Here is a 56657-nt window from a genome sequence, read left to right on the forward strand (position 1 = left end):
AGATGCAGAAGTCGATCCCGACGCTGCCTTCGGGCGCCCACGGACACGACAACAACATCCGCTGAGGCCCTGAGTGTTCGAGTCCGTCCAGACTCTGATCGACGAACACCGCCGGGTACAGGAGGAGCTCTCCGACCCGGCGGTGCACGCCGACGCGGCACGCGCGAAGCGCGTCAACCGTCGGTACGCCGAGCTGTCGCGCATCGTCGCAGCGCACGAGGCCTGGACGGGTGCCGTCGACGATCTGGAGGCGGCACGGGAGCTCGCGCGCGAGGATGAGGTATTCGCCGCGGAGATCCCCTCCTTGGAGGAGGGCGTGCAGGCGGCGCAGGAGCGCCTCCGACGACTCCTCATCCCGCGCGATCCCGACGATGCGCGCGACGTGATCATGGAGATCAAGGCGGGGGAGGGCGGTGCGGAGTCGGCGCTCTTCGCTGCGGACCTGCTGCGGATGTACGTGCAGTACGCCGCGTCGAAGGGGTGGAAGACCGAGCTGCTGGAGCGCAACGAGTCCGACCTCGGCGGCTACAAGGACGTCCAGGTCGCTATCAAGGGCTCCTCGTCCGATCCGGCGCAGGGGGTCTGGGCGCACCTGAAGTACGAGGGGGGAGTCCACCGCGTGCAGCGCGTCCCCGCGACGGAGTCACAGGGGCGCATCCACACCTCGACCACCGGCGTGCTCGTCTTCCCGGAGGTGGACGAGCCCGAGGAGATCCACATCGACCAGAACGACCTGAAGATCGACGTGTTCCGCTCGTCGGGCCCGGGCGGTCAGTCGGTCAACACGACCGACTCCGCGGTGCGTATCACGCACGTGCCGACGGGCATCGTCGTTTCGATGCAGAACGAGAAGTCGCAGTTGCAGAACCGCGAGGCCGCGATGCGTGTGCTGCGGGCTCGACTCCTCGCCAAGCAGCAGGAAGAACTCGACGCGGCCGCCTCCGACGCGCGCAAGTCGCAGATCCGCGGCATGGACCGTTCGGAGCGCATCCGCACCTACAACTTCCCCGAGAACCGGATCGCGGATCACCGGACCGGGTTCAAGGCGTACAACCTCGACCAGGTCATGGATGGCGCTCTCGATCCGATCATCGAGAGCGCGATCGCCGCCGATGAAGAGGCACGCCTGGCCGCTGTCGGCTCCGACGGCTGACCCGCCCCGCGCCGACCGTCAGATGGAGTAGTCCGGGGCGGTCAGTAGCGCCCTGGTGTCTTCACCGGCGGTCCGCTGCCGCGGTTTCGCCGGCACGCCGACGAGCACGCTGTCGGCGGGGGCGTCCTTCGTGACCACGGCGTTGGCGCCCACGACCGAACGTGCGCCGACCGTCACGGGGCCGAGGATCTTCGCCCCTGCGCCGACGGCGACGCCGTCCTCCAGGGTCGGGTGCCTCTTCCCGACATCCCGTGTCCGCCCGCCGAGGGTCACGCCGTGATACATGAGCACGTCGTCGCCGATCTCGGCCGTCTCGCCGATCACGACGCCCATGCCGTGGTCGATGAAGAACCGGCGACCGATCCGGGCTCCGGGGTGGATCTCGATGCCCGTCAACCAACGGGACACCTGGGATCCGGCGCGCGCGAGGAGCCGGAGGCGTCGACGCCAGAGGGCGTGCGAGACACGGTGTGCCCAGATGGCGTGCAGCCCGGGGTAGAGCAGCGCCACCTCGAGCGCGGTGCGCGCGGCGGGATCACGAAGGCGCGCGGCCGCGACGTCCTCCCGCATTCGCCCGATCAAGCCCATCGACGACCTCAGTCTTCGCGGAGGTCCTCGAACAGCGCGGTGGAGAGGTACCGCTCACCGGTGTCCGGGATGATCACGACGATGGTCTTGCCGGCGTTCTCCGGACGAGCCGCGACGGTGAGCGCCGCCGATACCGCGGCGCCGGAGGACATGCCGACGAGCAGGCCCTCCTTCGCTGCGAGCTCGCGGGCCACGCGCAGCGAGTCCGCGAACTCCGCCGTGATGATCTCGTCGAGCACGTCGCGGTCGAGCACGTCGGGCACGAAGTTCGGACCGATGCCCTGGATCTTGTGCGGTCCGGGGTGCCCCTCGGTGAGGACGGGGGAGTCCTTCGGCTCGACGGCGATGACCTGGACATCCGGCTTGGCCGCCTTCAGGGCTTGTCCCGTTCCGGTGACGGTACCGCCCGTGCCGACACCGGCGATGAAGATGTCGACGGCGCCGTCGGTGTCCCGGAGGATCTCCTGCGCGGTGGTCTCGCGGTGGATCTGCGGGTTGGCGGCGTTCTCGAACTGCCGGATCCAGACCGCGCCGGGAGTCTCGTCGACGATGCGCTTGACCTCTTCGATCGCGCCCTTCATGCCCTTCGTCGGGTCGGTGAGGACGATCTCCGCGCCGAAGGCCTTGAGCAGCACCCGGCGCTCCTTCGACATGGACGCCGGCATGGTGAGGATGACGCGGTAACCGCGGGCCGCGCCGACCATCGCGAGCGCGATGCCGGTGTTGCCGCTCGTCGACTCCACGATGGTGCCCCCGGGGGAGAGCTCGCCCGCGGCCTCGGCCGCGTTGATCATGGCGATGCCGATGCGGTCTTTCACGCTGGACGCCGGGTTGTAGTACTCGAGCTTCGCGAGCACGGTGGCACCGAGGCCCTCGGTCACGCGGTTGAGGCGGACGAGCGGGGTGTTGCCGAAAGCAGTGGTGATGTCGGGGTGGATGCCGGACATGGGGGAGCCTTCCTGTGCGGGTGCGCTGCCGCTCCAGCCTAGGCGAGCGCGATGGGGGCCGGGGCATTGTGACGGCTGCGCACTCTACGCTGGAGCCATGCCCGACCTCTCCCTCGCTGCGGCCGTGCGCGCCGCCGCGCAGCGTCTCGCCGACGCCGGTGTCCCTGACCCCCTCGTCGATGCCGAGCTGCTCGTCGGACACGTGCGAGGACAGCGCCGCGGCGAGGTGCAGGCCGCCGTCGTCCGCGGCGATCGCCTCCCCGACGAGGACGCGGTCGCGCTGGATGCCCTCGTCGCCCGGCGCGCACGCCGCGAGCCCTTGCAGCACCTCACCGGTACGGCGCCGTTCCGACACCTGGAGCTGGCGGTCGGCCCCGGGGTGTTCGTGCCGCGCCCCGAGACCGAGACGGTGGTGCAGTACGCCATCGACGCCCTCCTCGGCTCGGGGGAGCCGTCGCCGATCGGGGTCGACCTCGGCACGGGGAGCGGTGCCATCGCGCTCGCGATGGCCACCGAGGTCCCGCACTCCCGCATCTACGCCGCCGAGATCTCTCCGGAGGCCCACGACTGGGCGCGCCGGAACGTCGAGGGCGTGGACAACCTCACGCTCGTCCTCTCCGACCTGGCCGCGGCGTTCCCTGAGCTCGACGGCACGGCCACGGTCGTCATCTCGAACCCGCCGTACGTTCCGGATCAGGCGATCCCGCGGGATCCGGAGGTCCGGCTCTTCGATCCCGCCCTCGCGCTCTACGGCGGGGAGGACGGCCTCGACGTCGTCCGGGTGCTCAGCACCAGGGCGCTGCGCCTGCTCCGGCCGGGCGGCACGCTCGTGATCGAGCACGGCGAACGGCAGGGCGTGGCGATCAGGGAACTGCTCGCCGCCGACGGCTGGCGTGCCGCGGCGACGCACCGCGACCTGACGCTGCGCGACCGTGCCACCACGGCCGTCCGACCCTGATCAGCGAGCGTCGAGCTCGTCCCGAACCACCCCCGCGTAGAATCGAACCGTCATGTCCACCATCTTCGACTGCAGCGACGAGGCGCAGCTGCTCGCCGGGATGCGCAATGCGCGCCAGGCGATCGGCCGCGGCGACCTCATCGTCATTCCCACCGACACCGTCTACGGGGTCGCCGCCGACGCCTTCTCCCCGCCGGCGGTGCAGCGCCTGCTGGACGCCAAAGGGCGGGGTCGCAACCAACCGCCGCCCGTGCTCGTCGGCACGAAAGAGACCCTCGCGGCGCTCGCGGAGTCGGTGCCGGAGCCGGTCCAGAGCCTCGTCGACGCCTTCTGGCCCGGCGGGTTGACGATCGTCCTTCCCGCGCAACCGTCGCTGGTGTGGGACCTGGGGGAGACCCAGGGCACCGTCGCCGTGCGCATGCCGGAGGGTCGGGTGGTGCTCGAGCTGCTGGCGGAGACGGGCCCGCTCGCCGTGTCCAGCGCCAATCTCACGGGCAAGGCGGCGGCGATCTCAGCCTTGGACGCGGAGAAGATGCTCGGCGACAGCGTGGCGGTGTACCTGGACGACGGCATGAGCAAGAACGGCGTCGCCTCCACCATCATCGACGCGACGTCCCTGGTCCGTCGCGGGTCCGAGGGTGAGGCAGGAGTCGTCCGGATCCTGCGCCAGGGCGTCGTGACGCGGGAGCAGCTGCAGGAGGTGCTGGGCGACCTGCTCGAGCCGGAGCAGCAGGACGGGGATTCGTGAAGCAGTACCTCTTCACGATCATCGTCACCGCCGCGATCACCTTCGTCCTGACGTGGGCGGTGTGGCGGTTGAGCCTCCGCTTCAAGCTCTACCCGGGAATCCGCGAGCGCGACGTCCACACGACGCCCACCCCGCGGCTGGGCGGGGTCGCGATCTTCCTCGGCATCGTCGCCGCCTTCGCGGTCTCGGCCGCCAACCCGTTCTTCCAGAGCATCTGGACGCCGCCGCAGACCATGTGGTCCATCCTCGCGGCCGCCCTCCTCATCGCGGTCATCGGGGTCATGGACGACCTCTGGGACATCGACTGGATGATCAAGCTCGGCGCGCAGTTCCTCGCCGCGGGCATCATCACGGTCGGCGGCGGCCTCCAGATTCTGTCCTTGCCGTTCGGCGACCTGATCGTGGTCTCGAGTTGGCTGAGCATCACGATCACGATGTTCGCGATCGTCATCGTCATGAACGCCGTGAACTTCATCGACGGCCTGGACGGTCTGGTCGCCGGCGTCTGCCTGATCTCCAACGGCGTCTTCTTCGCCTATTCGTACATCTTCACGCGCGACTCCGGGGCCTCCAGCTACTTCAACCTTTCGACGTTCCTCGCCGCCGTCCTCATCGGCGCCTGCCTCGGCTTCCTCCCGCTGAACTGGAGCCCGGCGAAGCTGTTCATGGGCGACTCGGGTGCGCTGGTGATCGGACTGCTCATGGCGACCTCCGCCATCGCGATCACCGGGCAGATGGACCCGTCCGCGCTCGACCCCGAGCGACTCGGCCGCTCGCAGCTCGTCGGCGCCTTCCTGCCCATCCTGCTTCCGCTGCTCGTCGTTCTCCTGCCGCTGCTGGACTTCGGCCTGGCCGTGCTGCGTCGGATGAGCGCGGGCCGGTCTCCGTTCTCGCCCGACCGCAAGCACCTGCACCACCGCATGCTGGACCTCGGGCACCGCGACCGCGACGCGGTCCTCATCTTCTACGCGTGGACGGCCGTCATCTCGCTCGCCGTCCTCCTGATGTACGTCGGCGCCCGGGAGGATTGGCCCGGCCAGTACCTTCCCGGTGTCGCCTTCGGTGTCGTCGGCATCGCCGCGTGCCTCGTCATCACCCTGAGCCCCACCCGCCGACGAAAGACCGCCGCGGGCGCTGCGCCCGACCCGATCCCCCTGGAGCCCCGATGAGTCCGAGCCCCGTTTCCAGCACCCCGATCCTGCGACGTACCCTCGTCTGGTCGGCCGTCGCCACCGTCGTGCTCGCGCTCGTCGCCGGCGGGATCGGTTTCGCCGTGGCCCAGGGCGAGGGGCTGGTCAGCGGCCTCCTCGGGGTGCTCCTTTCCGCGCTGTTCCTCGGAATCACCGGCCTCAGCATCCTGATCGCCAATCGCTGGTACGGCGACCCCCTCTACGTGCAGCTGTTCTTCGCCATCGTGCTCGGCGGCTGGCTGCTCAAGCTCGGCGTGTTCGTCCTGGTGATGATCGTGCTCGCGGGCCAGCCGTGGCTCGAGCCGATGGTGTTCTTCCTCTCGATCGTGGCGGGTGTCGTCATGTCGCTGGTGATCGATGTCGTGGTGCTCACGCAGATGCGCCTGCCGAACGTGAGCGACACCACGTTGCCCACCGAGGTGCCGGAGGACCGTGCTCCGGGTGCTGTCGACGGCCCCGCGGACGCCGGCCCGCGGTCTTAGGCAACCCTTGGATTCTGATAGTGTTGAGGAGTGCCCGCCGCTCGCCCGCGAGCGCTTGCGCTGTGTAGCACACCGACCATCGTCGCCCCGGTTCTGACCGGTGCCCCGAAGCTGGAGCCCGCGCTGTTTAATCTTGCTGCGACCCTGACCCCCCGACTCGCGTCCTCGGATGGCGAGTTCCACGGACCTTCGATCGATGAGTTCTTCCCGGAGATCCTCTTCCACGTCGGACCCATCCCGGTCAACCGGATCCACCTGATCCAGTTCCTCTCGGTGATCGCCGTGGTCCTGATCCTCTGGCTCGGCACCCGCCGCATGAAGGTCGTCCCCGGCCGGTTCCAGAGCCTCGTCGAGATGGGCCTCGGCTTCGTCCGCGGCGGTATCGCGCACGATCTGCTCGGTCGCAAGGACGGGGACCGGTTCCTCCCGATCCTCACCACGATCTTCTTCATGGTGCTGTTCATGAACATCACGGGCATCATCCCGTTCCTGAACATGCCGGGCACGGCGATCATCGCCGTCCCGCTCACTCTGGCCGTGGTCAGCTACGTCACGTTCATCTACGCGGGGATCAAGAAGAGCCCGAAGAACTTCTTCAAGAACGCGCTCTTCCCGTCCGGTGTTCCGTGGCCGGTCTACTTCATCGTGACGCCGATCGAGCTCATCTCGACGTTCATCATCCGCCCGGTGACCCTCACCCTGCGACTGCTGATGAACCTCGTCGTCGGTCACATGATCCTGGTCCTCTGCTTCGCAGCGACCCAGTTCTTCTTCTTCACCGCGGGCGGCGGCTGGGCCGCTCTCGGTATCGGAACCCTCGCCTTCGGTGGCGCGTTCACCCTCTTCGAGGTGCTGGTCGCCGTGCTGCAGGCCTACGTCTTCACCGTCCTCACCGCGGTCTACATCCAGCTCGCGGTCGCAGAAGAGCACTGAGCGGGCGGGCAACAGCCCTCCCACCCAACGAAAGGAAAAACCCGTGGACGCAACTACGGTTCTCGCTGAAATCAACGGCCACCTCGCGGCGGTCGGCTACGGCCTCGCGGCCATCGGCCCGGCCATCGGTGTGGGCATCGTGGTCGGCAAGACCATCGAGGGCGTCGCCCGTCAGCCCGAGCTGGCCGGTCGCCTGCAGGTCCTCATGTGGATCGGTATCGCCTTCACCGAGGCGCTTGCGTTCGTCGGCATCGCCGTCGGATTCATCCCCTTCCCCGCGTAATCATCACCGACTTCTGAAGGAGACAGGATGCTGAACGCTCTTGTCACGAACCTCGCGGCTGAGGGTGAGGCGGCCAACAACCCGCTGATCCCCGCGTGGTACGACATCATCTGGTCGGGCTTCTGGTTCCTCATCATCCTCATCGTCGTGTGGAAGGTCGCCCTTCCCCGACTGACGAAGATGCTCGACGAGCGGTCCGCCGCCATCGAGGGCAACATCGCCAAGGCCGATGAGGCGCAGAAGCAGGCGGAGGCGGCTCTCGAGGAGTACACCCGCCAGCTCGCCGAGGCGCGCACCGAGGCCGGGGAGATCCGAGAGGCCGCCCGTGAGGACGGCAAGAAGATCATCGCCGAGGCGAAGGAGACCGCGGCCAGCGAGGCTGCACGCCTGACCGCCACCGCGCACACGCAGATCGAGGCGGAGCGCCAGACGGCCCTCGTCTCCCTGCGCAGCGAGGTCGGTTCGCTCGCTCTCGACCTCGCCGGCGGCGTGGTTGGCGAGACGCTCTCCGACGACGCTCGCGCGACCGCCGTGGTGGACCGCTTCCTCGCCGATCTCGAAGCATCCGAGAAGGCGGCTCAGTAATGGGCAGCGCGACCGCTCAGGCACTCGCGGCATCCACTCAGACGCTTGCCGCAGCGAAGGACGTCACTCTCGAGACCGCGCGGGAGCTCTTCGCCGCCGCGCGTGCCGTGGGCGATTCGTCTCAGCTGAGCGGCGCGCTGGCTGACCCCTCGGCTCCGGTCTCGGCGCGGCAGAACGTCGTGTCGGCGGTGTTCGGGCAGTACGGCTCCGCGACGCAGGATGTCCTGCGCACCGCGGTGGCCGAACGCTGGTCGAACGCATCCGAGCTGATCGACGGTCTCGAAGAGCTCGCGATCCGGGCGGCGACCATCGCCGAGTCCGGTGCGGACATCGAGGGGGAGCTGTTCGGTTTCTCCCGGGTGATCGCGGCGAACCCGGAGCTCGAACTCGCACTCGGCAGCCGGCTCGGGGGAGAGGACGCGAAGGCCGCCCTGGTCGAGCGTCTCCTCGCAGACGGCTCCGCCAGCGCTCCGACGGCACTCATCGTCACGTCCCTGGTGCGTCAGCCGCGTGAGCGCCGCGTGCGTCAGCTCCTGAGCCGGGCGATGCGTATCGTCTCGAGCCAGCGCGGTCGCCTCGTCGCCACCGTGCACTCGGCGACCCAGCTCAGCGACGCGCAGCGCACGCGACTCGAGCAGACGCTGTCGCAGCGATACGGCGGCCAGGTGTCCCTCAACGTCGTCATCGACCCCAGCGTCGTCGGAGGCCTGCGCGTGCAGATCGCCGATGACGTCATCGACGGCAGCATCTCCGCACGACTCGCCGACCTTCGCCAGAAGCTCGCGGGCTAACACGACTTCGCGCGGGGAACCGCGCACCCAGATACAAAGGGAAGACAATGGCAGAACTATCGATCAGCCCCGACGTCATCCGTGACGCGCTGAAGGATTTCGCCGCCGCGTACGAGCCCACCGGGGCTGCGGCGACCGAGGTCGGCACCGTCATCGACGCCGCGGACGGCATCGCCCACGTCGAGGGACTTCCCGGCGTCATGGCGAACGAGCTCGTGACCTTCGCCGACGGCACCAAGGGTCTCGCGCTGAACCTCGACGAGCACGAGATCGGTGTCGTCGTCCTCGGCGACTTCACCGGCATCGAGGCCGGTCAGGAGGTCACCCGCACGGGTGAGGTCCTCTCCGTCCCCGTCGGCGACGGCTACCTCGGCCGCGTGGTCGACCCGCTCGGCAACCCGATCGACGGCCTCGGCGCGATCGCGACCGAGGGCGTCCGCGAGCTCGAGCTCCAGGCCCCTGGCGTGATGCAGCGCAAGTCGGTTCACGAGCCGATGCAGACGGGTATCAAGGCGATCGACGCGATGATCCCCGTCGGCCGCGGCCAGCGTCAGCTCATCATCGGCGACCGCCAGACCGGCAAGACGGCCATCGCGATCGACACAATCATCAACCAGAAGGCCAACTGGGAGTCCGGAGACGTCAACAAGCAGGTCCGCTGCATCTACGTCGCCATCGGTCAGAAGGGCTCGACCATCGCTTCGGTGAAGGGCGCGCTCGAGGAGGCCGGCGCTCTGGAGTACACCACCATCGTGGCTGCTCCCGCGTCCGACCCGGCCGGCTTCAAGTACCTTGCCCCCTACACCGGTTCGGCCATCGGTCAGCACTGGATGTACGGCGGCAAGCACGTCCTCATCATCTTCGACGACCTGTCGAAGCAGGCCGAGGCCTACCGTGCCGTCTCCCTGCTGCTGCGCCGCCCGCCGGGCCGCGAGGCCTACCCGGGTGACGTCTTCTACCTGCACTCGCGTCTGCTGGAGCGGTGCGCGAAGCTGTCCGACGAGCTCGGCGCCGGTTCGATGACGGGCCTTCCCATCATCGAGACCAAGGCGAACGACGTCTCCGCGTACATCCCGACCAACGTGATCTCGATCACCGACGGCCAGATCTTCCTGCAGTCCGACCTCTTCAACGCCAACCAGCGTCCCGCGGTCGACGTGGGTATCTCGGTGTCGCGTGTCGGTGGTGACGCCCAGGTGAAGTCGATCAAGAAGGTCTCCGGAACGTTGAAGCTGGAGCTGGCTCAGTACCGCTCGCTCGAGGCGTTCGCGATGTTCGCGTCGGACCTCGACGCCGCGTCGCGTCGTCAGCTCTCGCGCGGTGCCCGTCTGACCGAGCTGCTCAAGCAGCCGCAGTACTCGCCGTATCCGGTGGAGGAGCAGGTCGTCTCGATCTGGGCCGGCACCAACGGCAAGCTCGACACGATCGAGGTCGAGGACGTGCTGCGCTTCGAGCGCGAGCTGCTCGACTACCTGCGTCGCAACACCAAGGTGCTCGACACCCTGCGGGAGACGAACGTGCTGGACGACGCCACCGTCGCCGAGCTCGACAAGCAGACCGACAACTTCCTCCTGGAGTTCCAGGGCGGCAAGGGACACGCCATCGGCGCCCCGGGCCACGAGGAGCACGCTGCGGCCGAGGCCGAGGACGTCAACCAGGAGAAGATCGTCAAGGGTCGTCGCGCGTAATCGCGTGAGGTACTGATTCATGGGCGCTCAACTCAGGGTCTACAAGCAGAAGATCTCTTCTGCTCAGACGACCAAGAAGATCACGAAGGCGATGGAACTCATCGCGGCTTCGCGCATCCAGAAGGCGATGGCACGCGTCAAGGCGTCCACCCCCTTCGCGCGGGCCGTGACGAGGGCCGTGTCCGCCGTCGCGACGCACTCGAACGTCGACCACCCGCTCACTCGCGAGCCCGAGACGATCCGCCGTTCCGCGGTCGTGATCTTCTCGTCGGACCGCGGGCTGGCCGGAGCCTTCAACTCGCAGATCCTCCGTGAGGGTCTCGAGGTGGCGGAGCTCCTGCGCGAGCAGGGCAAGGAGCCGGTGTTCTACCTCGTGGGCCGTAAGGCCGTCGGGTACTTCCAGTTCCGTCGTATCGAGGCCGCTGCAGAGTGGACCGGCGACACCGACACCCCCTCGTTCCACACGGCGGAGGAGATCTCGCAGACGCTTCTCGAGGCCTTCAACCGTGGGGGAGAGGACGGCGGCGTCGACGAGATCCACCTCGTGTACAACCGCTTCGTCAGCATGATGACGCAGACGCCGGAATCGGTGCGCCTGCTGCCGCTGGAGATCGCGGAGGCCGACGACTCGGAGGCGGGCAGCACCGTGTACCCGCTGTACGAGTTCGAGCCCGACGCCGAGACGGTGCTCGACGCAATCCTGCCGGTGTACATCCAGAGCCGCGTCTTCAACGCCCTCCTGCAGTCGTCCGCCGCCAAGCAGGCCGCGACGCAGAAGGCGATGAAGTCGGCCAGCGACAACGCCGACAAGCTCATCACCGACTACACCCGCCTGCGCAACAATGCGCGTCAGGCCGAGATCACCCAGCAGATCGCCGAGATCGTCGGTGGCGCCGACGCTCTCGCATCGAGCTGACAGACCCTCAGGAAAGAGACGAAGAAATGACCACCACCGCTACGGCTGAGCAGCCGGCGACCGCGGTCGTCGGGCGCGTCGCCCGCGTCAACGGTCCGGTTGTCGACATCGAGTTCCCGCACGACTCGATCCCCGACATCTACAACGCGCTGAAGACGACGATCACGATCGGCGAGGAGTCCACGGAGATCACGCTCGAGGTCGCGCAGCACCTCGGCGACGACCTGGTCCGCGCCATCGCCCTGAAGCCGACCGACGGCATCGTCCGCGGTCAGGAGGTGCGCGACACCGGTGAGGCCATCTCGGTCCCCGTCGGTGACATCACCAAGGGCAAGGTCTTCAACGTGATCGGCGAGGTCCTCAACGGCGAGCCCGGTGAGACCATCGAGGTCACGGAGCGCTGGCCCATCCACCGCAAGGCTCCCAACTTCGACCAGCTCGAGTCGAAGACGACGATGTTCGAGACGGGCATCAAGTCGATCGACCTCCTCACCCCGTACGTGCAGGGTGGAAAGATCGGTCTGTTCGGTGGTGCCGGCGTCGGCAAGACCGTCCTCATCCAGGAGATGATCCAGCGCGTCGCCCAGGACCACGGTGGTGTGTCGGTGTTCGCCGGTGTCGGTGAGCGCACCCGTGAGGGCAACGACCTCATCCACGAGATGGAGGAGGCGGGCGTCTTCGACAAGACCGCCCTCGTCTTCGGCCAGATGGACGAGCCGCCGGGGACGCGTCTGCGCGTCGCCCTGTCGGCTCTGACGATGGCGGAGTACTTCCGTGACGTGCAGAAGCAGGACGTGCTGCTCTTCATCGACAACATCTTCCGCTTCACGCAGGCCGGTTCCGAGGTGTCCACGCTGCTCGGGCGCATGCCCTCCGCTGTGGGGTACCAGCCGAACCTCGCCGATGAGATGGGTCTCCTGCAGGAGCGCATCACCTCGACCCGCGGTCACTCGATCACCTCCCTGCAGGCGATCTACGTGCCGGCCGACGACTACACCGACCCGGCCCCGGCCACGACCTTCGCGCACCTCGACGCGACGACCGAGCTCTCGCGTGAGATCGCGTCGAAGGGTCTGTACCCGGCCATCGACCCGCTGACCTCGACGTCGCGCATCATGGACCCCCGCTACCTGGGCGAGGACCACTACCGCGTGGCCACCACGGTCAAGCAGATCCTGCAGAAGAACAAGGAGCTGCAGGAGATCATCGCCATCCTCGGTGTCGACGAGCTCTCCGAGGAAGACAAGATCGTCGTGTCTCGTGCACGCCGCATCCAGCAGTTCCTCTCGCAGAACACCTACATGGCGAAGAAGTTCACGGGTGTCGAGGGCTCGACCGTGCCGCTGAAGGAGACCATCGAGTCGTTCGATGCGATCACCCGCGGTGACTTCGACCACGTCGCCGAGCAGGCCTTCTTCAACGTCGGTGGCATCTCCGACGTGGAGGAGCGCTGGGCGCAGATCCAGAAGGAGAACGCCTGACCATGGCGCTGCACGTCAGCCTCGTCTCCGCCGACGCGGAGGTCTGGACGGGAGAGGCGAGCCTCGTGGTCGCCAAGACCGTCGAGGGCGAGATCGGCTTCATGTCCGGTCACGAGCCGGTGCTGGCCATCCTCGCCGAGGGCCAGGTCCGGATCACCCAGACGGATGGCGCCAAGGTGCTGGCGAACGCGCAGGACGGCTTCCTCTCCATGGAGGGCGACGTCCTGACGATCGTGGCCGGCAACGCGGCACTCATCTCCTGACAGTCCTGTACATCGCGTCCGCCTCGACACCCTGCCCGGGTGTCGAGGCGGACGCGTCGCTTTTCCCCGAGGTGCCATGAAGATCCTGCTCCCGCCGTCCGAGACGAAACGCGAAGGCGGTGACGGAGGCCCGCTGGACCTCTCTGCGCTGGCGCTCGCTGACCTTGCGCCCCAGCGGTCTGCGGTGGTCGACGCCCTCGTCGCTCTCTCCGGCGATGAGGAGGCCGCGCGGCGTGTGCTCAAGCTCAGCGAGCGCCAGCGTGGCGACGTCGGCCACAACCGCGCGCTCCGGTCGTCGCCCACCATGCCCGCGGTGGACCGCTACACGGGGGTGCTGTTCGACGCGCTCGATGCGGCGTCCCTCTCGTCGGCCTCGCGTCGCTGGCTCGACGCGCACGTGTGGATTCACAGCGCTCCCTTCGGCCCGGTCGCCGCCCTGGACCCCATCCCGACGTACCGGCTCGCGGCGGGTACCGCGCTGCCCGGAGTGGCTCCGCTCCGCCGGCACTGGTCCGCTCCCACGTCTGTGGCGATCGCGGCGGACGCGCCCGCCTTCGTCCTGGATCTGCGCAGCGAGGCGTACGTGGCCCTCGGCCCGGTTCCGGCGGAGGTGCCGTCCGTGTACGTGAGGGTCGTGACGGCCCAGGGGAGGGCTCTCAATCACTTCAACAAGAGGTCCAAGGGCCTTCTCGTCCGCGCGCTGGCCGAAGATCGTCCCCGGATCGGATCGCTCCGTGCGCTGCACAGGTGGGCCCACGCCCACGATCTCCTCCTTCGCGAAGCGCCCTGGACCGGCGAGGTCGAGCTGGTCGTCGAGGAGTGACGCCGGGGCGGACGTGACGAATCACCAGGGGCGGTCGTTGCCCGCCCCTGGGGGCACCGCTACCATGTGCAATGCGAGGCGGGGAGTCTCGTGGTGGGGGACGAGAGTCGTCTCCCCTGACCAGAGAATGTGAGCCTCATGGGTTACGACGACTACTACGGGGCAGGTTATCTCGGCCTGCTCTTCGCCTACTTCTTCGTCATCCTGTTGATCGCGGTCGCAGGCTACGTCCTGACGTCGCTCTTCTATATGAAGATCTTCCAGAAGGCCGGAGTGCAGGGTGGCTGGCGTGCCTGGGTGCCCGTCTACAACTCGATGATCTTCTTCAAGCTCGGTGACCTGAGCCCGTGGCTCGTGCTGTACGGCATCGCCGGTGCCGCTCTGCTGAGCTGGATCGGGATCGGCTTCGTGTTCTCGATCGCCCTGGCGGTGCTCTCGGTCATCGCCGCGTGGCGCGTGGGGCTGAAGCTCCAGAAGGACGCCGTCTGGGTCGTCCTGTACGTGTTCCTGGCCATCGTCTGGCTCGGCATCAACGCTTTCGACAAGTCTCGTTGGAACCCGAACATCCAGCCGGCGCCCTGGGCGGGGAACGGCTTCCTCGGGGATCGCACGGTCTGGGACGGCGTCCCCGTCCAGCCGTCCGCCGCCGCTCCGCAGCAGGGGTACGGCGCTCCGCAGGGTTATGGCGCGCCGCAGCAGGGCTACGCGCCTCCGACGCAGGCGTACACGCCGCCGACCGCTCCCGGCTACGCGCCGCCCGCGGCCCCGGCAGCCCCGGCGACGGGCGCGCCGATCCCTCCCGTGCCCCCCGACCACACCGCCGGCTCCGCCCGCGGCGCCGCCGACGACGCCTCCGGCACCTCCCGCGGCTCCGCCGACGACGCCTCCGGCACCTCCGGCGGCACCTCCGGCGGCACCTCCGGCGCCTCCGACGACGCCGAACGACCCCACGCAGCCCCCTGCGTGATGACGTGAGGCGAACCCCCGGTCCTCGGACCGGGGGTTCTTCGCGTCGGTGGCACGCGCGCAGCCCATCCTCCCGCTAACGTGGAGAGCATGGACTTGTCGCAGCGTGGGGCCGCCCTTTCTGTTCTCGTCGTCCCGCGCCGCGGCGACGGTGCTTCCAGCGCGACTCGGGGGAGCGAGTTCCACTACGATGTGTGAGTATCCTGCGCCCGCCCCATCCGCTGCAGGTCCATCGGAGGCAGTTCGTGGCTGAGACCAAGACGCACACCGTCACGGTTGCGCACCGCCCGTTGCTGCTGTCCTGGGCCGGGGTCACCGATCAGGGGAGGCGTCGCGAGACGAACCAGGACGCCCTGCTCGCCGAGTACCCGTTGTTCATCGTCGCGGACGGCATGGGCGGCCATGCGGGTGGGGAGATCGCCAGTCAGAGCACCGTGGCCCGCCTGCGCGCCGTCGTCGCCGCGGACGACGTCAGCCCGACCGCGATCGAGAAGGCGCTCGCCCTCGCCGTCGACGACATCGCGGAACATCCGGACACGACGGACGAAGGCACCGGCACCACACTCACCGGCGTCTATCTTGACGCGCACGGCGACGAACCCCACTGGGTGGCGCTGAACATCGGCGACTCGCGCGTGTATCTGCTGCGGGATGACCGCCTCCTTCAGGTCACGACCGATCACTCGGTCGTGCAGGAGCTCATCGCGGCCGGGAAGCTGAGCCCGGAAGAGGCGGAAGGGCATCCGTACAGCAACGTGATCACCCGGGCTGTGGGCGCGAGCGAGCTGACGGCTCCCGACTACGTGACCATCGACGTACGCCCCGGCGATCGCTTCGTCATCTGCTCCGACGGCCTCACCAAGGAGCTCACGGATTACGGGATCCAGCACTTCCTTCGGGAGCACGCCGACCCCGGGGCGAGTGTCGACGCGATGCTCGCCGCAGCCCTCGACAACGGAGGACGCGACAACGTCACGGTGATCGTCGTGCAGGTCAGCGAGCCGGAGGACTCGTCCTCCACACGCGGCGACACCGCCGAATAGCCTCCCCCTCCTGGGGATCGTTCGAGTCCGCAGGCGCAGGTGCGATGCACTGGCAGCATGGATCCCACGCCCATCTCGCTGCCCTCGGCGGCGGCCCCGTCCCGTCGTCGTTCGCTTCCCCTCGTCGCCGCGGTCGTCCCGGTGGGCGTCGGTGTGGCCCTGTGGCTCACGACGGGCGCGGTGCACGCCCTCTGGTTCGCCGCACTGGGACCATTGATGATCGGCGCCTCCCTGATCGACGGCGCCCGCTCCCGCCGCCGGGAGCGGAAGGCGGAGGGTGCGCGTCTGCGTCTCGCGTGGGCCGAAGCGGAGACCGAACTCCAGCGTCGGCACGAGGTGGAGCGGGCTCACGCGGAGCGGCGTCATCCCGGCGCAGCGGCGTGCGTGCGTGAGAGACCGTTACGCGACGCACAACCGCCCGGACGGGAGACGGCATTGGTCGTGGGCCGCGGCCGCCGTCCGAGTGCCGTTCGTTGCGCGGGCGGCGACGACGAGCGCGCGCAGGCCTTCCGCCAGCGCTGCGCCGTCCTCGAGGATGCCCCGGCCGTCGTCCCGCTGGGGCGAGGAGTGTGTCTGCGGGGCGCCCGTCCGCTCGTCGAGGCCGCGGCACGGGCGCTCGTCCTGCAGCTCTGCCTCCGATACTCTCCGGCCCACCTGTCCGTTGTCGTGGAGGACCCGGTCATCACAGGACTCGCGATGCTGCCGCACGCCGGACGGCTTCGGGGGCGCGGATTCCGACTCGCCGTCTCCACGGGGGCGTCCCGAGCGCGCGCCGCGGACGCCGTGATCTGGACGATCCCGCCGGGCGGCGACGTCCCCGAGGGCATCACGACGGTGATCGACATACAGGAACCTGACGTAGCGACACTGCGGACGGCGGAGGGCGTCGAGGACATCGCCGTCGAGTGTCTGTCCGCCGGGCAGGCCGCGGCGGTCGCGGAGCTGTGCGGCGCACCGGAGGACGAGGACGATCCGGCTGCGGCCGGCCTGAGCATCGAGAGCGTTCCCCAGCCGCCCGCCGGCGCGGGGCTGGCCGTCGCTCTCGGTCGCGGAACGGGCGAGGGCCCCGTGGCGGTCGACATCGTCGAGGACGGCCCGCATGCCATCGTGACGGGCATGACCGGCGCGGGCAAGAGCGAGCTCCTCGTCACGTGGGTCGCGGCCCTCTGCGCGTCGCACGGCCCGGAACGTGTGACCTTCCTCCTGGCGGACTTCAAGGGCGGAACGGCGTTCGACCGTCTCCGGGCCCTCCCGCACGTCGTCGGCGTGATCACCGACCTCGACGAGACGGAGGCGCGCCGGGGCGTCGCCAGTCTGGCCGCGGAGATGAGACGCCGTGAGGGCGTCCTCGCCGCGGCCGGAGCCCGTGACGTCCGCGAGATCGACCTGGCGCGTCTCGTCATCGTCGTGGACGAGTTCGCGGCTCTGCTGCAGGACCATGCGGAGCTGGCCGCGGTGTTCACCGACGTCGCGGCCCGCGGACGCGCGCTGGGGATGCACCTCATCCTCGGCACGCAACGCGCCGCCGGAGTGATCCGGGACGCCCTCGCGACCAACTGTCCGCTGCGCATCAGCCTCCGAGTGGCCGAGGCAGCCGACAGTCGAGCGATGCTCGGCACGGCAGAAGCGGCGGAGCTGCCTGGCGGCGTCGACGGCCGAGGGCGAGCGCTGCTTCGACGCCCCCAGGACGATGCGCCGCTCCCGCTGCGCGTCGCGCTCACCGACGACGCCTTCCTGAGGCGGATCGCGGCGCACGGGACGGGATCGCCTTCGCCCGTGCCGCCGTGGCATCCCGCACTCCCGACGCGGCTGCCGCTCGCGGAGCTGCTCGCCGCCCTCGAGGACGAGCAACGAGGGCGGACGTCCCGGTCACTCCTCGTGCTCGGGCGCGCCGACGACCCGGCGAATCAGACGCAGCCCCTGGAACTCCTGCGACCACGGCGCGAGCGCGGCCTCGTCGTCCTCGGCGCACCGGGCACGGGCCGGACGACGGTGCTACGGGTGATCGCCGCGCAGCACCCCGCGGCCGTGTGGTTCCCCGGGGATCCCGAGGCGGCGATGGATCAGCTCGCCGCGTGGCTGGACGGCGGTGTCACGCTCCCTGATCTGGTCCTCGCCGACGACCTCGACGGCATCCACGCCGAGCTGCCCCTCGAGTACGCGCAGGAGTTCGTGCTGCGCTGGGAGAAGCTGGTGCGGTCGACGGCCTCGGTCTCCTGGATACTGACGGCAAGCAGGGCCACCCGGGCCCTTGGCCCGTGTGCTCGACGCGGTGCCGCGCCGGGCTTTGCTGCGGATGCCGACGCGGGTGGAGCATCTCGCCGCGGGCGGCGAGGTCGCGGACTTCCGGCGACACCGCCCCGCCGGACGTGCCATCGTTGGTGAGCGCGAGGTGCAGTTCGCGTGGGTGGAGCTCGACGGTGAGTCTCGCGCCGGCACTGACACGCCCGCCGGTATCGGCAACGCATGGTCGCCCGTCTCGGAGACGACGGCGCTCGTCACCCCGGGTGCTCCCCGCGTCGCAGCGGCACTCGCTGCGGCGCACCCCGAGTGGGACGTCGTGCTCGCAGGAGCGGACGCGATCGCGGCGGGGAAGCCGCTCGTGGTGGTCGCGGACGCCGAGACGTGGCAGCGTCACTGGGCTGACTGGCAGCGTGTGCGGTCCCACGGCGAGGTGCTGATCAGAGCGGAGCGACCGGCGGAGCTGCGGCAGCTCGTCGGAGTGCGCACGCTGCCGCCCTACGCGCGCCCCGATGCAGGGCGGGCCTGGTCCGTCATCGGAGACGCGGGGCCGCGGCGCGTGCTCCTCCCGGCTCTCGTGCGCCGATGATCGTGTCGTCGGTCGACGGCGCGCCGCGGACGAGGCGAGGTCAGAGACCCGCACCCGGGCGGATCGCACCGACGCTCGCTCCGCCGCCGAGTACCGTGAGGGGCAGGGCGTCGGCGAGGGCTGCGACATCCGCGTCCGTCAGGCCGCCGGCGCGTGCCAGCAGGGTGGCGGCCACGATCGTCGACGCCCGTGCTCCGCCGTCCAGCATCTTGAGGGCGACGGTGGTGCCGTTCGGCGCGACCATGACCATGACCCCCTCGGCGCCGCCCTTGGCGAAGACGCCGAGACGCTCGATCGCGATCGTGTCGGGGCGACCGGGACCGTCGATCGTCCAGGGGTTCTCGCGCACGGCCTTCACCAGGGATCCCGCCACGCGGTGCAGCGCGAAGGGGGAACGCTCCGAGGCGGTGCCGATGCGGTGGATGGCGCGCGCCAGTCCCGTGAGGCTGAGCGCATACACGGGGGCGCCGCAACCGTCGATCGCGGTGTGCGCCATCTTCTCGCCGGTCAGCCGTTCGACGACCTCGCGGATATGCGCCTGAAGGGGGTGAGCGGGGTCGAGGTAGCCGTCGGTCGGCCACCCCGTCGCGACGCAGGCTCGGAGCATCGCGGCGTGCTTGCCCGAGCAGTTCATCCGGACCCGCGCCTCCTGGCCGTGCTCGCGCACCATCTCGTCACGCGTCGCGGAATCCGTGGGCCAGGCCGGGGGACAGGCGAGATCGTCCTCGTTGAGTCCACCAGCGGTGAGGATGTCCCGGACGACCTCGGCGTGTCGGTCCGTGCCGGAGTGGCTGGCCGTGGAGAGGGCCAGCTGCTCGCCCTCGAGCACGGCACCGGCCGTGAGGCAAGCGACCGCCTGGAGCGGCTTCAGGCTGGAGCGCGGGAGGACCAGCGCGTCCACGTTCCCGTGACGCGCGACCACCTCGCCCTCGGGCGAGAGTACGACGGCCGCACCGGCGTGACGCGACTCGACGAAGCCGCTCCGTTCCACGACGGCGAGTTCCACGGAATCCTGAACGGTGAGAGTCTCCAGCACCCGACAACTCTACCGGCGGTCCTCCACCCCCTCGTCGGGTCGAGGTGTGCTCGGACGTCGGAGGCCCCTGGCAGACTGAGGGCATGCCAGCGCAGACGACCCCACGCCCCCTGGGCGAGCACCGCTACGCCCTCACGTCCACCTGGACCGGTAACAGCGGCTCCGGCACCAGCGGCTATCGGGACTATCGCCGTGACGTCACGATCGAGGTGGCGGGCAAGCCGGAGCTGCTCGCGTCGTCCGACAAGCCCTTCCGCGGCGACGCCTCACGCTGGAATCCGGAGGACATGCTGTTGGCTTCGCTCTCCGAGTGCCACCTGCTGTCCTACCTCCACGCATGCGTGACAGCGGGTGTCGTCGTCGTCTCGTATCGCGACAGCGCGAGCGGCGTCATGCGAGAGAACGGGGCGGGCGGCGGTGCCTTCGTCGAGGTGCTGCTGCGCCCTGAGGTGGTGGTGGCGGAGGCCTCGATGATTGAGGCAGCCGAGCGTGCGCACGCGCAGGCGAACGAATGGTGTTTCATCGCCAACTCGGTCAACTTCCCCGTGCGGCACGAAGCGACCGTGACAGCCGCCTGAGCGGGCCGCGTCAGCGGCGCTCGTGCGGGAGGGCCTGCTTGATCTTCTCGATCGTGTTCTGGGCCGGCGCCTCGTTGTAGGTCCCGGCGAGCTCCTGCCCGGACAGGGCGTGGATGGCGGCCATGATCTCGTCGGTTGCCAGGCGTCGCGCGCGCCCGCTCGTCGCCGGCCCGTGCGGCGACAGGTCGAGCGGCTCGCCGAACCGGACGGTGATCCGCTCCGACAGCGTCGGCATCTTCGCGCCGACCGGCATGACCTTGTCCGTCCCGATGAGGCCGACGGGAACCACGGGGGCGCCGGTCTGCAGCGCCAGGAACGCCACCCCGGTCCGCCCCTTGTACAGTCGCCCGTCGGTGGAGCGGGTGCCCTCGGGGTAGAGCGCGACGGCCAGGCCTTCGTCCAGGAGCTGGCGCTGCAGATCGAGGGCGTCGAGTGCCGCCTGCCCTGCGCCCCGGCGGACCGGGATCGCGCCGATCGCCTCGAAGAAGGTCTTGGAGAGCCAGCCGCTGAAACCCGTGCCCTCGAAGTAGCTCGACTTGGCGAGGAAGTGCACGGGCCGCGGCGCTGCGACCGGGATGGCCACGGAGTCGATGAACGACAGGTGGTTGCTGGCGAAGATCACGGGACCGGTGGTCGGCACGTGCTCGCGACCCTCGATCCGCGGCCGGTAGACGAGCCGGGCGAGGGGGGTGATGAGGCCGCGGCCCACCGTGTAGGTGAATCCGGCATGACGAGGTTTCGGCGAGACTTCTGAGGGGGTTTCGGGGTCCGCGGACTGCTCAGAGCTCATCAGAGCAGGTTACTCCCGGGTCCATGCCGACGTTGGAATGAAGACTCGCGCCGCAGCTTCCCAGCGCGGGCAAAGGGCGATGGGGCAGGATGGAAGCTCCCGCCCGCGATCGTGAGGTCTTCCTGTGCGCACCCGTCCGCTCCTCGTCCTGTCCACCGTCGCTGCGGCGTCCCTGCTGTTGGCGGGCTGTTCCGGGAGCGGGAATCCGGAGAGTTCGTCCTCTCCAGACCCGTCCTCGTCGAGCCAGTGCCTCGTGAACGCCGAGGCCGGAGACACCTCCGACGCGGTCGTCGTCGAGGGCGAAGGCGCCGACACGACGGTGACCGTTCCCGCCGACGCCGAGTTCGCGAACGTCGAGCGCACGGTCATCTCCGAAGGCGAAGGGGAGAACCTCACGGTGAACGATCTCGTCTCCGTGCAGTACCAGATCGTCGACGCCGCCAGCGGCACGGTCCTCGACTCGTCGGCACGAGGCGAGGACGGATCGCTCCCCGTTCTGCTCGACCCGAACCAGTCCTCGCTGTTCGTCGCCGCGCTGGAGTGTGAGCCGATCGGCTCGCGGGTGGTCCTCGCTCTTCCCGCCAGCGCTCTCGGCGAGGGGGCGAGCAATCTCGTGGTCTATGCCGAGGCGGTGGATCGTCTTCCCGAGGTCGCCACGGGCGAGGACCTCGAGCCGACAGCCGGGATGCCCGAGGTCGAGCTCGACGACGACGGCAAGCCGACCGTCACGATCCCGGACGGGGATGCGCCGACCGAGACGAAGGTCGCCGTCCTCAAGCAGGGAGATGGCGCGACGGTGGCGTCCGGCGACCTCGTCGTCGTCCAGTACCTCGGCGTGAAGTGGTCCGACGGCGAGGAGTTCGACTCGAGCTGGAGCCGCGATGCGGCGCCCGCCCAGTTCCAGACCACCGGTGTCGTCGCCGGCTTCCAGAAGGCGCTCGAGGGCCAGAAGGTCGGTTCTCAGGTCCTCGTGGTGATGCCGCCGTCCGATGGCTACGGAGCGAGCGAGGGACACGAGCTGCAGGATGAGAGCCTCGTCTTCGTCGTCGACATCTTGGCGACGACCCCCGTACAGGCCCAGCAGTAGTCCGCCCCGCGCAAGGCGTGTCCTAGGCTGGCGTCATGCGTCGCGTCATCGTCCTCGGCTCCACCGGTTCCATCGGCACCCAGGCGCTGGACGTGATCCGCGCCAACCCGCGGCGCTTCGAGCTGGTCGGGCTCGCCGCCGGGTCGAACGTCGCGATGATCCAGGAGCAGGCTGCGCAGTTCCAGGTCGAGCACACGGCGCTCGGTGCGGCGGAGGCGGAGCAGCTCGTGCGCGATGTCGAGGCTGATGTGGTGCTGAACGCGATCACCGGCTCCATCGGCCTTGGCGCGACCCTGGCAGCGTTGGAGGAAGGCCGGACTCTGGCGCTGGCCAACAAGGAGTCCCTGATCGTCGGCGGCGATCTCGTGCTCGCGGCCGCGGCACCGGGGCAGATCGTCCCGGTCGACTCCGAGCACTCGGCGCTCGCGCAGGCCCTGCGCTCGGGCACGCATGACGAGATCCGCCGCCTCGTCGTCACCGCCTCCGGAGGTCCGTTCCGCGGTCGCCGTAGGGACGAACTCACGACGGTGACGCCGGAGGAGGCTCTCGCGCACCCGACCTGGAACATGGGCCGCACGGTGACCACGAACTCCGCCACGCTGGTGAACAAGGGCCTCGAGGTGATCGAGGCCCACCTCCTGTTCGACGTGCCCTACGACGACATCGACGTCGTCGTGCACCCGCAGTCGATCGTCCACTCGATGGTGGAGTTCATCGACGGTTCCACCATCGCGCAGGCCTCGCCTCCGGACATGCGCCTGCCGATCGCGCTCGGACTGGACTGGCCACACCGTGTCGGTGGCGTGGGCCGTCCGCTGGATTGGACCTCCGCGACGGCGTGGACTTTCGAGCCCCTCGATGACGACGCCTTCCCGGCGGTGGCGCTGGCGAAGGCCGTCGGCCGCGCCGGAGCGACGTTCCCCGCCGTCTACAACGCCGCCAACGAGCAGGCCGTCGACGCCTTCCACGAAGGGCGACTGTCCTTCCTCGGGATCGTCGACACGGTCGCGCGTGTGGTGGACGCGCACGACGCGCCGGACACCCTGACGGTGCAGTCGCTGGCCGAGGCGGAGGACTGGGCGCGGCGGAAGGCCGATCAGCTCATCGCCGTCGCCTGACCGCCGCCCGCGACCTCAGTCCTCGTCCGGGTACGGCACGGGCCAGCGCGGCTCCGGCACGGGCCACCCCGCGGCCTTCAGCGCACGGCGGGAGAGCTCGCGGGCCGAATACGGGGTACGGACGCCACGGATGTCGCGGTAGTCCTGGTGGCCGGGGCCGGCCCAGAGAATCGCATCGCCGTCGCCGACAAGGCCGACGGCCGCGACGATCGCGGCCTCCGGAGGCGAGTACTCGTGGATCTCGGCGTCCGGTCGCGCGCGACGGGCGCCCTCCACGAGGGTCGACCGGATCGACGCGGGGTCCTCGAAGCGCGGATGGTGATCGGTCACGACGAGGATGTCGCTTCCCTCCACGGCCGTGCGCGCCATGTCGTAGCGCTTGCTGGCGTCACGGTCGCCGTCGGCGCCGAAGAGCATGAGCACCTTGCCCGGGGTAACCCGGCGCACGGCGGCCAGGGTCTTCTCGAACGCGTCGGGGGAGTGGCCGAAGTCGACGAAGACGGCAGGTCCGCGGTCACCCGACACGAGCTGGGTGCGGCCGGGGAGGTACGCGCGGATCCCTCCGTCGCGGTGGAGTGCCTCGGAGATGCGCTCCCACGCATAGCCGCCTTCGAGCAGCATCACGATCGCGAGTGCCGCGTTCGCCGCCATGTGGGGGCCGATGACGGGGACCGTCGTGGTGAGGGTTCCGGCCGGTCCGGTCATCGTGAAGGTCGTCCCGGTGGCCCGCTCGTCGTCGATGACGACCACCCAGTCGGCGCGCGCGGCCATGTCGGCGTCGGCCGCGATCGAGGGGGTGCCGACGGTCACGACAGGGATCTCGGAGCGTTCCACGACGAGGGCGCCGGAGGAGGAGTCGAGGCAGACGACGCCGCGGACGGCGCGATCCGGTCGGAAGAGCGGCAGCTTCGCCTCGAAGTACTCCTCCATGTCGGCGTAGTCGTCGAGGTGGTCGTGGCTCAGGTTGGTGAAGCCGGCGACGTCGAAGCGGATGCCGTCGACGCGGTGTCGGGACAGAGCCTGTGCACTGACCTCGACCGCGACGGCCTCGACCTCCCGTTCCCGCATCAGCGCCAGGAGGGCGTGCATCTCGGAGGCCTCGGGCGTGGTCAGCCGCGAGACGATGACCTCGCCCGCGATATGCCGCTCGGCGGTCGAGGAGAGGCCCGTGACGACGCCCATCTGCTCGAGGATGCCCTCCAGCAGGTGGGAGACGCTCGTCTTGCCGTTCGTACCGGTGGTGGCGAAGAGAAGCGGCAGCGGGTCCTCGGCACCCGTGCCGTACACCCAGGCGCTCAGCGCACCGAGCACTCCGCGCGGGTCGTCCACGACGAGGATGGGGAGGCCCGCATCCGCGGCGATGTCGGCTCCGTCCTCGTCGGTGATGACAGCGACGGCACCCTTCTCCGCGGCGGTCGTGGCGAAGTCCGCGCCATGGCGGTTGACGCCGCGGATCGCGACGAACGCCTCGCCGGGGCGGAGGTCGGCCGTGGCAAGGGTGATGCCACTGAGCACGATCCCCTCCGCGTCACCGCGCACGGAGCGCGCGAAACGGGATGCGAGTTCGGACAGCTCGCGCCGGGGCGGGTTCGCGGGGCGGAGCACGGGGGGGCAGGGTCGGCTGTTGTTCCATCGACATGTCGTCTCCATGTTCTCACGACGGCGGTGCGCACCCGGGCGGCCCGCCGCGCCGAGGTCGAGCGCGGCGGGCCGGGGATCAGGCTCGACGCCGGAACGCGAGCACGGCGACCACGAGGGCCGCGATGCCGGCGAGAAGACCGCCTGCCCCCAGAGCGATGCCCAGCGCGCCGTCGTCGCCCGCATCCGCTGCCGTGGGCTGGGGTGCGGCGTTCGTGCCCTCACCGCCCGTCCCGGCTTCCGTGACGGTCACGACGGGCGCCGGAGCGTCGAGATCGTGCGGATCCTCGCCCTTCTCGGCGACCTGCGTCCACTCGGTCGCGCCCTCCACGCACTGCTGCACCACCGGGAACGCCAGGGTCTCGGGCGTGTCCTCGGCCAGGCCGACCGACATGCTCACGGCGCCGCGGAGATCGGTGGGCACCGGGGTGAGGGCCGTGTAGGTGACGGAGCTCACGAGACCGTCGTCGCCGCGCTCCACCTGGATGCTCCAGTCGCCGTCGAGGGTGGGGGCGACCGAGGCCAGGCCGTCGGGAACGGCGACGCGCAGGGCGGTGGTCGGCGAGGTGCCGCAGCCGTGGGCGAACGAGAAGGTGAGAACGCCGTGATCTCCGGCGGCGAGCTCGTCGGGGCTGACGGTGACGTGGGCGCCCGCCATCGCGGGCACGGCGAGGGCGAGGGCGAGTCCGCCGACGATGCCGCTGACTCCGAGGAGCGCACGACGGGAACGGCGGGGGCGGTTGTTGGGGTTCGACATGGGTCTCCAGCTGCTCGTACGCGGGCACGCCGGAACAGCGCGCCCGGAAAGGGTGGGGCCGTCCTCCGAGGACGACGAGAGTGGGTGAGGCGGCTCAGCCGCCGGCGAGCACCGGAGGTCCGCGCCGCGAGGTCACCGCGGCCGCGGCGGCATCGAGCGGAGGGAGGAGGGCCGAGCGGAGGGGGCGCGGCGGCGCGGGGAGCGCAGTGGCCGCTGTGGCGATACGGCGCAGTGCGGCGTGGAACCACCGGGCGATCGTGCCCAGCATGCTCTCGCCGTGCCAGAGCAACAGGGTCGTCAGCACGGCGGCGAGGACATGCGCAGACGCCATGAGACCGTCCAGGGCCGGTGTCGGGGAGAGCGGCCCGAGCGCGCGCAGGTCGAGGTGGTGCACGTGGGCGAGGGCGACCGCGTTGCCCGCGGTCGGCGCGCCCAGGAGCTGGAAGATCACATGGAACGCGGCCTGCGCCATGAACACCCCACCCGCGACCCGGATCCGGGAGGACCGCACGCCGACGACCCCGGCGGAGAGCGGGACGAAGAGAACCGCGATCGCCGCGATGAGCAGCGGGTGCGGGGCGGCGCCGCCACCGAGGGTGTGCGAGACGGCGGCGAGGAGCGTGGCCGTCGTCGACACGGCGGCGGCGCGGAGGAAGCGCAGCTGCCGGGAGTTCACTCCGCCAGCCTAGCCATGCGGGGCGAGCCGGGCGGATTCCTAGGCGACGGGCAGTACCGTTGGCACGTGGAATTCCTGCTCTATCTGGGCGGCATCGTGTTCATGCTGATCGGCCTCGGGGTCTCGATCGGTCTGCACGAGGTCGGTCACCTCGTCCCCGCGAAGCTCTTCGGCGTGCGTGTCGGCCAGTACATGATCGGCTTCGGCCCTCGGCTCTGGTCGAAGCGGATCGGGGAGACGGAGTACGGCTTCAAGCTTCTGCCGCTGGGTGGCTTCATCTCGATGTCGGGGATGTACCCGTCGTCCCAGGAGAGCGGTCCCGCGTCCGGGGCGTTCCGCACGCTCATCCAGGATGCGCGCTCGGCGAACGACGAGACGATCACCGAGGGTGCCGAGGACCGGGTCTTCTACAAGCTGCCGGTGTGGAAGCGCGTGGTCGTCATGCTGGGTGGCCCGCTCATGAACCTCGTCCTGGCGGTGGTCATCTTCACCGTGCTCGTCAGCGGGATCGGTGTGCAGCAGGGGACGACGACGGTGGCCGCGGTCAACGAGTGCGTCGTCCCCGCATCGTCGTCGGCGACGGAGTGCGGGGCGGACGACCCGGAGTCCCCCGCAGCGGCAGCCGACGTGCAGCCCGGAGATGTCCTGGTCTCGATCGACGGGAAACCCGTGTCGACCTTCGCGGACGCGACCGCGATCGTGCAGGCCTCGCCCGGTCGAGAGCTCGACCTGGTCGTCCGCCGGGACGGCACGGAACAGACGTTGACGCTCACCCCCATCGCGGCCGAACGCACGATCACGGACGCGAGCGGACAGCCGGTGCTCGATGACGACGGGGAGCCCGTCGTGAAGGAGGTCGGCTACGCGGGGATGATCGCGCAAATGGGTTTCGTGCAGCAGCCCCTGACCGCCGGCCCGCAGCTGGCAGCGGACACGGTCGCCCGCGTGAGCTCGCTCATCGTCACGCTGCCCGTCCGGCTGTGGGACGTCGGAGTCTCGCTCGTGACGGGCGGGGAACGCGATCCGAACGGCCCCCTGAGCGTCGTCGGGGTGGGGCGGTTGGCCGGCGAGGTCGCCGCGACGGACGCTCCGGTGCTCAACCGGTTCGCGGTGCTGCTCGGTCTGCTCGGCTCGCTCAACGTCGCGCTCTTCGTGTTCAACCTCATCCCGCTGCTGCCCCTCGACGGTGGGCACATCGTGGTCGCTCTGTGGGAGGGCATCAAGCGCGCGTGGGCGAAGCTCTTCCGCCGGCCGCCCCCGGCTCCGGTCGACGCCACGAAGCTCGTGCCGTTGACCGTCGTCGTCGCGACGCTGCTCATCGCGATGGGGGCGCTGCTGCTCGTGGCCGACCTGTTCAACCCGGTGAAGCTGCTCGGCTGACGGGGCGAGCGCGCTCAGCGCAGGGCGTGTCCGACCAGCCGCTCGAGCGTGCGGATGCCATCCCTCGACAGGATCGACTCGAGGTGCCCCTGGACCGACGCGAAGCCGTCGCCCCGGAGGGCGTACACGTCTCCGGTCGCCGGGTCTGCGGAGACCTCGGCGGCGCCGACAGACAGGGTTCCGGGGGCGACGCGTGCGGTGAAGGTGTTGTAGAACCCGATCGACGCGTCCTCGCCGAAGATCGGCACCGCCTTCTGCATTCCCTGATGCGGAGCATCCAGCGGCGTGAGCGCGATCCCCAGCCGGTCCGCCAGGATCTGATGGCTCAGGCAGACCGCGAGAAGCGGGGAGTGCGCCCCCATCCGGGCTGCCACGACCTCGCGCAGCCGCGTGATGCGCGCGCTCTGATCGTCGCGCGGATCGCCGGGGCCGGGCCCCGCCACGACGAGGTCTGCGCCGCGCACGTCGTCGTCGTCCACCTGGTCCCAGGCCGCGATGGTCACGTCGAGCCCGAGGTGCCGCAGTTGGTGCGCGAGCATCGTCGTGAAGCGGTCCTCGGCATCGACGACGAGAGCGGTGCGGCCGGAGAACGGCCCCGTGAAGTCCTCGCCCTGCGGGTTCAGCCAGAACTCCGCGAGGCGGGCGTTGCGCGAGGAGAGCAGAGCGGCGACATCGGGGTCGTCTGCGAGTCGCCGCGGCTCGCCGGGGGCATCGGCGTCGCTCCGGGCCTCGGCCACGCGGTCCCGGTCGATCGCGCCGATGGCCCCGAGCACGCCGGCCGCCTTGCCGTGCGTCTCGGAGACCTCGCCGTGCGGGTCGGAGTGCCGGACGAGCGTGGCGCCGACGGGGACGTTCAGCCGGCCGTCCTGCAGGTACACCGTGCGGATGAGGATCGGGGCGTCCAGGTCGTGCCCGCCCTCCGCGTTCGGCGTGAAGAGCGCCGCGACGCCCGAGTAGTAGCCTCGCGGCTTGCTCTCGTGCCGCCGGATCACCGCGCAGGCGTTCTGCATGGGGGAACCCGTCACGGTCGGGGCGAACATCGTCTCGCGGAGGATGTCCCGCGGGTCCAGGCCGCTGCGGCCCCGCAGCATGTACTCGGTGTGGGTCAGCCGCGACATCTCCTTGAGGTGCGGGCCCGTGATCCGTCCTCCGTCGGCGCAGACGGCGCTCATCATCTTGAGCTCCTCGTCCACGACCATGAACAACTCCTCGGTCTCCTTCGCCGAGGCGAGGAAGTCGATGAGGGTCTCCTTCGTCGCGCCGCCGGCGGGGTGCCGGAAGGTCCCGGAGATGGGATTCATCGTGACCACGCCACCCCGCGCCACCACGTGGGCCTCGGGGCTGGCGCCGACGGCGATGTGCCCGGGGGTGAAGACGGCGAAGGTCCAGTAGGCGCCGCGCTCGTGGGCGAGGAGCGCCCGGAACCATGAGAGCGCCGCGTGCCGTTCATCGGCGTCGACGGTCGCCGTGAAGTCGCGACGGATGACGAAGTTCGCACCTTCCCCGCGGCCGATCTCGTCCGCGATCACGGTCTCGACGATCGCGGCGTAGTCCTCGTCGGCGATGTCGAATCCCTCATCGCTCAACGGAACGGGAGCGGCCGGGAGGGCATCGAGCACAGCCGCGGTCGGCAGGTGCAGGTGCTCGTCGACGACGATGCAGCGCAACGGAGCACCGTCGTCCTGCGCGACGAACCCGCGTTCGCGCACCTGCCGGTAGGGGACGAGTGCGAAGACCTCCCGCGGTGCCCCCGCGTCGGTCAGCGGGATGTCCGCCAGCAGTTCGACGTCCGTGACGTCGCCGGTGAGCAGCTCCACGGTGGATGCGCCGTCCCGGGCGATCAGCACGAAGGACGCCTGCGGATCGGCGCTGAGCTCGTCGAGGCGAGAGAGGGTCATCGATGTCTCCTGTGCGAGGGCTCCGGCACGGCGCAACGAAAAGACCGCCCCGGAGGCGGTCTGGATTCGAGGGAACGCGAACACACCGCCTAGGAGGCGGGCCACCAGGTGATGTGCGCGATCATGGGGCGAAACTACCACACCGCGCGCAGCCCGCCCGGGGCGTGACGCCTTCGGGTCGATGCGACGACGATGCGCGGATCCAGCCCTTCCGCATCCGGGCGGCGTAGGCTGGGAGCGTGCCAGCAGTGAATCTTGGGATGCCGAAGGTCCCCGAAGTCCTCGCCCCTCGTCGTAAGTCCCGCCAGATCCGGGTGGGCAAGGTTCTCGTCGGCGGCGACGCACCCGTGAGCGTGCAGTCGATGACGACGACGAAGACGACGGACATCAACGGAACCCTGCAGCAGATCGCGGAGCTCACCGCCTCCGGGTGCGAGATCGTGCGCGTCGCCGTGCCGTCGCAGGACGACGCGGATGTGCTGCACATCATCGCGAAGAAGAGCCAGATCCCGGTGATCGCGGACATCCACTTCCAGCCGAAGTACGTCTTCCAGGCGATCGACGCGGGCTGCGCCGCCGTGCGGGTCAACCCCGGCAACATCCGCAAGTTCGACGATCAGGTCGGCGAGATCGCCAAGGCGGCGAAGGACGCGGGCGTGTCGCTCCGCATCGGCGTGAACGCGGGTTCGCTCGATCGCCGGCTGCTCGAGAAGTACGGCAAGGCGACCCCCGAGGCCCTCGTGGAGAGCGCCGTGTGGGAGGCTTCGCTGTTCGAGGAGCACGACTTCCACGACTTCAAGATCTCGGTGAAGCACAACGACCCCGTCGTGATGGTCAAGGCGTACCGCCAGCTCGCCGAGCGGGGCGACTGGCCGCTGCACCTCGGCGTCACCGAGGCGGGACCGGCTTTCCAGGGAACGATCAAGAGCGCGACCGCCTTCGGCATCCTGCTGGGGGAGGGCATCGGCGACACCATCCGTGTGTCCCTGTCCGCCCCGCCGGCCGAGGAGGTCAAGGTCGGACACCAGATCCTCCAGTCCCTCAACCTCCGCGAACGCAAGCTCGAGATCGTCTCGTGCCCGTCGTGCGGTCGGGCGCAGGTCGACGTCTACACCCTCGCTGAAGACGTCACCGAGGGACTCAAGGAGATGACCGTCCCGCTGCGCGTCGCCGTCATGGGCTGCGTCGTCAACGGCCCCGGCGAGGCGCGCGAGGCCGATCTCGGGGTCGCATCCGGCAACGGCAAGGGCCAGATCTTCGTCAAGGGCGAGGTCATCAAGACCGTGCCCGAGGCGGACATCGTCGCGACGCTCATCGAGGAGGCGAACCGCATCGCCGCCGAGATGGGGCCGGACGCGCCGCTCGGCACCGCTCAGGTCGTCACAGCCTGAGATGGCGAGTCCGATGACCACACCCACGCTCGTCACCTTCCCTGACGGCGGCCTCCGCGGCGACGCCGTCGTGACCCGCGTGGCGGACGACGGCGACGGAACCGTGGTCGTCGTCGACGCCACTCCGTTCCACCCCGTCGATCACACCTGGCCCGACCAGCCCGGCGACACCGGCGCGATCGCCGGCGGGGGTGGATCCGTCCGCGTGACCGAGTCGCTCATGGCGGCGGTCTCGGACGACGGCGAGTTCGCGGTGGGCAGCGCGATCCCCGTGAAGCGCGGAACCGAGGGCTGGACCTGGCTGGTCGGCCATCGGCTGGAAGACGAGGCACCGACCTGGCTCGCCGAAGGGGCGCGCGTGGCGCTCACCGTCGACGCGGCGCACCGTGCCGGGCTCAGTCGCGGTCACACCGCGTGCCACCTCGCCTCCCTCGCCCTGGATCTCGCGGTCGCGGACCTCTGGCGCAAAGACCCGGGGCAGGACGCGCTCGGAAATCCCGACTTCGAGGGACGGGCGAACCAGTCCAGCCGCATCAGCGAGGACGGCGCGGTCGACGAGTACCGCCTCGGCAAGAGCCTGCGCCGGGCGGGATTCGACACCGAGACCTTCGCGGCCACGCTGGCGGACCGCGCGCAGCGCATCAACGCGCAGCTCGCCGCCTGGGTCTCCTCGGCGGCCGCGAGCCGTATCGAGGTGGACGGACCGACGATCGTGGATCGGCGGCGCTGGCACTGCGAGCTCCCCGAGGGCGAGGCCGTCATCCTGTGCGGCGGCACCCACGTCCGTTCCCTCGCAGAGTTCGCCGCCATCACCGTGACGCTGGACCTGTCCGACCCGCAGCTCCTCGTGATGACGACGACCGCGACTCCCGCCTCCTGATCCGTCGCCCGCATCAGGCCTTCGCGGCGGAGCAGGCGCCAGCGGCCCGTGTCGCCTGCTGTCGCGTGGCTGCCTGCTCCCGCAACGCGCCCTCACTCCGCGTGGACTCAGGCGAACGCGCGGGCGCAGGCGCTGGTGGCACGTGTCGCCTGTTGCGGCGTGAGTGCCTGCGAGCGCGATGGGGTCAGCGCACGAACCCCGCCTGCACCCGCCCACCCGCGAGCACCAGTTCCTCGCTGACCCGCGCGGCGAAGCCCGGGAAGTCCCCGTCGAGCAGGGGAGCGCTGAGTCGATCCGCGCGTTCAGGACACCATGCCCGCAGACGTCGGGGGAGCCACTTTCCGGACCCGATCCACTGCCCATCGACCAGCAGCATCAGCTCGGCCAGCCGCTCGAACAGCAACCCGGCCACGACGTGCTGCTCGAGCGGATCCGTGGCGTCCTGCAGGTCGTCGAGGAGGTCGGTGATCACGTACCGCCGGAACAGGGATTCCCTCTCGCCCAGCACCGGGCCGGCGGCGAGCACGGCGTCCCACTGCGCCCGCAGCTCCGCCAGCGCGGGTCTCGACCGGATCGGAATGCCCTCCACGAGCATGTGCACGATGACCGGGCGGTGCTGTGCCACGCCGCGGTCCGCCCACTCCCGGAACCCTTCCGTCGTATACGCGAAGACCTCGAAGATCTCCCCCTCGAACGCGTGGGTGGCGGCCTCGCTCACCTGCGCCTCGTCGGCGAAGAGTTCGTCGTCGATGAGCAGGAGGTCGATGTCGCTCGTGTGCGTGCGCTCTTCACGGGCCGTGCTTCCGGCGATGATCGCGATCCCCGCACGCGGGTACCGTTCCGCGAGGAAGTGCTCGACGCGCTCGGCCTGATCCATCTCGACAGCGTAGCGGTGGGGACGCAGGCGAGCGCGGCTCCCCAGGCAGTCCTGCCTGGGAGCGCCTGATTCCGGGTGTTCGCCTGATCCGGCGGAGTCAGAGGGCGAGCTCGATCTCACCGGAGGCGATGTCCGTACGCACGACGCGCAGCCGCGTCACGTCGCCGGGCTTCGTGCCGGGAGGCACCGGCGCCGTCGCGGTCACGGCAGGCTCCGCGATCTGGACGGCGGCCCTGTCGCCGCGGAGCTCGATGACCGTCGCCTCGATCGTCCGGCCGACGAGGGGACGGAGGAGCGCGGCCTCGACCCGGTTCACGGTGTCCGCATCCAGCTGCGATGCCCGCCGGCCCGAGTCCTGCATGAGCGCGGGGAGGTCTCCGAGAGACGAGCGCACCCACTCCGGGACCGGCCGGCCGATCGATACCGCGAGGCAGATCGCGAGCGCCCACCGGTCGACGAGCCGGCGGAGGGGAGCGGTCGCGTGCGCATAGGGGGCGCCGATCGCGGCCTGCACGGCGTCCACGGGCGGCTGGCCGTCGAACACGACGTACCCGGCTCCGCGGAACAGCGACGCCGCGGCCTCCAGCACGGGAAGGGTCATCGGGTCGCTGCGATCCAGACCGCGGAGGTACTCGCCGTAGGTGCCGTCGGTCCAGGGCCGCCCCAGAGCCTCGGTCTGGTGGCGGAAGGCCGAGAAGGCCGCGTCGTCCGGCTCCGGCATCGTGCGGAGGATCCCGACCCCGGCGTCGATCATGAGGCTCGCGGCCGCCATGCCCGTCATGAGGGAGAGCTGCGCGTTCCATTCCTCCACCGGTAGCGGGCTTCGGCGCTCGATCGCGTAGGAGCCGTCATCGGTGCGCACGACCTCCTCGTCCGGGACGTTCAGGCTCGCTCCGCCACGGAGACGCTCCTGCCCCAGGCGCAGGGCTCCGATCACCGGCAGGAGAGAGGCGAGACCGCCCTCACCCCGGTCCAGCGCCTCCTGGGCGGAGACGTAGTCGAGCTGGACGCGCGAGCGGATGAGTGCGCGCTCCAACCGAAAGTCGGTCACCGCTCCCGCCGGGTCCAGCGCGAACGTCCACACCAGTGCTGGCCGCTCCACGCCGGGGAGCAGGGAGATGCGGTCCTCGCTCAGCACGGGCGGGTGCAACGGGATCGTCCCGTCAGCGGCGTACAGCGTCTGTCCTCGTCGCCGTGCCTCCGTGTCCACGGCTCCGCCCGGCACGACGAAACCCGGTACGTCCGCGATGGCGTACCGCACCCGATAGCCGTCGCCGTCGCGGTCGAGGTGGAAGGCTTGGTCGAGGTCGCGGGCACCCGCCGGATCGAGGGTGGCGAACGGTAGGTCCGTCAGGTCCAGGTCCGGGGGAGTCGCCGAAGCGGCTTCCGCCTCGGCGAGGACGTCGGCAGGGAACCCCGTCGGCGTTTCCAGACTCGCCCGCAGGGCCGCGAGGGCCGCGGCCAGCTCGGTCTGGTCGACGGACGGGGCGACATGCGAGCGGCGCTGGGGCATGCTGCCAGCCTAGGTCGGCGGCCGCCGCGATCGCCGGCATCCGGCCCGTGTGCCCGCAGCGGCCGCTAGCGTGGGGACATGAGCACCGCTGCCAAAGCCCAGACCCTCGTCGGACTCTATGACGCCCCGGAGATCCTCCGCGTGGTGAACGTGTGGGACGTCGTCTCCGCGCGTGCCGTCGCCGCGCTGCCGGAGACGAAGGCGATCGCCACCGCCGGTCACGGCATCGCCGCCTCGTTCGGCTACGACGACGGGGACACCCCGCGCGACGTGATGATCGACATGGTCGGCCGGATCGCCGCCGCCGTGTCCGTCCCCGTGACGGCTGACCTTGACGACGGCTATGGAGCTGCGGGGGAGACCACCCGCCTCGCGATCGCGGCCGGTGTCGTCGGTGCGAACGTCGAGGACCGCCTCAAGCCGCTCGACGAGTCGGTCGCCGTGGTCGAGTCCATCGTGAAGGCCGCCGAAGCCGAGGGTGTGCCCTTCGCGTTGAACGCGCGCACCGACGCGTTCGTGCGGGGAGGGTCGCGGCCGGTGGAGCAGAGCATCGCGGATGCCATCCAGCGCGGTCGCGCCTTCCTCGACGCCGGCGCCACCGCGGTGTTCGTCCCCGGCATCCTCGACGCGAACGTCACGCGACAGCTGGTCGAGGGCATCGGCGAGCGCAAGGTCAGCGTCATCGGGATCCCCGGCGCGCTCGCCGCCTCCGAGTACGAGAAGCTCGGCGTCGCCCGCATCTCCTATGGCCCGCTGCCGCAGCGCGTGGCGCTGACGGCGCTGCAGGAGCTCGCCGAGAGCCTCTACACCGGCGGCGTCGTCCCGCACGGCCTCCCGGCCCTGAACTGACGGACGAGACGGGTGACCGCGGCTCACTACACTTGAGCCGTGGTCACTCGTCTTTCGAACTTCTTCCTCCGTACGCTCCGCGAAGATCCCGCCGGTGCCGAGATCGCCAGTCACAAGCTGCTGATCCGTGCCGGCTACATCCGACCGCAGGCCGCAGGGATCTTCGCCTGGCTGCCGCTGGGCCTGCGCGTCAAGGCGAAGATCGAGACCGTCATCCGCGAGGAGATGGCCGCCGCCGGCGCCCAGGAGGTGCACTTCCCCGCGCTCATGCCCCGGGAGGCGTACGAAGCCACCGGCCGCTGGGAGGAGTACGGGGACCTGCTGTTCCGGCTGCAGGACCGCAAGGGGGGCGACTACCTCCTCGCGCCCACCCATGAGGAGGCGTTCACGCTCCTCGTGAAGGACCTGTACTCGTCGTACAAGGACCTCCCGCTGACGCTCTTCCAGATCCAGGACAAGTACCGCGACGAGGCTCGGCCCCGCGCCGGGCTCCTCCGCGGCCGCGAGTTCACGATGAAGGATGCGTACTCGTTCGATGCGTCCGACGAAGGGCTCGAAGCCAGCTATCAGGCGCAGCGGGATGCGTACGAGCGCATCTTCCAGCGTCTGGGTCTCGAGTACGCGATCGTGCAGGCCGACGCCGGGGCCATGGGCGGTTCCCGGAGCGAGGAGTTCCTGCACCCGACCCCCGTGGGCGAAGACACGTTCGTCCGCAGCGCCGGCGGCTACGCGGCCAACGTCGAGGCGTTCAGCACTCCCGTTCCGGCTCCGGTCCCGTTCGACGCCGACGGGGCTCCCGTGGTCTTCGACTCGCCGGACACGCCCACCATCGAGACGCTGGTCGCGCACTGCAACCGCGAGCTCGACGGCGACTACACCGCGGCGGACACGCTCAAGAACGTCGTCCTCGCCCTGAAGCACCTCGACGGCACCCGGGAACTCGTCATCGTCGGCATCCCGGGCGATCGCGAGGTGGACGAGAAGCGGGCCGAGGTCGCCTTCGCCCCGGCGGAGGTGGAGACCGCGTCCGCGGAGGACTTCGAGAACAACCCGCTCCTGGTGAAGGGGTACATCGGCCCGTGGTCGCCGACGGGGGCCGTGCTGGGAGAGGAGTCCGCCACCGGCATCCGCTACCTCGTCGACCCCCGCGTGAGCGAAGGTACGAGCTGGATCACCGGCGCGAACATCGACCAGAAGCACGCGCACTCGGTCGTCGCCGGTCGCGACTTCGAGGCCGACGGCATCGTCGAGATCGCGAACGTGCGCGCCGGCGACCCCGCGCCCGACGGCTCCGGTCCGGTCGAGCTCGCGCGCGGCATGGAGATCGGTCACGTCTTCCAGCTCGGACGCAAGTACGCCGAAGCGCTCGGCCTGAAGGTCCTCAACGAGAACGGCAAGCTCGTCACGGTCACGATGGGCTCGTACGGCATCGGCGTCACGCGGATCCTGGCGATCATCGCCGAGCTCAACAACGACGACAAGGGTCTGATCTGGCCGGCATCCGTCGCCCCGTTCGACGTCCAGGTCGTCGCCGCCGGCCGCGACCAGGTCGCCTTCGACGTCGCGGAAGACCTGTCCACGCGCCTCGACGCCGCCGGTCTGGATGTGCTCTACGACGACCGTCCGAAGGTGTCGCCGGGCGTCAAGTTCGGTGACGCCGAGCTGGTCGGCGTTCCGAAGATCGTGATCGTGGGGCGAGGAGCCGCCGACGGCGAGGTGGAGTTCTGGGACCGCCGCACGGGTGAGCGCGAGGCGGTCTCGGTCGCCGATGCCGTGGAGCGGCTCACCGTCCGGCGCTGACGACGCGTACCGTGTGGCCGCTCAGCAGGTGATGCGGCCGTGGTTCATGATGTCGTCGTCCGGGGTGTCTCGGGTCACCAGGGCCTTGAGCGCCCCGGCGGCCATCGCGACCTTGCCCTTCGACGGTTCCCAGAACTCCGCCACGACCGGCGTGACCTTGAGGAGCGCGATGCCCGGCGTGTCGAGCCCGTCCTCGAACCAGACGTCGAGGGAAGGGGAGTACAGCTCCTCCATCTTGGCCCGGTCGTGCACGATCTCGGCGGTGCCGGCGACGGACACATAGCGCATGCCCCTGGCATCGCAGTAGGCCAGCCCGACGTCGTGATGGCGACGAGCCTCCTCCACCTTCTCCGTGTCCTCGGCCGTGAAGAACCAGATGGCGCCGGCGTCGTCCATCTGCCTGGTGGACATGGGCCGGCTGACGAGATTCCCCTCCGGATCGGTGGTGGTCAGCATCGTGAAGTCGATGTCCTCCACGAGCTCGGCGACGCGGGCGAGGGCTTCGGGGCCGGTGATCTCTGTCATGTCGTCATGATGCCCGGCACGGTGATGTCGGGCACGGGCGTTGACAGTGTCCGGGGCACGTGCTCTGAAGCGGCGCCGGTGCGCCCTCGGCGTTGCGCCTCGTCGGGCGCTCGCCGCGTGGGACGCTGGGGTCATGACCGAGGAACCACTGCCGGCCGCTCTGAGCGACGAGATCAACCACGTGCTGGATGAGGCCGGCGTGTCCGCGGACCGCCGCCTCGTGATGCGGATGCTGCGCACGGCAGTGCTTCTCGGCGAGGACGGGACCGATCGCCTCGACCTCAAGATCGCATCGGCGGCCCTGGCCGAGATGCGCGATGCCTTCCGTCTGTTCGCTCCGTTCCGCGGCGTCCCGAAGGTCACGGTATTCGGGTCGGCGCGCACGCTGCACGACGATCCGCTCTACCTTCAGGCTCGCGACGTCGCCGCTGCTCTCGCGAGTGACGGGTGGATGGTCGTGACCGGTGCCGGTCCCGGGATCATGCAGGCGGCGGCCGAGGGGGCGGGCCCGGCCCTGTCGCTCGGCGTCTCCATCCGCCTCCCGTTCGAGGAGAAGGCGAACGGCCTCGTCGCGGGGAGTGACCAGGTCGTCGCGATGAAGTACTTCTTCACCCGCAAGCTCATGCTCATCAAGGAATCCAGCGGTTTCATCTGCCTCCCCGGTGGATTCGGGACGCTGGACGAGATGTTCGAGCTGCTCACCCTCCAGCAGACCGGGAAGGCCGAGCCGACGCCGATCGTGCTGCTGGACGAGAAGGGCGGATCGTTCTGGCAGGGCATGCGACGCTTCGTCGACGAGCATCTCGCCCCGATGGGTGTCATCTCCCCGGGGGACTTCGATCGCGTCGTCATCACCGATTCCGTCGAGGAGGCCCGCGCCGAGATCACGGGGTTCTGGCGCAACTACGACTCGCTGCGCTGGGTCGGCGGGACTCTGGTGCTGCGGCTCAAGGCCGAGCCGACGGATGCCGAGATCGACGACCTCAACACGAGATTCGCGGCGCTCCTGTCGACCGGACGCATCGAGCGGACCGCTCCGCGCTCGCCCGAGGTCGCCGACGACGACCGGCTCGACCTCCCGCGTCTCGCCCTCCACCTGGATCAGCGGCAGGTCGGCAACCTCTTCCGGCTGATCGGCGCGCTCAACGCGCTTCCGTCCGCGCCCGAGGCCTGAACGTCCGGCGCGGTCACGCGGGCGGGCAGGCGGTCACGCGGCAACAGGCGGGTCCCGGGCGGAGAGCCTGCCCCCGCGCGAATGACTGTACCCGAGGAGGCCCGGCATCCCGGATCGCCGTCCCGAGCCGCACAGGGTATCGTTGTACGGATGTCGCGTGTGCATTCCGGCGCGACGAGAGCTGAATAGGGAGGCCGTCATGGACATCGAACTGAGTCTGCTGCGAGGGATCGAGAAGGAGAAGGCGATCCCGTTCGACGAGCTCGTCGCGATCATCGAGCAGGCGATCCTGACCGCGTACTCCAAGCACGTCTCGCCCGACGGCGCGACGCCGGAGGGCGTCCGTGTGCACCTCGACCGCAAGACCGGCCACGTCGCCGTGCTGCAGGTCGTCCGCGACGACGAGGGTGCTGTCATCGGCGAGGAGGAGGCCACCCCGGATGACTTCGGGCGCATCGCCGCGTTCGCCGCCAAGCAGGTCATCAGCCAGCGTCTTCGCGACATCGCCGACGACGCCGTCCTCGGCGAGTTCAAGGGCAAGGAGGGCGACATCGTCGCCGGTGTGATCCAGCAGGGTCCGAATCCTCGCATGATCCACGTCGACCTCGGATCCGTCGAGGCCATCCTCCCGCCTGAAGAGCAGGTGCCGGGGGAGGAGTACACGCACGGCTCCCGTCTGCGCGTCTACGTCACGAGCGTCGCCAAGGGACTCAAGGGACCGCAGATCACGGTGTCGCGCACGCATCCTGGCCTCGTCCGCAAGCTCTTCGCCCTCGAGGTGCCGGAGATCGCCGCCGGGCTCGTCGAGATCGTCGCGCTCGCCCGTGAGGCGGGCCATCGCACGAAGATCGCCGTGAAGGCGAACGACCCGTCCATCAACGCCAAGGGTGCCTGCATCGGCGAGATGGGACGCCGCGTGCGCGCGGTCACGGAGGAGCTGGCGGGGGAGAAGATCGACATCGTCGACTACGACACCGACCTGCCGGCGTTCGTGGCGCACGCATTGTCGCCCGCGAAGGTCACGAGCTCGTTCGTCCTCGATGCGAGCACCAAGGCCGTGCGTGCCCTCGTGCCGGATTATCAGCTGTCGCTCGCGATCGGCAAGGAGGGCCAGAACGCGCGTCTGGCCGCGAAGCTCACCGGCGCCAAGATCGACATCCAGCCGGACAGCGTCCTCGACTGACCCTGTCCGCCTCGCCGCCACGCCCTGTGGAGGCGAGGAGGGACGGAACGCAGGTGTAAGATGGAACCCGTACGAACGTGCGTCGGTTGCCGTACGCGTGCTCCCCGCTCCACTCTGCTCAGGGTGGTGGCCCAGAACGACACCCTCGTCCCCGATGAGCGTGCCGTCCTGCCGGGGCGTGGCGCGTGGGTGCATCCGACTCCCGAGTGCATGGAAACCGCCCTGCGGCGTCGAGCTTTCGGAAGAGCACTGCGTGTGACCACTCAGCTGGACACACGGATCTTCGAACAGCACCCACCAAGAAACAAAGGCTGAACAGCTATGGAAACAAAGTGAACGGCTCGAAATGAGACCCGTCCGCGACTAGTGGTCTGCCCTGTCTGGGCAGACCGACCCAGACAGGAGAATTGTGGCTGGTAAACCACGCGTACATGAGATCGCCGCTGAACTCGGCGTCGACAGCAAGGTCGCACTTGCGAAGCTCAAGGAGCTCGGCGAGTTCGTGAAGAGCCCGTCCTCGACGGTCGAGCCGCCGGTGGCGCGCAAGCTGCGCGCCGCGATCGAGGCCGACCCGTCGCTCAAGGCTGCCGCCGAGCCTGCCGCGGCGAAGCCCGCGGCCAAGCCGGCGCCGAAGTCCTCGGCGCCTACCCCCGGCCCGAAGCCCGGGCCCAAGCCGGGCCCCGCGGCTCCGGCAGCACCGGCACCGGCACCGGCGCCCGCGCCTGCGGCGCAGAAGGCTCCGAGCCCGTCGGCGCCCGCGAAGCCGTCGGCTCCGGCCCCGGCTGCGCCGTCCTCCGGTGACGGCAACGCGCCGAAGCCCGGCGCGCCTCGCCCCGGCAACAACCCGTTCTCGTCCGCTCAGGGCATGGGCCAGCGTCCCGCGGGTCCCCGTCCCGGCAACAATCCCTTCGCTTCGGCGCAGGGGATGGGCCAGCGGCCGACCCCCGGCAACATCCCGCGCCCGCAGGCGCCCCGTCCCGGTGCTCCGCGCCCTGGCGCCCCGCGTCCCGGCTCGCCGCGACCCGGCGCCCCTCGCGGTGGCCAGGGCGGTCGTCCCGGTGCTCCGTTCCAGCAGCGTACGGGCGGCCCCGGTCGTCCCGGCGGCGGTGGCGGTCCCGGTGCGGGTCCCCGTCCCGGTGGCGGCTTCGCCGGTCGCCCTGGTGGTGGCGGTCGTGGCCGCGGCCCCGGTGGCGGTACCGCCGGTGCCTTCGGTAAGGGCGGCGGCAAGAGCAAGCAGCGCAAGTCGCGGCGGGCGAAGCGGCAAGAGTTCGAGATGCGGAGCGCCCCGGTCGTCGGCGGCGTCAACGTCACGCGCGGCAACGGCGAGACGATCCGCATGCGTCGCGGTGCGTCCATCGCGGACTTCGCCGACAAGATCGAGGCACTGACCGGCTACACCGTGCAGCCGGGCACGCTCGTCACGATCCTCTTCAACCTCGGCGAGATGGCTACGGCCACCGAGTCGCTGGACGAGGCCACCTTCGAGGTCCTCGGTGAGGAGCTGGGCTACAAGGTCCAGATGGTCTCGCCCGAGGACGAGGACAAGGAGCTCCTCGAGGGCTTCGGTCTCGACCTCGAGAAGGAGCTGGAGGAGGAGAGCGAGGACGACCTCGAGATCCGTCCGCCGGTCGTCACCGTCATGGGTCACGTCGACCACGGTAAGACGCGCCTCCTCGACGCGATCCGTCAGACCAACGTCATCGAGGGTGAGGCCGGTGGCATCACCCAGCACATCGGTGCCTACCAGGTCTGGACCGAGCACGAGGGGATCGAGCGGGCGATCACGTTCATCGACACCCCCGGTCACGAGGCGTTCACCGCCATGCGTGCCCGTGGTGCGCAGGTCACCGACCTCGCGATTCTCGTGGTCGCGGCCGATGACGGCATCATGCCGCAGACGGTGGAGGCGCTGAACCACGCCCAGGCGGCGAACGTGCCGATCGTGGTCGCGGTGAACAAGGTCGACAAGCCCGAGGCCAACCCGGCCAAGGTGCGTCAGCAGCTCACCGAGTACGGTCTGGTGGCCGAGGAGTACGGCGGCGACGTCATGTTCGTCGATGTCTCCGCCCGCGCCAACACCGGCATCCAGGAGCTCCTGGACGCCGTGCTGCTGACGGCGGACGCCGGCCTCGACCTCACCGCCAACCCGAACAAGGCCGCGCGTGGTGTCGCCATCGAGGCGAAGCTCGACAAGGGCCGCGGTTCGGTCGCGACCGTGCTGATCCAGTCCGGAACGCTGCGGGTCGGTGACGCGATCGTGGCGGGCACCGCGTACGGCCGCGTCCGCGCGATGATCGACGAGAACGGTGAGGTCGTCGAGGCGGCCGCTCCGTCCCGGCCGGTCCAGGTGCAGGGTCTGAACTCCGTGCCGCGTGCCGGCGACGTCTTCATCGTCACCGAGGAAGACCGCATGGCGCGTCAGATCGCGGAGAAGCGCGAAGCCGTCGAGCGCAACGCTCAGCTGGCGAAGGCCCGCAAGCGCATCTCGCTCGAGGACTTCACCCGTGCTCTCGAAGAGGGCAAGGTCGAGTCGCTCAACCTCATCATCAAGGGTGACGTCTCCGGTGCCGTCGAGGCGCTGGAGGAGTCGCTCCTCAAGATCGAGGTCGACGACTCGGTGCAGCTGCGCATCATCCACCGCGGTGTCGGTGCGATCACCGAGTCCGACGTGAACCTGGCGACGATCGACAACGCGATCATCGTGGGCTTCAATGTCCGCCCCGACACGAAGGCGCGCGAGCGCGCTCAGCGTGAGGGCGTGGACATCCGCTTCTACTCCGTCATCTACAACGCGATCGACGAGATCGAGAGCTCGCTCAAGGGCATGCTCAAGCCGGAGTACGAAGAGGTCCAGTCGGGTGTCGCCGAGATCCGCGAGGTGTTCCGCTCCTCGAAGTTCGGCAACATCGCCGGTGTCATCGTGCGGTCGGGGACGATCACCCGCAACGCCAAGGCCCGTGTCATCCGCGACGGCGTCGTCATCGCCGATGGCCTCGCCATCGAGTCGCTGCGTCGGTTCAAGGACGACGTCACCGAGGTCCGCACGGACTACGAGGCCGGTATCGGTCTCGGCAAGTACAACGACATCCAGGTCGGCGACGAGATCGAGACGACCGAGATGGTGGAGAAGCCGCGCGGCTGATCCGAACGGCTCCGGCGGCTGCCGCCTCTTCCCGTGACAGGGGAGAGGGGCAGCCGCCTCCGCGGTTCGCCGGGACACCGGCGACGCACAGAGGTGGGAGAAGGAACAATGGCTGGAGAACGACAGGCCCGGCTCGCGGATCGCATCCGCGTGATCCTCGCCGAGCGCTTGGAGAAGGGGCTGCGCGACCCGCGCCTCGGCTTCGTGACCATCACCGACGTCCGCGTGAGCGGCGACCTGCAGCACGCGTCCGTGTTCTACACGGTGCTCGGAACGGAGGAGGAGCGTCTCGCGAGCGGCGCGGCACTCACGTCCGCGACCGGCATGCTGCGCAGTGAGGTCGGCCGACAGCTCAGTACTCGACTGGTCCCCACGCTGGAGTTCATCCCGGACGCACTCCCCGAGAACGCCGACCACATCACCGCACTGCTGCGGCAGGCGCAGGAGCGGGATGCCGAGGTCGCGAAGCTCGCCTCTTCCGCGACGCACGCCGGAGATGCCGACCCCTATCGCGCGGACGACGACGAGGACTGATCCGGTCTGATACCCTCGGGTCCGCGGCGGGACGACAACCGGTGGATCCGGGGGGATCGACATTCAGGCGACGAGCACGACCGCGGGGCGATTCGTCGCGCCCGAGGCCGTCGGTCTCGTGCTCGATGAGCTGCTGCGCCGCGACCTCGTGTGCGCCCCGCATGTCGCCGCGCGCCTGGCGGCCGCCGTCGCGGGGGACCCGGCCGCGGTCATCGCGGTGGCCGAACGGCTGACGCCCGACGAGCGTCGGGGATTCCGCCGCTTGCCCTGGCCTCTCCCGGTGCTTCCCCGGCCTGAAGATGCGCTCGACGTCGGCGCGCTGTCGTCGGCGGACCGACGGTTGCTGCTCACCATGACGTTGTCCCTCAGCGACGATCTCACTCCGATTCTCGCGGTCGACGGTCGTACCGCCGCAGATGTCATGTCGGGTGCGACGGGGCGCTTCCTCGCGATCCATGCGGGGCGCATCCGGTTCACGGAGCCGAGGGTGAAGAGCGCCGTCCTCGCCATGGCGACAGCATCGGAGGTCGCGAGCACCCATGCGCGGCTTGCGGACGCCCTCGCCGCGCAGGGCGACCGCGGCGGCGCAGCGTGGCACCGCGCGCGTGCCTGCCCGGTCGCGGATCGAGCCGCGGCCGTGACGCTCACCGTCCTGGCCAGGGACGCGGCGAAGGTGGGCATGCCGGAGCGGTGCCTGCTCTTCGCCGCAGAGGCGGCGGCGCACGCCACCGGGGACATAGCCGAGGAGGCGCGTCTTCTCGCCGGCTGTGCCGCGCTCGCGTGTGGGTTCGCCGCCGAGGCCGCGGCGTGGCTGGGAGGTCTCTTCCCCCACGGGGCGCCGCACCGGCGCGTGCGCGCGCTCGGCCCGCTGCTCGCCGCCCACACAATCGTGCACGGCGTCGTCCCGCCCGTCGATCCTCAGCGCTGCGAACCCGCGTCGTCGGACCCGTCCTCCTGGGCGGACTGGGCGCGGAGCGCGGCTCTGGCCGCCCTCCTGTGCGCGGAGCGCGGCGACCGGAAACGGTCGCGCAGGTGGCTCGCGGCGGTGCGAGAGGCCGCACTCCGCGCGGGCAACGCCGGCCCGCTGCGCGACGCCGTCGCCGAACTGTGTCGCCTCCTCTCCGGAGAGGACGATCCGGACGGTGCGGCAGAGGTCCTTCCGCTGCTCGGCCGGGTGTCGGAGGCGCTCCATGCCGGGACAGCTGGACGCATCGACGAGGGCTTGCGGACCCTCCGCGGAGAGGGTCCGGCGGGGCTCCGGGAGGACGACCCACTCCTCCCGGGGTTCGAGCGCAGTCCGGTCGTGCGGGCGTACGAAGCCGTGACGGAGGTGCTGCTCCTCGTCTGGCGGGGTGACATCGGGCGCGCCAGGAAGCTCCTGCTCCAGGCGGCGGTGGAGGTGCCGATCGGCGTTCCGTTCGCGGGCCTGGGGATCGTGCTGGTACGGCGCCTCGACCTCGCCGTCCTCGGAGCGCTCGGGCCCTTCGCCCGTGCGCTCACCGCGGGCCTCCCGCCTGCAGCGGAGCTGGACCTGCTCGTGGATCGCGCGGTCGAGGCGTTCCTGGACGGCTCCTTCGAAGCGGCCGCGGGGGCTATCGGCCTCTGGCGAGACCGTGGCGCGCCGCAGCCGTCATTCGCCGTGCCGGGGCTCGACGACGTAGCCCCGGTGCTCCCGGCCAGCGGCCTCACGGTCCCCCGCGTGCGGCCCGCCGACGCGGACTTCACCCTGGCGCTCCGGACCGCCGTGGCACGAGCGGCCGAGGGCCGGTGGAACACGGACCAGGAGGTGCTGCGGGAGGGAGCGCGGCGGTTGCGGTCGCCGTTCGCACGCGGACGGGTGGAGGCTCTGCTCGGAGTCCAGTCCGCCGTGCACGACGACATCGCCCGCGCGCGGGTGCACTTTCAGCATGCGGAGAGGCTCTTCGAGGCGGCAGGTGCGGCCGCGTGGGCGCGCGCCGTCCGTCGGCGGCTCGACCGGCTGGAGGCGTCCGGGGCCCGAAGGGCGGCCGGGGCGTCGCACTTGCGCGCCTGCCGGAGTTCCTGGTCGCAGCGGCTGACCTCCCGTGAACTGGAGATCGCGATGCTTGCGGTGGATGGGAGGGGGAACCGGGACATCGCGCTCATGCTGTCGGTATCCGTGCGGACCGTCGAGGTGCACCTGGGCCGGGTGTTCGCGAAACTACAGGTCCGCAACCGCGTGGAGCTCACCGTGCTGGCGCACCGCACCGAGCGTCATCTCTGAGCGATGCTCAGCGCGGCAGCGACAGCGCCTCGCCATCGGCCTCCGCGAGGCCGTCCGCGATCAGCGAATCGATCGCGCGATCCCGCTGCCGGAGATCGGGCCAGTCCGGGAGGACGGCCGAGAGCGGTACCGCCGCCGGCGCGGAGTCGCGGAGCAGGCGGAGCACCGCGCCACGCGCCTGGCGGTCGGAGCCCTCGTACGTCGCCTGCCGTCGTCGGGCGTCCCCGGTGTCGGGCCTGCCTGCCGCGAGCCACGCGCAGGTGTCGGCCAGCGGACACCGTTCGCACTGGGGTGCCCTGGCCGTGCAGATCGTCGCGCCGAGCTCCATCGCCGCGGCATTGAGGACCGCCGCCTCGGCGGGATCGACGGGGAGCAGGGCAGCCATCAGGGACAGATCGCGTCGCGACGGTGCAGCGGGCTGGGCCCGGCCTTCTATCGCCCGTGCCAGGACGCGCCGGGTGTTCGTGTCGACGACGGGATGCCTGTCGCCATAGGCGAAGACGGCGACGGCGCGGGCGGTGTAGTCGCCGATCCCGGAGAGGGCGAGCAGGGCATCGACATCGCGCGGGACGACGCCGTCGTGCCGCTCGGTGATCTCCACCGCTGCCCGGTGCAGCCACAGCGCCCGACGCGGATAGCCGAGATTCGCCCATTGCGTCACTGCGTCCGCCGGAGATGCCGCTGCCATCGCACGCGGCGTCGGCCACCGGGTGAGCCAGGCGTCGAGGTGCGGGATCACCCGGGTCACGGGCGTCTGCTGGAGCATGAACTCGCTCACGAGGACGCCCCAGCCTCCGAACGCGGCATGGAAGTCCGGGCGCCGCCAGGGGAGGTCGCGCGCGGCGTCGGCGTACCACGCGGGGAGGCGCGTCATCGTCGCGGGGGACGGTGCGGGCACGGGCATCCCTCCAGCCTAGGCGAGCGGCCATCACGGACGGCCGTCGTCCCCGGCGTCGGTAGGCTGGAGGGATGGTCACCCCTGGCATCCTCCTCGTCGACAAGCCCGGCGGGCTGACCAGTCACGACGTGGTCGCGCGTACCCGGCGGGCCTTCGGCACCCGCAAGGTCGGGCACGCCGGAACGCTGGACCCGATGGCGACCGGCCTGCTCGTCATCGGCATCGAGGGCGCGACCCGACTGCTGACGTACATCGTCGGCGCGGACAAGACCTACGAGGCCACCATCCGGCTCGGAGCGGTCACCACGACCGATGACGCCGAGGGGGAGATCGTTCAGAGCGCCGAGCCCGCCGCCCTCGCCCGGGTGGAGGAGGCGCGGATCGACACCGAGGTCGCGGCCCTGACCGGGCCGATCTCTCAGGTCCCCAGCGCGGTATCGGCGATCAAGGTGGACGGCCGTCGCGCCTACGACCGCGTCCGCGCGGGAGAAGAGGTCGTGCTCGAGCCGCGCGATGTCGTCGTCTCCCGCTTCGACGTCCTCGCCCGCCGCCGCGACGAGCACGCCATCGACCTCGACGTCGTGGTCGACTGCTCGTCCGGCACGTACATCCGCTCCCTCGCTCGCGACCTGGGCACCGCGCTCGGCGTCGGCGGCCACCTGACGGCCCTGCGCCGCACTCGCGTCGGTCCCTTCGACGTTCGCGACGCCGTGCCGATCGACCTGCTCGACACCGCGCCCGTGCTCACCCCTGGCCAGGCCGCCGGCCGCGTCCTCCCCGTCCTCACGGTCACCGCGGAGGAAGCACGCGACCTGCGGCACGGCAAGCGGCTGGTCGGACAGGCGACACGCCTGGATGGCACGCTCGCGGCTGCGATCGAGGCGGACGGCGAGCTGGTGGGCATCGTGGAGAAGCGCGGTGCCGATGTGAAGAGCGCCATGAACATGCCGGAGGTCTCCCGATGATCCTGTGGTTCTCGATCGTGCAGATCGTCGTCGCCGTCGCCGCCGGGCTGTTCTGCCTCGGAGCGGGGCTGGCCGGCCGGCGGCCCAGCGACTACTCCGTGGGCGCTCTGGCGCTGGTCGAGGTTCTGCTCATCGTGCAGATCGTCGTCGCCATCGTCGCGCCGCTCGTCGGCAATCCGCCCACGGGTGATCTGTTGGAGTTCTGGGTCTACCTCGTCTCGGCCGCCCTGCTTCCTGTCGGGGCCGTGCTCTGGGCACTGATGGAGCGCAGCCGGTGGAGCACGGTGGTGCTCGGTGTGGCGGCGCTCGCGATCGCGATCATGCTGTGGCGGATGCAGGTCATCTGGACGATCCAGGTGGCGTGAGGCCGGAGGCGGGACGGACGCCGGGCGGCCCGCCCGGCTCTAGGATGGAATGCGCTATGAGCTCCACCGCCCCCACCACTCGGATGACCGGAATCGGTCGCGTCCTCGTCATCGTCTACGCCGTGATGGCGCTGGCGGCCACGGGGCGCAGCTTCGTGCAGATCGTCCGCCGGTTCGACGAGGCTCCGCTGGCCTACACCCTGTCGGCACTGGCCGCCGTCGTGTACGTGTTGGCGACGCTCGCGCTGATCTTCGCCCGGCGCCGTGGGTGGTACACGGTCGCGTGGGTGGCGATCGTCTTCGAGCTCACCGGCGTGCTGGTCGTCGGCGTCCTCAGCATCGTCCTTCCTGAGCTCTTCCAGCATGAGACCGTCTGGTCCCTGTTCGGGCGCGGGTACCTCTTCATCCCGCTCGTCCTCCCCGTCTTCGGGATCTGGTGGCTGCGCACGCACCGACCCGTCGACGCCGCGCGTCCGGTCGAGGTCGCGGCGTGATCGTCTTCCGCAGCCCCGACGAGGTGCCGGAGGGGTACGGCCCCAGTGCCGTCGCGATCGGCAAGTTCGACGGCGTGCACGTGGGGCATCGGGCTGTCATCCGGCGCCTGAATGAGGCGGCCGCTGCCTCGGGGACGCGTGCGGTCGCGGTCACGTTCGATCGCAATCCTCTAGCGGTGATCCGGCCCGATCGATGCCCGGAGAACGTCGTGACCGTCGATCGCAAGCTCGAGCTGCTGGGGGAGCTCGGACTGGATGCGACGCTCGTCCTCACCTTCGACGAGGAGCTGGCCGCCCGCGACGCGGAGGATTTCGTCGTCGACATCCTCGTGGGTGCGCTACAGGTGTCCACGGTGTTCGTCGGAGCCGACTTCCGATTCGGGCACCGCGGGGCAGGGACGCCCGACCTGCTGCGCGAGCTCGGGCCCCGCTACGGATTCACGGTCGAGATCGTCGACGACGTCTACCTCCCGGGGTCGGGGCGGCGGGTGTCATCGAGCTGGATCCGCGAGCTCCTCATGGCCGGTGACGTGACGGAGGCCGCACGTGCCCTGGGGCGGAACCCCGATGTGCGCGGTGTTGTCGTCCACGGCCTCAAGCGCGGACGCGAACTCGGCTTCCCGACCGCCAACCTGTCGACCATCGTGGACGCGTTCGTGCCCGCGGACGGCGTGTACGCGGGATGGCTCGTCGACCACGACACCGGAATCCGGCATCCGTCGGCGATCTCGGTCGGCACGAACCCGACGTTCGACGACGTACTCGTGCGGCAGGTCGAGGCGCACGTGCTGGGGGAGACCGGTCTCGACCTCTACGGGCACGACGTCACCGTCGAGTTCGTGGAGCGGCTGCGCGGGATGGTGGCGTTCGAGGGCATCGAGAAGCTCATGGCGCAGATGTCCGCCGACGTCGCGCAGGCCGCGGCCATCCTCGACGCGTCGGCGTAACCCGTCGGGGCTTCCGCCGTGTTTCCGCGGCGCGTCCGCCGCATGGCATAGAATGGGAGGAGGCTCCCGCCGGTCCCGCACGTGTCGCGTGCTCCGGGGGGAACACCGATCCACAGTCCGCACGGTCCTGGCTCACGCCACACGCGGATGACGAGAACGGCTCGCGGCTCCCTGGGGGTGCCGGAGCCCTTCAGGCTCAGGAGGAGCATGCCGACCACGGCAACCGCCGCCCCGCGGCGCAAGAAGACGTCCCGTCGTGACGACGAGGCACCCCTCATCCCGATTCTCGCGCGCAAGGTGCGCGAGATCGAGGCGAAGTCCCAGCGCGGCAAGCTGGGGCCCACCAACCGCACGAAGTTCCAGGTGATCGCCTTCCTGGTGCGCGAGGAGCGCGCGAGAGTGAAGGCCGACACCGAGATCACGGACGCCGCGCGCGCCGAGCTGCTCAAGCGACTCGACGGCGTCGCGACGATCCTCGCGAAGACGGCGGCGCGCGACACCTCGCTCATCCAGCTGCTCGAGGCCGACCAGGCCACGTCGCCGGTCGCCAAGCGGATGCGCCGCGACTGGTTGCTCGAGTCCGGCGCGGAGCTCCCCCCGGAGGAGCTCATCATCGCCGACCCCGCGCCCGTGCAGGTGTCGGTGGTGCCCGCGGCGATCGCCGAGCGGCAGGTCACACCGCCGTCTGTCGAGGCGCGTCAACTCGCGAATCCGTTCCTCGCGCCCGACCTGACCCCGCGTCCGGCCAGTACTCCCCGCCGCCGGCTCGACGGCTGGGAGCTCATGGGGCCGCTGTACAAGGCGTTCGAGACCGGCGCCGGCGGTGCCGCGGCATCCATGGAGCTTCCGCCGGCCCCGGAGTTCGATCACATCTCGCCCAAGGGCCGCGAGGTCATGGTGCACCAGTCGCGCTTCCTCGAGGCCGTGCGTGCCGGGCACCGCAGCTTCCTGCTCGCCGACGAGCCGGGCCTCGGCAAGACGGCGCAGTCAGTGCTCGCAGCCTCCGTCGCCGGCGCCTACCCGCTGTTGGTCGTCGTGCCCAACGTCGTCAAGATGAACTGGGCGCGTGAGGTCGAGCGGTGGACGCCGCAGCGCCGTGCCACGGTCATCCAGGGCGACGGCGACGACATCGACGCTTTCGCCGACGTGTTCATCGTCAACTACGAGATCCTCGACAGGCACATGTCCTGGCTCGCGTCGATCGGCCTGCGCGGCATGGTCGTCGATGAGGCCCACTTCATCAAGAACCTCTCCTCGCAGCGATCGCAGAACGTGCTCTCGCTCGCGGCGCAGGTGCGCGAGCGCACGCCCGGGCACGATCCGCTCATGCTCGCCCTCACCGGCACCCCGCTCATCAACGACGTCGAGGACTTCGACGCGATCTGGCGTTTCCTCGGGTGGACGAACGGCGAGAAGCCCGGTCCCGAGCTCATGGAGAAGCTCGACGCGACGGGGCTGACGCCCGCGGACAAGGCCTTCTATCCGGAGGCCCGCGACGCGGTGATCTCGATGGGCATCGTGCGACGCAAGAAGAAGGACGTCGCCGCCGACCTGCCCGACAAGCTGGTCGCCGACCTGCCCGTGCAGCTCGACGACGAGTTCGGCCGCAGCATCCGCCAGGCCGAGCGCGAGCTGGGGGCGCGGCTGGCCGCCCGTTATCGACGCATCATCGAGGCCCGCGGCGACCGCGGTCTCGCGCCCGGGGAGATCGACGACGACATCGTCCGGCTCGTGGCGCAGAACGAGCTCGAGGAGTCGAAGGCCGCCGGCACCGGAGGAGACAACGTCTTCACGATGGTGCGTCGCATCGGCCAGGCGAAGGCCCTGCTCGCGGCGGACTACGCCGCGCAGCTGCAGCGGTCCGTGGGCAAGGTCGTGTTCTTCGCGAAGCACATCGACGTCATGGATCAGGCCGAGGCGCACTTCGCCGCTGCGGGCATCCGCGCGGTGTCGATCCGCGGCGACCAGACGAACACGGCCAGGCAGCAGGCCATCGACGCCTTCAACGGCGACCCCGAGGTCGGCATCGCGGTGTGCTCCCTCACGGCGGCCGGCGTCGGTCTGAACCTGCAGGCGGCGTCGAACGTCGTCCTCGCGGAACTGTCGTGGACGGCGGCCGAGCAGACGCAGGCCATCGACCGAGTGCACCGCATCGGCCAGGACGAGCCCGTCACCGCGTGGCGCATCATCGCCGCGCACACGATCGACACGAAGATCGCGGAGCTCATCGACCAGAAGCAGGGCCTCGCGGCCCGCGCCCTGGACGGCGAGGCGACGGAGGAGACTGCGAGCGAGTCGGTGCAGCTGGCCGCGCTCACGCACCTTCTGCGCGAGGCGCTCGGCGGGCGCTGAGCCCGTCAAGAATCGAGGTTCTTAACCGCGATTCTGCGCGAGGATCCTGCTTCCGTGCCAAGGTCGCCCGGGTGACCCAGTGAAGCCGTCAAGATTTCCCGTTTTCGACGTGCTCGAATCGCCACGCGAGGGGCCGGGGCGCTAGTGTCGATCGCAGGCACTGTCGCCTCACTCCCCATCCCTCGACCTCCGAAGGCAGCAGCATGAAAATCGGCATCCTGACGAGCGGCGGCGACTGCCCCGGACTCAATGCGGTCATCCGCGGCATCGTGCTCAAGGGCACCACGACCTACGACCTGGAGTTCGTCGGCATCCGCGACGGTTGGCGCGGCGTCGTCGAGGGCGATTTCATGCCGCTGACCCGGCATGAGGTGAAGGGCCTGTCCAAGGTGGGCGGCACCATCCTCGGCACCAGCCGGACCAACCCGTACGAGGGAGAGCGCGGGGGAGCCGACAACATCGCGAAGACCCTGTACGGACACAAGATCGACGGCATCGTCGCGATCGGTGGCGAAGGCACCCTCGCTGCGGCCGATCGTCTTTCGAAGGACGGCATCAAGGTTCTGGGCGTCCCGAAGACGATCGACAACGACCTCCGTGCCACCGACTACTCCTTCGGCTTCGACACCGCGGTCAACATCGCCACGGACGCGATGGACCGCCTCCGCACGACCGGCGACTCCCACCAGCGCTGCATGGTCGCGGAGGTCATGGGGCGGCACGTCGGCTGGATCGCCCTGCACGCGGGCATGGCCGCCGGAGCTCACGTGATCTGCATCCCCGAGGTGCCGATGTCGCTCGACGAGATCACCGCGCTCGTCACTAGCGCCCACGACCGCGGTCGTGCGCCCCTCGTCGTCGTCTCCGAGGGCTTCAAGCTCGCCGGCATGGACGAGGCGTACAGCGACAAGGGTCTCGATGCGTTCAACCGCCCGCGGCTCGGCGGCATCGGCGACCTGCTCGCCCCCGAGATCGAGCGGATCACGGGGATCGAGACCCGTGCCACGATCCTCGGCCACATCCAGCGCGGCGGCTCGCCGTCGGCGTTCGACCGCGTCCTCGCGACCCGGCTCGGTCTGCACGCCGCGGACGCGATCGTCGACGGTGCGTGGGGACAGATGGTCGCGATGCAGGGCACGGACATCGTTCGCGTCCCGTTCGCGGATGCCCTGGGCGAGCTCAACACGGTGCCCCGTTACCGGTATGACGAGGCGGCCGCCCTCTTCGGCTGACCACTCGTCCCGGTTCAGGCTTCCGCGGTCTTCGGCTGACCGATCGCCCCGGCTCAGGCTTCCGCGCGAGAACAGGCTCCCCACCATGTCCTTGCCTGATCTCGCGTGAGGGCCTGAGTCCGCGTCCTGCCTGATCTCGCGCGCCTCCCGCCGCGTCAGGCACTCTCGCGGCATCAGGCCCTTCCGCTGCGGCGGGGCCTGATCTCGCGCATTCGCCTGAGTGTGCCCTACTGTCTGATCCCTCGGTGACTGCTTGGATCTCGCGTGGGGGCATGAGCCCTGATGGCCGCCCGCTGGCGAGTGCCCTGCGCCGCATCAGGCACTGACACAAGAGCAGGCGAGCGCGTCAGCTCCGTGGCTGTGCCCGCGGGAGCGCCTGTTGTCGCGCGGTGCGTCAGCGATCGCGCGGTTCCCGGCCGGTGCGGCTGGCCCGATGGAGACCGTGCGCGAGCGCCGTGAGGACGGTGTCCTCGATGTGCCTGCCGTCGACCATGACCTGGTGGTAGTCGAAGCGCAGGACGGTGTATCCGCGCAGAGCGAGCCTCGCGTCGGCGGCGAGGTCTCGTCGTCGGTCGCCCGCTGCGCTGTGGTGGCGGAAGCCGTCGATCTGGATGGCGAGACGCTCGCCGATGACACCGTCGAGGGGATGACCGTCTACCCAGACCTGCTGCCGCACCTCGATCCCGATGGCACGCATCCGCTCCACGAAGACGGTCTCGGGCCCGGAGTCCGACCGGCCGCGGACGGTCCGCGCGAGGTGAGTCGCCGCGTCACAGCGCCATCGCACGCGTGCGATGGTGTCCAGTTCGACCGCGCCGAGGCGGATGGCGGACTCCCAGATCATGCGGGCCTCGACCGGCGGTTGGCAACGCGCGACCTGAAACAGGACGTCGAGCGTGGGGTCGACCGTCGCGCGCGCGTGTACGGGCACCGGTCCTCGCGCACAGTGCACGTGCACGCCGTCGCGGTCGAACCGCGAGGCGGTGCGGGGGAGCGCGACGTGTACCTCCGGCGCCCCGACATCCCACCACCCGGCGAGGGCGGCAGCGCTGACACAGGTGACTCGCCCGCCGACCGAAGCGGCGGCCCGGCGCCGTGGATCGACATCCGGGACGAGTAGCCAGGACCGCCGCACGCGCTCGAGCGTCCCCTCCTGCACCGCCCGACGCATCTGGTGTTCCGTGAATCCCGCCTCACGCACCCGTGACGAATGTGCGGATCCTCCCTGCTCTCGAACCCATCGCTCCACCCGTCCGCGTTTCACCCCTCCACGATGAAGGGTCGTGCGGGGACGCCTCACCGCGGTGCCGGGGCATGGGGAAGCACTTCACGACTTTTCGCCGTGTGCAGAAACAGTCACGCGTCGTCGCCACAGGCACTCGCGCGAGCTCAGGCCGTGGGCGCCTCTCGCGCCTGATGTCGCGCTTCAGCCTGATCCCGCGCGGCAGCCTGAGTTGGCGTCACAACCGGGTGCGCAGGCTTACGCATGGGATCAGGCCGAGACGGCACCCGAGTGCCTGATGCCACCCGGGCGCCTGATGCCGCGCGACGGTCAGACGAGGCCGAGCGTGTCGAGAAGCCACGCGAGCTCGAACGCGCGCTCGCGCCAGGAGTTGTATCGTCCGCTCACGCCGCCATGCCCGGCGACCATCTCGCACTTCAGCAGCACGTCCGTGGCCCCGGCCGCACGCAGTCGGGCCACCCACTTCGCGGGCTCCACGTAGAGCACCCGGGTGTCGTTCAGGGAGGTCACCGCGAGGATCCGCGGATACTCCACCCCGTCCTGCACGTTCTCGTACGGCGTGTACGACTTCATGTAGGCGTACACCTCGGGGTCGTGCAGCGGGTCGCCCCACTCGTCCCATTCGATGACCGTGAGGGGAAGCGACGGATCGAGGATCGTGGTCAGCGCGTCGACGAACGGCACCCCTGCCAGGATTCCGGCGAACAGCTCCGGAGCCAGGTTGGCGACCGCGCCCATGAGCAGACCGCCCGCGCTGCCACCCTCCGCCACGAGCTGGGCCGGGGTCGTGGTGCCCTCATCGACGAGGTGCCGGGCGCAGGCGACGAAGTCCGTGAAGGTGTTCCGCTTGTGCAGGAGCTTGCCCTCCTCGTACCACTGCCGGCCCATCTCGCCGCCTCCGCGCACGTGCGCCACGGCGAAGACGACCCCGCGGTCGAGCTCCGAGAGCCGAGCGACCGAGAAGCCCGGATCGATGGAGTGTTCGTAGGACCCGTATCCGTAGAGGTGGACGGGACGGGCTGCTGTCCCAGGCTCTCCGAACGAGCGCTTCCAGACGAGCGAGATCGGCACGCGCGTGCCGTCCTCCGCGGTGGCCCACTCCCGTCGCTGGCCATAGTCGGCCGGGTCGTAGCCGCCGAGCACTGCCACTTGCTTGCGCAGCACCAGCTCGCGGGTCGCGAGATCGAGGTCGTACACCGTGCCGGGTGTGACGAAGGACGTGTAGCCGAGGCGCAGGAAGGGGGAGTGCCACTCCGGGTTGCCGCTGACGCCCGCGGAGTAGAGGGGCTCGTCGAACCCCAGCTCCTCCACCGCGTCCGTGGCATAGTCGAGCAGACCCACCCGTTCGAGACCTTCGCGGCGATACTCCACCGTGGCGAAGTCGCGGAAGGCGTCGACGCCGAGCAGCCGTCGACCCGGCTCGTGCGCCACGACGACGTGTCGCTCGCCCTGCGGGTCGTCGGCGGGAACCGAGACGAGCTCGAAGTCCAGGGCGTCGTCGTTGTGCAGGATGAGAAGGCGGTCCTCGCCGTTGACCACCGCGTGCTCGACCGAGTACTCGACCCCGTCGCGCCGCGGCCACACCGGACGCGGCTCGGCGGTGATGTCGCCTGTCAGGTCGACCAGGTACTCCTCGCTCGTGATGCTGGAGCCCACGCCGATCACGAGGTAGCGGCGGCTCCGAGTGATCCCGGCGCCGAGCCAGAACTTCTCGTCGGGCTCGTGGAACAGCTGGACGTCGTCCGACACCGCGGTCCCGATGCGGTGCAGCCACAGCGTGTCCGGGCGCCAGGCCTCGTCCCGCGTCGTGTAGAGGATGCCGGTGCCGTCCGGGGTGAAGAACGCGCCGCCCGTGTTCGGGATCTCATCGGCGAGGGTGACGCCGGACTCGAGGTCCCGCACGCGGACGGTGTAGAGCTCGTCGCCCTCGAAGTCCGTCGACCACAGCAGCTTCGTGGCGTCATCGGAGGTGTCGAACGCCCCGAGGGAGAAGAACTCGTGCCCCTCCGCCTCGATGTTGCCGTCCAGCAGCACCACCTCGCCGGGCACGGGCACCCCCGGCTCGAGACGCGGGGGTGTCCAGTCGCCTTCGACGGCGGCGGCGCGACAGTGGATGCCGTACTGGGCACCCTCTTCGGTGCGGCTGTAGTACCACCAGTCTCCGCGCCGGGTCGGCACGGAGAGGTCGGTCTCCTGCACCCGTGCCTTGATCTCCTGGAACAGCGTCTCCCGCAGCTCGGCGAGGTGCGCGGTCTCCGCGTCGGTGTGCGCGTTCTCGGCCTCGAGGTGCGCGATGACCTCGGGGGAGTCCTTGGCGCGCAGCCACTCGTACGGATCGTCGACCGTGTCGCCGTGGTGCGTACGGGCGGTGGAGCGGCGGGCAGCGATCGGAGCGTCAGTCACCGTCCCACGCTATCCCAGGTCG

Annotated in this window: 53 protein-coding genes (1 of these 53 running past the window's edge); 39 read left to right on the plus strand and 14 right to left on the minus strand. The window is 70.1% G+C overall.

Annotation, left to right across the window (positions count from 1 at the left end; translation table 11 throughout):
* Together rho and prfA are read left to right on the plus strand one after the other, a co-directional pair.
* Positions 1 to 65, plus strand: the 3' portion of a protein-coding gene (gene rho, locus FY549_RS10850; RefSeq protein ID WP_222930637.1) for a transcription termination factor Rho. It extends 1891 nt beyond the left edge of the window; the window shows 65 of its 1956 coding nt (coding positions 1892-1956); the start codon falls outside the window, past its left edge; its stop codon occupies positions 63 to 65.
* An 8-nt stretch (positions 66 to 73) separates the two neighbouring features.
* Positions 74 to 1153 (plus strand): peptide chain release factor 1, encoded by a 1080-nt coding sequence (prfA, locus tag FY549_RS10855; RefSeq protein WP_149085024.1) that lies wholly within the window; start codon positions 74 to 76, stop codon positions 1151 to 1153.
* Between the two features lie 18 nt (positions 1154 to 1171).
* Here the strand turns inward: prfA and epsC are convergent, their stop codons facing one another.
* Together epsC and cysK are read right to left on the minus strand one after the other, a co-directional pair.
* Positions 1172 to 1741: a serine O-acetyltransferase EpsC gene (epsC, locus tag FY549_RS10860; protein WP_149085025.1), complete on the minus strand. Its 570-nt coding sequence runs from the start codon at positions 1739 to 1741 to the stop codon at positions 1172 to 1174.
* Between the two features lie 8 nt (positions 1742 to 1749).
* Entirely contained in the window at positions 1750 to 2688 is a 939-nt protein-coding gene (cysK, locus tag FY549_RS10865) for a cysteine synthase A (RefSeq protein WP_149085026.1), read from the minus strand.
* Between the two features lie 97 nt (positions 2689 to 2785).
* On the opposite strand from cysK, the gene prmC reads away from it, so the two are divergent.
* The 17 genes from prmC to FY549_RS10945 all read left to right on the plus strand — a co-directional run bounded on the left by prmC (position 2786) and on the right by FY549_RS10945 (position 18668).
* On the plus strand, positions 2786 to 3646 hold the full coding sequence (gene prmC, locus FY549_RS10870) for a peptide chain release factor N(5)-glutamine methyltransferase (RefSeq protein WP_149085027.1): 861 nt from the start codon (positions 2786 to 2788) through the stop codon (positions 3644 to 3646).
* A gap of 52 nt (positions 3647 to 3698) precedes the next feature.
* A complete protein-coding gene (locus FY549_RS10875; protein WP_149085028.1) occupies positions 3699 to 4394 on the plus strand; it encodes an L-threonylcarbamoyladenylate synthase in 696 nt (231 codons plus the stop codon).
* Positions 4391 to 5563, plus strand: coding sequence for an MraY family glycosyltransferase (locus FY549_RS10880; RefSeq protein WP_136052107.1), 1173 nt, complete (start codon positions 4391 to 4393; stop codon positions 5561 to 5563). The genes FY549_RS10875 and FY549_RS10880 overlap by 4 nt, the downstream gene beginning before the upstream one ends.
* Positions 5560 to 6066 (plus strand): hypothetical protein, encoded by a 507-nt coding sequence (locus FY549_RS10885; RefSeq protein WP_149085029.1) that lies wholly within the window; start codon positions 5560 to 5562, stop codon positions 6064 to 6066. Before FY549_RS10880 ends, FY549_RS10885 begins: the two co-directional genes overlap by 4 nt.
* 144 nt (positions 6067 to 6210) lie before the next feature.
* Entirely contained in the window at positions 6211 to 6999 is a 789-nt protein-coding gene (gene atpB, locus FY549_RS10890; RefSeq protein WP_187614963.1) for a F0F1 ATP synthase subunit A, read from the plus strand.
* Between the two features lie 43 nt (positions 7000 to 7042).
* Positions 7043 to 7282: an ATP synthase F0 subunit C gene (atpE, locus tag FY549_RS10895; RefSeq protein WP_101846290.1), complete on the plus strand. Its 240-nt coding sequence runs from the start codon at positions 7043 to 7045 to the stop codon at positions 7280 to 7282.
* 27 nt (positions 7283 to 7309) lie between these two features.
* Entirely contained in the window at positions 7310 to 7867 is a 558-nt protein-coding gene (locus FY549_RS10900; protein ID WP_149085030.1) for a F0F1 ATP synthase subunit B, read from the plus strand.
* Positions 7867 to 8658: a F0F1 ATP synthase subunit delta gene (locus tag FY549_RS10905; RefSeq protein ID WP_149085031.1), complete on the plus strand. Its 792-nt coding sequence runs from the start codon at positions 7867 to 7869 to the stop codon at positions 8656 to 8658. Before FY549_RS10900 ends, FY549_RS10905 begins: the two co-directional genes overlap by 1 nt.
* A 47-nt stretch (positions 8659 to 8705) precedes the next feature.
* Positions 8706 to 10346: a F0F1 ATP synthase subunit alpha gene (atpA, locus tag FY549_RS10910; RefSeq protein ID WP_149085032.1), complete on the plus strand. Its 1641-nt coding sequence runs from the start codon at positions 8706 to 8708 to the stop codon at positions 10344 to 10346.
* 19 nt (positions 10347 to 10365) lie between these two features.
* On the plus strand, positions 10366 to 11262 hold the full coding sequence (locus FY549_RS10915; protein ID WP_149085033.1) for a F0F1 ATP synthase subunit gamma: 897 nt from the start codon (positions 10366 to 10368) through the stop codon (positions 11260 to 11262).
* A 26-nt stretch (positions 11263 to 11288) separates the two neighbouring features.
* Entirely contained in the window at positions 11289 to 12743 is a 1455-nt protein-coding gene (atpD, locus tag FY549_RS10920) for a F0F1 ATP synthase subunit beta (protein WP_025103152.1), read from the plus strand.
* 2 nt (positions 12744 to 12745) lie between these two features.
* Positions 12746 to 13006 (plus strand): F0F1 ATP synthase subunit epsilon, encoded by a 261-nt coding sequence (locus tag FY549_RS10925; RefSeq protein WP_025103153.1) that lies wholly within the window; start codon positions 12746 to 12748, stop codon positions 13004 to 13006.
* A gap of 76 nt (positions 13007 to 13082) precedes the next feature.
* The gene (locus FY549_RS10930) at positions 13083 to 13829 is read left to right on the plus strand and encodes a YaaA family protein (protein WP_149085034.1); all 747 of its coding nucleotides are present in this window, start codon (positions 13083 to 13085) and stop codon (positions 13827 to 13829) included.
* Positions 13830 to 13967: 138 nt separating this feature from the next.
* A complete protein-coding gene (locus tag FY549_RS16535; RefSeq protein ID WP_187614856.1) occupies positions 13968 to 14804 on the plus strand; it encodes a large exoprotein in 837 nt (278 codons plus the stop codon).
* Between the two features lie 236 nt (positions 14805 to 15040).
* Complete coding sequence (locus FY549_RS10935; RefSeq protein WP_149085035.1) at positions 15041 to 15838, plus strand: PP2C family protein-serine/threonine phosphatase; 798 nt, start codon at positions 15041 to 15043, stop codon at positions 15836 to 15838.
* A 57-nt stretch (positions 15839 to 15895) separates the two neighbouring features.
* A complete protein-coding gene (locus tag FY549_RS10940) occupies positions 15896 to 18223 on the plus strand; it encodes an FtsK/SpoIIIE domain-containing protein (RefSeq protein WP_149085036.1) in 2328 nt (775 codons plus the stop codon).
* 7 nt (positions 18224 to 18230) lie between these two features.
* Positions 18231 to 18668: a hypothetical protein gene (locus FY549_RS10945; RefSeq protein ID WP_149085037.1), complete on the plus strand. Its 438-nt coding sequence runs from the start codon at positions 18231 to 18233 to the stop codon at positions 18666 to 18668.
* 40 nt (positions 18669 to 18708) lie between these two features.
* Here FY549_RS10945 and FY549_RS10950 read toward each other — a convergent pair whose 3' ends face one another.
* Positions 18709 to 19704 (minus strand): asparaginase, encoded by a 996-nt coding sequence (locus FY549_RS10950; protein ID WP_149085038.1) that lies wholly within the window; start codon positions 19702 to 19704, stop codon positions 18709 to 18711.
* Between the two features lie 83 nt (positions 19705 to 19787).
* Here FY549_RS10950 and FY549_RS10955 point away from each other — a divergent pair, with 83 nt between their 5' ends.
* Positions 19788 to 20282, plus strand: coding sequence for an OsmC family protein (locus tag FY549_RS10955; protein WP_149085039.1), 495 nt, complete (start codon positions 19788 to 19790; stop codon positions 20280 to 20282).
* Positions 20283 to 20292: 10 nt separating this feature from the next.
* Here the strand turns inward: FY549_RS10955 and FY549_RS10960 are convergent, their stop codons facing one another.
* Entirely contained in the window at positions 20293 to 21072 is a 780-nt protein-coding gene (locus FY549_RS10960) for a lysophospholipid acyltransferase family protein (RefSeq protein WP_149085040.1), read from the minus strand.
* A gap of 253 nt (positions 21073 to 21325) precedes the next feature.
* On the opposite strand from FY549_RS10960, the gene FY549_RS10965 reads away from it, so the two are divergent.
* Both FY549_RS10965 and dxr read left to right on the plus strand, forming a co-directional pair.
* Complete coding sequence (locus FY549_RS10965) at positions 21326 to 22159, plus strand: FKBP-type peptidyl-prolyl cis-trans isomerase (RefSeq protein WP_259614015.1); 834 nt, start codon at positions 21326 to 21328, stop codon at positions 22157 to 22159.
* 35 nt (positions 22160 to 22194) lie between these two features.
* Positions 22195 to 23277: a 1-deoxy-D-xylulose-5-phosphate reductoisomerase gene (gene dxr, locus FY549_RS10970; protein WP_149085042.1), complete on the plus strand. Its 1083-nt coding sequence runs from the start codon at positions 22195 to 22197 to the stop codon at positions 23275 to 23277.
* 15 nt (positions 23278 to 23292) lie between these two features.
* On the opposite strand, the gene FY549_RS10975 is transcribed toward dxr, so the two are convergent.
* The 3 genes from FY549_RS10975 to FY549_RS10985 form a co-directional block, all read right to left on the minus strand.
* The gene (locus tag FY549_RS10975; protein ID WP_187614857.1) at positions 23293 to 24927 is read right to left on the minus strand and encodes a Mur ligase family protein; all 1635 of its coding nucleotides are present in this window, start codon (positions 24925 to 24927) and stop codon (positions 23293 to 23295) included.
* A 67-nt stretch (positions 24928 to 24994) separates the two neighbouring features.
* Positions 24995 to 25672: a YcnI family protein gene (locus tag FY549_RS10980; RefSeq protein WP_149085044.1), complete on the minus strand. Its 678-nt coding sequence runs from the start codon at positions 25670 to 25672 to the stop codon at positions 24995 to 24997.
* Positions 25673 to 25766: 94 nt separating this feature from the next.
* Entirely contained in the window at positions 25767 to 26348 is a 582-nt protein-coding gene (locus FY549_RS10985; protein WP_149085045.1) for a hypothetical protein, read from the minus strand.
* Between the two features lie 66 nt (positions 26349 to 26414).
* Between FY549_RS10985 and FY549_RS10990 the strand changes: the two genes are divergently transcribed.
* Positions 26415 to 27728: a M50 family metallopeptidase gene (locus FY549_RS10990; protein ID WP_149085046.1), complete on the plus strand. Its 1314-nt coding sequence runs from the start codon at positions 26415 to 26417 to the stop codon at positions 27726 to 27728.
* Between the two features lie 14 nt (positions 27729 to 27742).
* On the opposite strand, the gene FY549_RS10995 is transcribed toward FY549_RS10990, so the two are convergent.
* On the minus strand, positions 27743 to 29626 hold the full coding sequence (locus FY549_RS10995; protein ID WP_149085047.1) for a chorismate-binding protein: 1884 nt from the start codon (positions 29624 to 29626) through the stop codon (positions 27743 to 27745).
* Positions 29627 to 29886: 260 nt separating this feature from the next.
* Between FY549_RS10995 and ispG the strand changes: the two genes are divergently transcribed.
* Positions 29887 to 31017, plus strand: a complete 1131-nt coding sequence (ispG, locus tag FY549_RS11000) for a flavodoxin-dependent (E)-4-hydroxy-3-methylbut-2-enyl-diphosphate synthase (protein WP_149086093.1) — start codon at positions 29887 to 29889, stop codon at positions 31015 to 31017.
* Between the two features lie 13 nt (positions 31018 to 31030).
* A complete protein-coding gene (locus FY549_RS11005) occupies positions 31031 to 31897 on the plus strand; it encodes a hypothetical protein (protein ID WP_149085048.1) in 867 nt (288 codons plus the stop codon).
* Positions 31898 to 32081: 184 nt separating this feature from the next.
* Here FY549_RS11005 and FY549_RS11010 read toward each other — a convergent pair whose 3' ends face one another.
* Positions 32082 to 32774 carry a nucleotidyltransferase domain-containing protein gene (locus FY549_RS11010; RefSeq protein WP_149085049.1) on the minus strand — a complete coding sequence of 231 codons (693 nt, stop codon included), beginning with the start codon at positions 32772 to 32774 and terminating at the stop codon, positions 32082 to 32084.
* A gap of 97 nt (positions 32775 to 32871) precedes the next feature.
* Complete coding sequence (locus tag FY549_RS11015; RefSeq protein WP_149085050.1) at positions 32872 to 34287, minus strand: RNB domain-containing ribonuclease; 1416 nt, start codon at positions 34285 to 34287, stop codon at positions 32872 to 32874.
* A gap of 78 nt (positions 34288 to 34365) precedes the next feature.
* Between FY549_RS11015 and FY549_RS11020 the strand changes: the two genes are divergently transcribed.
* Together FY549_RS11020 and FY549_RS11025 are read left to right on the plus strand one after the other, a co-directional pair.
* On the plus strand, positions 34366 to 35136 hold the full coding sequence (locus FY549_RS11020; RefSeq protein WP_149085051.1) for an isocitrate lyase/phosphoenolpyruvate mutase family protein: 771 nt from the start codon (positions 34366 to 34368) through the stop codon (positions 35134 to 35136).
* Between the two features lie 39 nt (positions 35137 to 35175).
* Positions 35176 to 36936, plus strand: coding sequence for a proline--tRNA ligase (locus FY549_RS11025; RefSeq protein WP_149085052.1), 1761 nt, complete (start codon positions 35176 to 35178; stop codon positions 36934 to 36936).
* Between the two features lie 21 nt (positions 36937 to 36957).
* Here the strand turns inward: FY549_RS11025 and FY549_RS11030 are convergent, their stop codons facing one another.
* Positions 36958 to 37461 (minus strand): pyridoxamine 5'-phosphate oxidase family protein, encoded by a 504-nt coding sequence (locus FY549_RS11030; RefSeq protein WP_149085053.1) that lies wholly within the window; start codon positions 37459 to 37461, stop codon positions 36958 to 36960.
* Positions 37462 to 37594: 133 nt separating this feature from the next.
* Between FY549_RS11030 and FY549_RS11035 the strand changes: the two genes are divergently transcribed.
* From FY549_RS11035 to FY549_RS11060, 6 genes are all read left to right on the plus strand, one after another.
* Positions 37595 to 38635 carry a TIGR00730 family Rossman fold protein gene (locus FY549_RS11035; RefSeq protein ID WP_149085054.1) on the plus strand — a complete coding sequence of 347 codons (1041 nt, stop codon included), beginning with the start codon at positions 37595 to 37597 and terminating at the stop codon, positions 38633 to 38635.
* 199 nt (positions 38636 to 38834) lie between these two features.
* Entirely contained in the window at positions 38835 to 39818 is a 984-nt protein-coding gene (nusA, locus tag FY549_RS11040) for a transcription termination factor NusA (RefSeq protein ID WP_149085055.1), read from the plus strand.
* Between the two features lie 60 nt (positions 39819 to 39878).
* A complete protein-coding gene (locus tag FY549_RS11045) occupies positions 39879 to 40133 on the plus strand; it encodes a YlxR family protein (protein WP_149085056.1) in 255 nt (84 codons plus the stop codon).
* 94 nt (positions 40134 to 40227) lie between these two features.
* Positions 40228 to 42960, plus strand: coding sequence for a translation initiation factor IF-2 (infB, locus tag FY549_RS11050; protein WP_149085057.1), 2733 nt, complete (start codon positions 40228 to 40230; stop codon positions 42958 to 42960).
* Positions 42961 to 43068: 108 nt separating this feature from the next.
* On the plus strand, positions 43069 to 43494 hold the full coding sequence (gene rbfA / locus FY549_RS11055) for a 30S ribosome-binding factor RbfA (protein ID WP_149085058.1): 426 nt from the start codon (positions 43069 to 43071) through the stop codon (positions 43492 to 43494).
* A gap of 118 nt (positions 43495 to 43612) precedes the next feature.
* Complete coding sequence (locus FY549_RS11060) at positions 43613 to 45736, plus strand: helix-turn-helix domain-containing protein (RefSeq protein ID WP_149085059.1); 2124 nt, start codon at positions 43613 to 43615, stop codon at positions 45734 to 45736.
* 7 nt (positions 45737 to 45743) lie between these two features.
* Here FY549_RS11060 and FY549_RS11065 read toward each other — a convergent pair whose 3' ends face one another.
* Complete coding sequence (locus FY549_RS11065; RefSeq protein WP_374114482.1) at positions 45744 to 46640, minus strand: A/G-specific adenine glycosylase; 897 nt, start codon at positions 46638 to 46640, stop codon at positions 45744 to 45746.
* A gap of 65 nt (positions 46641 to 46705) precedes the next feature.
* On the opposite strand from FY549_RS11065, the gene truB reads away from it, so the two are divergent.
* The 6 genes from truB to FY549_RS11095 all read left to right on the plus strand — a co-directional run bounded on the left by truB (position 46706) and on the right by FY549_RS11095 (position 52989).
* Entirely contained in the window at positions 46706 to 47599 is an 894-nt protein-coding gene (gene truB / locus FY549_RS11070) for a tRNA pseudouridine(55) synthase TruB (protein WP_149085060.1), read from the plus strand.
* Positions 47596 to 47964, plus strand: coding sequence for a hypothetical protein (locus tag FY549_RS11075; protein ID WP_149085061.1), 369 nt, complete (start codon positions 47596 to 47598; stop codon positions 47962 to 47964). The genes truB and FY549_RS11075 overlap by 4 nt, the downstream gene beginning before the upstream one ends.
* A 56-nt stretch (positions 47965 to 48020) precedes the next feature.
* The gene (locus FY549_RS11080; protein WP_200838551.1) at positions 48021 to 48458 is read left to right on the plus strand and encodes a hypothetical protein; all 438 of its coding nucleotides are present in this window, start codon (positions 48021 to 48023) and stop codon (positions 48456 to 48458) included.
* Positions 48455 to 49405: a bifunctional riboflavin kinase/FAD synthetase gene (locus FY549_RS11085; RefSeq protein WP_149085063.1), complete on the plus strand. Its 951-nt coding sequence runs from the start codon at positions 48455 to 48457 to the stop codon at positions 49403 to 49405. The genes FY549_RS11080 and FY549_RS11085 overlap by 4 nt, the downstream gene beginning before the upstream one ends.
* Before the next feature lie 207 nt (positions 49406 to 49612).
* A complete protein-coding gene (locus tag FY549_RS11090) occupies positions 49613 to 51757 on the plus strand; it encodes a DEAD/DEAH box helicase (protein ID WP_149085064.1) in 2145 nt (714 codons plus the stop codon).
* A 203-nt stretch (positions 51758 to 51960) separates the two neighbouring features.
* Positions 51961 to 52989 (plus strand): 6-phosphofructokinase, encoded by a 1029-nt coding sequence (locus tag FY549_RS11095; RefSeq protein WP_149085065.1) that lies wholly within the window; start codon positions 51961 to 51963, stop codon positions 52987 to 52989.
* Positions 52990 to 53383: 394 nt separating this feature from the next.
* Here FY549_RS11095 and FY549_RS11100 read toward each other — a convergent pair whose 3' ends face one another.
* Positions 53384 to 54160 carry a DUF559 domain-containing protein gene (locus tag FY549_RS11100; protein WP_149085066.1) on the minus strand — a complete coding sequence of 259 codons (777 nt, stop codon included), beginning with the start codon at positions 54158 to 54160 and terminating at the stop codon, positions 53384 to 53386.
* Between the two features lie 381 nt (positions 54161 to 54541).
* Entirely contained in the window at positions 54542 to 56635 is a 2094-nt protein-coding gene (locus tag FY549_RS11105) for a S9 family peptidase (protein WP_149085067.1), read from the minus strand.
* Positions 56636 to 56657: the final 22 nt, after the last annotated feature.

Source organism: Microbacterium sp. 1S1 (genome assembly GCF_008271365.1).
Classification (GTDB): domain Bacteria; phylum Actinomycetota; class Actinomycetes; order Actinomycetales; family Microbacteriaceae; genus Microbacterium.

What these genes read in the sequence shown, in the direction of transcription:
- FY549_RS10995 (WP_149085047.1), bottom strand. Translation starts at nt 29,626, where the DNA reads ATGACCCTCTCTCGCCTCGACGAGCTCAGCGCCGATCCGCAGGCGTCC.
- FY549_RS10960 (WP_149085040.1), bottom strand. Translation starts at nt 21,072, where the DNA reads ATGAGCTCTGAGCAGTCCGCGGACCCCGAAACCCCCTCAGAAGTCTCG.
- FY549_RS10975 (WP_187614857.1), bottom strand. Translation starts at nt 24,927, where the DNA reads ATGGAGACGACATGTCGATGGAACAACAGCCGACCCTGCCCCCCCGTG.
- nusA (WP_149085055.1), top strand. Translation starts at nt 38,835, where the DNA reads ATGGACATCGAACTGAGTCTGCTGCGAGGGATCGAGAAGGAGAAGGCG.
- FY549_RS10940 (WP_149085036.1), top strand. Translation starts at nt 15,896, where the DNA reads ATGGATCCCACGCCCATCTCGCTGCCCTCGGCGGCGGCCCCGTCCCGT.
- FY549_RS11020 (WP_149085051.1), top strand. Translation starts at nt 34,366, where the DNA reads ATGAGCACCGCTGCCAAAGCCCAGACCCTCGTCGGACTCTATGACGCC.
- FY549_RS11090 (WP_149085064.1), top strand. Translation starts at nt 49,613, where the DNA reads ATGCCGACCACGGCAACCGCCGCCCCGCGGCGCAAGAAGACGTCCCGT.
- rbfA (WP_149085058.1), top strand. Translation starts at nt 43,069, where the DNA reads ATGGCTGGAGAACGACAGGCCCGGCTCGCGGATCGCATCCGCGTGATC.
- atpD (WP_025103152.1), top strand. Translation starts at nt 11,289, where the DNA reads ATGACCACCACCGCTACGGCTGAGCAGCCGGCGACCGCGGTCGTCGGG.
- FY549_RS10915 (WP_149085033.1), top strand. Translation starts at nt 10,366, where the DNA reads ATGGGCGCTCAACTCAGGGTCTACAAGCAGAAGATCTCTTCTGCTCAG.
- FY549_RS11010 (WP_149085049.1), bottom strand. Translation starts at nt 32,774, where the DNA reads ATGGATCAGGCCGAGCGCGTCGAGCACTTCCTCGCGGAACGGTACCCG.
- FY549_RS10980 (WP_149085044.1), bottom strand. Translation starts at nt 25,672, where the DNA reads ATGTCGAACCCCAACAACCGCCCCCGCCGTTCCCGTCGTGCGCTCCTC.
- FY549_RS11075 (WP_149085061.1), top strand. Translation starts at nt 47,596, where the DNA reads ATGATCCTGTGGTTCTCGATCGTGCAGATCGTCGTCGCCGTCGCCGCC.
- FY549_RS10930 (WP_149085034.1), top strand. Translation starts at nt 13,083, where the DNA reads ATGAAGATCCTGCTCCCGCCGTCCGAGACGAAACGCGAAGGCGGTGAC.
- FY549_RS11030 (WP_149085053.1), bottom strand. Translation starts at nt 37,461, where the DNA reads ATGACAGAGATCACCGGCCCCGAAGCCCTCGCCCGCGTCGCCGAGCTC.
- cysK (WP_149085026.1), bottom strand. Translation starts at nt 2,688, where the DNA reads ATGTCCGGCATCCACCCCGACATCACCACTGCTTTCGGCAACACCCCG.
- ispG (WP_149086093.1), top strand. Translation starts at nt 29,887, where the DNA reads ATGCCGAAGGTCCCCGAAGTCCTCGCCCCTCGTCGTAAGTCCCGCCAG.
- dxr (WP_149085042.1), top strand. Translation starts at nt 22,195, where the DNA reads ATGCGTCGCGTCATCGTCCTCGGCTCCACCGGTTCCATCGGCACCCAG.
- prmC (WP_149085027.1), top strand. Translation starts at nt 2,786, where the DNA reads ATGCCCGACCTCTCCCTCGCTGCGGCCGTGCGCGCCGCCGCGCAGCGT.
- FY549_RS10925 (WP_025103153.1), top strand. Translation starts at nt 12,746, where the DNA reads ATGGCGCTGCACGTCAGCCTCGTCTCCGCCGACGCGGAGGTCTGGACG.
- epsC (WP_149085025.1), bottom strand. Translation starts at nt 1,741, where the DNA reads ATGGGCTTGATCGGGCGAATGCGGGAGGACGTCGCGGCCGCGCGCCTT.
- FY549_RS11045 (WP_149085056.1), top strand. Translation starts at nt 39,879, where the DNA reads ATGGAACCCGTACGAACGTGCGTCGGTTGCCGTACGCGTGCTCCCCGC.
- FY549_RS10905 (WP_149085031.1), top strand. Translation starts at nt 7,867, where the DNA reads ATGGGCAGCGCGACCGCTCAGGCACTCGCGGCATCCACTCAGACGCTT.
- truB (WP_149085060.1), top strand. Translation starts at nt 46,706, where the DNA reads ATGGTCACCCCTGGCATCCTCCTCGTCGACAAGCCCGGCGGGCTGACC.
- FY549_RS11065 (WP_374114482.1), bottom strand. Translation starts at nt 46,640, where the DNA reads ATGCCCGTGCCCGCACCGTCCCCCGCGACGATGACGCGCCTCCCCGCG.
- FY549_RS11100 (WP_149085066.1), bottom strand. Translation starts at nt 54,160, where the DNA reads ATGCGTCGGGCGGTGCAGGAGGGGACGCTCGAGCGCGTGCGGCGGTCC.
- FY549_RS11080 (WP_200838551.1), top strand. Translation starts at nt 48,021, where the DNA reads ATGAGCTCCACCGCCCCCACCACTCGGATGACCGGAATCGGTCGCGTC.
- FY549_RS10875 (WP_149085028.1), top strand. Translation starts at nt 3,699, where the DNA reads ATGTCCACCATCTTCGACTGCAGCGACGAGGCGCAGCTGCTCGCCGGG.
- FY549_RS11035 (WP_149085054.1), top strand. Translation starts at nt 37,595, where the DNA reads ATGACCGAGGAACCACTGCCGGCCGCTCTGAGCGACGAGATCAACCAC.
- FY549_RS11095 (WP_149085065.1), top strand. Translation starts at nt 51,961, where the DNA reads ATGAAAATCGGCATCCTGACGAGCGGCGGCGACTGCCCCGGACTCAAT.
- FY549_RS10955 (WP_149085039.1), top strand. Translation starts at nt 19,788, where the DNA reads ATGCCAGCGCAGACGACCCCACGCCCCCTGGGCGAGCACCGCTACGCC.
- FY549_RS11005 (WP_149085048.1), top strand. Translation starts at nt 31,031, where the DNA reads ATGACCACACCCACGCTCGTCACCTTCCCTGACGGCGGCCTCCGCGGC.
- FY549_RS10900 (WP_149085030.1), top strand. Translation starts at nt 7,310, where the DNA reads ATGCTGAACGCTCTTGTCACGAACCTCGCGGCTGAGGGTGAGGCGGCC.
- atpA (WP_149085032.1), top strand. Translation starts at nt 8,706, where the DNA reads ATGGCAGAACTATCGATCAGCCCCGACGTCATCCGTGACGCGCTGAAG.
- FY549_RS11015 (WP_149085050.1), bottom strand. Translation starts at nt 34,287, where the DNA reads ATGCCCCAGCGCCGCTCGCATGTCGCCCCGTCCGTCGACCAGACCGAG.
- FY549_RS16535 (WP_187614856.1), top strand. Translation starts at nt 13,968, where the DNA reads ATGGGTTACGACGACTACTACGGGGCAGGTTATCTCGGCCTGCTCTTC.
- FY549_RS10885 (WP_149085029.1), top strand. Translation starts at nt 5,560, where the DNA reads ATGAGTCCGAGCCCCGTTTCCAGCACCCCGATCCTGCGACGTACCCTC.